This is a genomic window from Rhodococcus sp. NPDC057529, from assembly GCF_042802055.1.
Taxonomy (GTDB): domain Bacteria; phylum Actinomycetota; class Actinomycetes; order Mycobacteriales; family Mycobacteriaceae; genus Rhodococcus_F.
In genome coordinates, this window is sequence record NZ_JBHVEY010000020.1 from 115,343 (window position 1) to 164,030 (window position 48,688).

The following is a 48,688-nucleotide window of genomic DNA, read 5'->3' on the forward strand; positions in this document are numbered from 1 at the left end:
CCGGCCCCGGCTGGGCGCCGCGCTGCAACAGGTGTTCGGGATGGCCGAGGGGCTGCTCAACTACACCCGGCTCGACGACCCCGACGATCTGGTCGCGATCAGCCAGGGCAAGCCGCTGTCCGACCTCGACGAGGTCCGGATCGTCGACGACGCGGGCCACGACGTCCCGGCCGGAGCCGAAGGCGAGCTGCTCACGCGCGGCCCCTACACCATCCGGGGGTACTACCGCGCCGCCGAGCACAACGCCCGCGCCTTCACCGCCGACGGCTTCTACCGCAGCGGCGACCTGGTCCGCAGACTGCCGTCCGGTCACCTGGTCGTCACCGGCCGCATCAAGGACGTCATCAACCGGGGCGGCGAGAGCGTGTCCGCCGGCGAACTGGAGGAGCACCTGCTCGCGCATCCGGCCGTGGTCCAGGTCGCGGTGGTCGGCCTGCCCGACGACAATCTGGGTGAACGAGTGTGTGCAGCAATGGTCGTCGACGACACGATGCCCACCCTCGCGCAGATCAAGGACTTTCTGACCGGACGCGGTCTGGCACCGTTCAAGCACCCCGACCTGCTTCGCGGCGTCGAGCACCTGCCGGTCACGGCGGTCGGGAAGATCGACAAGCGTGCGGTTGCCGCGGACATCGGATGAGTGCGGTGGCCGGCGGTGACGACCCACTGTGGGTCGCGAGGAACGGAGATCCCGTGGCTGCGGTCGCGCACCTCGCCTCGGCAGGCGGATTCGACGACTACGTGGTGTACGAGCGTCCGGGCGAGTGGACCTTCGCGGGCGGAACCCGCGGGGCGATCGAACTCGACTCCGACGCGTTGCGCGTCCGGTGGGACCGCCGGGACCGTGTGTCGGCGTGGTCGGGCCTGCCTGCGCGGGCACTCGACGAGGCGCTGAGTTCACTTCCCGTCGACGGGCAGAGCGTCTACGGCTGGATCGGCTTCGAATTCTGCGCCTATCACCTGCGGTCCGCGGCGCGCCTGCAGTCGCCGACCAAGCTGGCCCGGCTTCTCGTCCCGCACATCGAAGTGCATGTCACCGAGTCGGGAGCCCGGATCGACGGCGGCGACGACGCCACGCGCACCCGGGTCCGCGACCTTCTCCTCACGTCCGCGGCGGACCCACCGCGTGCCGCCGGCACGGTCGACGTCCGAACGGACCCGACGTCCTTTCGCGACCGCGTCGCCAAGGCCGTCGAGGAGATCCGCTGCGGCGCTTACCAGAAGGTCATTCTGTCGAGGGAGATCACCGTCCCGTTCGCGGTCGATCTCCCCGCCACCTACGTCCGGGGACGCACCCACAACTCCCCCGCCCGGTCGTTCCTCCTCCGACTCGGGGGGCTCGCGGCCACCGGTTTCAGCCCGGAGTTGGTCGGTGCGGTCGACGCCGCCGGAGTCGTCACCACCGAACCGCTCGCCGGCACCCGCGCATTCGGCCGCGGCACGGATCTCGATCTCCTCGCCCGCACCCAGTTGGAGACGGACCCGAAGGAGATCACCGAGCACGCGGTCTCCGTCCGCGCCTCGTTCGCCGACGTCGCCTCGATCGCCGAGCCGGGAAGCCCCTGCGTCTCGGATTTCATGTCGGTCCGCCAACGCGGCAGCGTCCAGCATCTCGCCTCCACCGTCCAGGGGCGGTTGGCGCAGGGACGCACCAACTGGGAGGCGCTCGAAGCCCTGTTCCCGTCCGTGACGGTCTCCGGTGTGCCGAAGGCTGTCGCCGTCGACGCCATCTTCCGCCTCGACGAATCCGCCCGCGGATTGTATTCCGGTGCGGTCGTGCGTGTCTCACATCGGCGATCGCTGGAGGCGGCCCTCGTCCTGCGCGCCGTGTACGCCGAGAACGGCCGGACGTGGCTGCGGGCCGGTGCCGGCGTGATCGCACAGTCGTCGCCGGACCGGGAGTTCGAGGAGACCTGCGAGAAGTTCGCCAGCATCGCGCCCTATCTCGTTCCTGCGAGAGAGTGATCGACCCCGGCGCACCGGACAGTGACGGCGGCACACACCCACGAAGGGTAGCTATGCAGGCAGAGACAGCGGCAGACGGAGCGGTCCGGCGGGCCCGGGCGGCCCGCGCCACGACCGGCGGATGGGACCAATCGCGCACCGACGACGTGGTCCGTGCCGTCGGATGGGAATGCTTCCGGGCCGAGAACGCGTCCCTGCTCGCCCGATTGGCCGTCGACGCGACCCGGATGGGCGATGTCGCCGACCTGTTCACGCTGCACCGGAAGCGGGTTCTCGGCACCCTGCGGGACATGCACGGACAGTGCACCGTCGGGGAGGTCGCGCGCGATCCCGCTCGCGGCACGGTGACGTGGGCCAAACCGCTGGGCGTGATCGCGGTCGTCGTGCCGGCGACGGCGCCGTGCACCGCCGTCGCGACCAACGTGCTCTCGGCGCTCAAGACACGCAACGCGGTGGTGATCGGTTCCCACCCCGCGGCCGCGGCCGCCGTGACGGTCGCCGTCGAACAGATCCGGACCGGTTTACGATGTACCGGCGCCGACCCGGATCTGGTGCAACTGCTGGACGCCCCCGACCGCGACCTCACGTCCGCGCTGATGGCGGCCGCAGATTTCGTCGTCGCGACGGGCGGGCGGAACACCGTGCAGCGGGCCTACCGCAGCGGGACACCCGCGGTCAGCGGCGGATCCGGCAACGCGACCGTGATCGTCGACGACCTGGCCGACATCGGCGACGCCGCGTCGAAGATCATCTCGGGCGCGGCGTTCAACAACGGCACCTCGTGCTCGTCGGAGAGCAACGTCCTGGTGGACCGGACTCGACTCGAACCGCTCGTTAGCGCGCTGGTGTCGTGCGGCGGATGGTTGTGCACGGAAGAGCAGGCCACCCTGGTGCAGCACACGCTCTGGCGCGATGGGGTACACGACCGGACGCTGGTCGGGCGCCCGGCCAGGGTGATCGCCGACCGCTGCGGCTTCGAACCGCCCGCACACCACGCGATGGCGGGTCTGATCGTGCAGCGACCGCGACCCGAACCCGGCCACCCGCTCTTCACGGAGAAGCTGACCCCTCTGGTCACCGTCGCCCCGTACTCCGACTTCGGCTCGGCGGTCGACCAACTCGGGTGCATCCTCGCCCACAGCGGAACGGGCCACAGTTGTGGCATCTACACCGGTGACGACGACGTCGCCCGTGCCCGCGTCGCGCAACTCGCCGCCGCGACGGACGTGTGCCGGGTGATGGTGAACCAGTCCACGATGGGCAACGCCGGAAGTTTCGACAACGGGGTCGCGTTCACGTCGACGGTGTCCAGCGGCAGCTGGGGTGGCTGCAGCCGGTCGGTGAACATCACGTTCCGCCACTTCATGAACACGACGACGGTCTCCTACCCGGTTCCGCCGGTGTTGCCCGACCTGACGGAGATATTCGGCGCCGAGTTCGACGAGGACGACAGCGTTCCGCAGCCGGCGCCGGGACGGTCGGGACCGTGACCGAGCAGGCCGGGAGAAAACCCGGCGGCCCTGTCGGTCTCGACATCGTCGGCGTCGGATTCGGTCCGTCCAACCTGTCCCTCGCGATCGCGGTCGAGGAGCACAACACGAGCTGTCCGCCGGACGAGCGGATCGGCGCCCGCTACTTCGAGAGTCAGGACCGATTCTCCTGGCATCCGGGGATGCTGCTGGACGGTGCGACTATGCAGGTCGCGTTCCCGAAAGATCTGGTGACACTGCGGAACCCGACGAGCCGGTACACGTTCCTCGCGTACCTGTTCGAGCGCGGACGACTCATCGATTTCGTCAACCACCAGACGTTCTTCCCCTCCCGGTACGAATTCCAGGACTACCTGCGGTGGGCAGCCGAGCAGGTCGATGCCGACGTCCGGTACCGGTCGTCCGTGCGGCGAGTGCGCCCACTGTTCGACGACCGGGGTTTCGCCGACGAGTTCCTGGTGGAGACGGCGGACGGAACACAGGTCCGGACCCGCAACGTGGTGATGGGTACCGGTCTGGCGCCCCGGATTCCGGACTGGGTGACCCCGTCGCCTCGCTGCTTCCACAACAATGATTTCCTCACCCGGATGGCGGAACTTCCCGAGCCGCGACACGGGCGGTTCGTCGTACTCGGCGCCGGACAGAGCGCGGCGGAGGTCGTCCAGTACCTCCACGCCACGTATCGGGACGCCGAGATCCACAACGTCTTCGCCCGATTCGGCTACAGCCCGGCCGACGACAGTCCGTACGCCAACCGGATCTTCGACCCCGGCACCGTCGACGAGCTGCATCGCGCACCCCCGCAGGAGCGCGATCGCCTCCTGCGACTGCACCGGGGCACCAACTATTCGGCGGTCGACTCCGAACTCATCGAGTCCCTCTACGCCACGGAGTATCAGGAACGGGTCCGTGGCGAGCGCCGCCTGTTCATGCGCCGCGCGTCCACGATCACCGGCACCGTCGAAACGGATCGCGGACTTCAGGTCTCGATCCGGAATCTGCTGGACGGTACCGTCGAGACGGTGATGTGTGACGCCGTCGTGCTGGCAACGGGATACACCCCGGCGCCCCTGCGCCCACTGTTCGGAGACTTCCTGCCCTCGACCGAGTCGTCGCGGGAGGTGTCCCGCGACTATCGCCTGCGAACCGACCCGTGCCTGCGGGCGGGCATCTACCTCCAGGGTGGAACCGAAACCACGCACGGGATCACGTCGTCGCTGTTGTCCAACGTCGCCGTCCGGGCCGGTGAGGTGCTGCATTCGGTGCTCGCCCACCGCGCCACCTCTACGTGAGCGATAAGTGTCCCCGCGCACGCTGTCATGTCTCAGGACTTCGGGGACAGATCTGTCTCAGGACTTCGAGGACAGTTTCTGATAGCGCTTGGTCCTATCGCTGCGGCTGCGGCGCCGGTACCGGTGTGGGGGTGGGCGCGGGCGGGTGAATCACGTTCGTGGGTGCCGGTCGGGGGAGTGGGAGGGTAGGTGGGGGCAGGTGGGTGGGTTGGGGCGTCGTCGACGGTGACACCGTGTTCGGTGACGAGGGCTTTGAGGCCGTTGTCCCAGCCGGTGGAGACGTTCCGGATCGTCGCCAGCAACCCACCCTCACCGGTGAGCTGCAGGCCGTCGGCCCGGGCCTGATCCACCAGCTCCTGCAGGCTCGCGTCGCTGACACCCACACGTGCCGAGTTCGATTCGGCCTCACGATCAATTACATCAGTCATAATGGTGCATCTCCTTTCAGGGTTACACCATTGTTCTTACAGTTCCCTGGTCGGCGGCGGGAGGGCGGTACTTGCCGATGTGTCCGTTCCAGCAGACAGCGTCGGCCAACGGGAGATTCTCTGCGGTTCTTTGACGGACCCGAAGCCCGGTGACCAGTTGCAGGTGACAGAGGTTGGGTCTGGAGAAGTCGTGATGCAATCTCGACCTCTGCCTCGCAGTGAGATGGAGCGGGTCTGCGTGAACCGCTTGCGCTATCGGGTGGGTGACGCCATAGGGCTGACCTTGGTAGGTCTACTGCTTGCAATTCGTGCGCTCGGTCATGTCTTCCATCACCGTCGCCCGATGACGACGGATCCGATTCGCTCCAATTTGAGCAGTCGTAACGGATGAAGGACTGCGTTGAGCGGAAGCGTTTAGCGACAGCTGCATCAGTGACACCGTAGGAGGATCGATGACCGGGACATCAGCTCGGCATTCTCCGCTGTTTGGTTGCAAGCGAGCGCTGATCACCCTAGTAGGCATGGATGCGAGTGTTTGACTGGATACATGACACAGTGGTTCAACGTCGAAGCTGACAATCACCAATTCAACCTTGCTGCTCCGGATGCCGACACCACAGCCTTTCAAGAATTCGGCAGTGTATTCGATACTGGGACCGCCTTCGCCACCTTCCATACGGGGATCGCATGCGGACCGGTAACAGTCGGGATAGACGTGTTGCATTCGCCGCCTCAGTGGAGCGACTCGGCGGAGTGGGACAACGTCGACGAGGCGGTCTTCTCTGCACCGGCGGCCCTGCGAGTGATCACCAATAGTGGGATGGTGCAGGAAGCCTTCGGGCAGATCGACACCCCTTCGTCCGGGAAGCTCGGCATACGAGGACATGTTGTCGGTCGCGTATCCGCATGGGACCAAGTAGTGGACGAACCGACAGAGAAGTTCTGGACCGTGGTGTGGCCCGCGGACGAGACCGAGACGACGCCGCTTGTCCAACGCAGGGCTTCGGACGGTCTGTGGACTCCGGAGTCCCGGCAGCAAGAACCGGAATCAGAGTTCGACATCGGAGAAGATGCCACCGTCAGACTGTCCGGGCCGGTGCGATGGAACGGTTGACCGGTGTGCCGAGGGTGCTGCCTGTCTCGAGCGATCGGCGGACGGTAGCCGATCGACCACTGGTGAACTCGCACTTCGCTGATCTGAGATCGATCCAGAGCGTTAGTGCGTCACAGTGTGGGCAGCTCGCCGACCAAACCCTCCAACAACTCGATGTCGTGGCGGTCGGGCCGCGGTGGTGCCACTGTCGCGCCGTCGAGCTCAGGCGGGAATCCGTCGACTACGCGGCCCGGATCGAGGCGATCTAGGACTGCGTACCATTCGGCCAGCGGATCGGCGAGTCGGACATGCAAGTCGAAATGCGTCGACGAGTGCGGTCACCATCGCGTTGCGCCACCAGTTGCTGGGTATCGGGGATCGACAACAGCACCACATCGGCGAATCCAAGACGGCGCCGAGCGAACATCTGACAGGCAGCGGCGAGTTCGTGCTCGAATCGTGTGATCGGTGCCGCACCCACTGCGGCCAGGCACCAGCTGTAATGCAGTTTCAGCGGGTCGCTGTCGCATACCGCCATACCGGTGGCGTCCTCCAAGGTCAGCGCCTGTGTCCACCGGTGCGCGTTGACCTGCGCCCAGTAGTTCGCCTGCTCAGACGGATCGGTTCCGTCCGGTTCCTGCCCTGTCGGGGTGTATTCGGCGACGAATGCTCGCCCGGTTGAGCGGCACCACGTGGTTTTTCCGGCGGCACTGGGCCCTTCGACAGCGACAATCACTGGCACACCCTACCCATTCACGGACATGACGATTTGAATGACGGGCGCACGATTGCCAGGAGCGGATCCTCGTCCGGCGCCTCCGCAAGCCCGAATCGCACTTGCAGCTTGCTCGCACGCGCCAAGATGGCTCCATGCCGATCCAAGACTGGTGGAATCAGGACAGTTTGGTGTGGCACTTCGCCATGTTCGATAGCGGCCCAGTGATTGGGGAAGACCATGGCGTTGACGCACCGGAGGCGTGGGTGCGTGCGCTCAAAGCGGTTGCCCGCGATATACGGTGCTTGCGATACGGACGCGACTGTCACCGGACGGCACGCAGTTGGCCTACACCCGTGGAGGCAGATTCATCGACGTCGTGGATCTCGAATCGGGTGAGGTGTGGACGGTTCACGAGGGCGGCTCTCAGCCGGTCGTCTCGCCGGATGGGTCTTCTCTCGCGTTCACGAGCGGCGACAGCGTCAGCATCATGAACTCCGACGGTTCCGACGCGCGCGTCATCGCTCCGGAGGGATCCGGCGGTAGAGCGCGTGGCGGCCGGCACCGGACTGTTTGGCCCGATACATCGCCAGGTCGGCGCGGCGCACCAGGTCTGCCGCATCGGTGACGGCCGGGGTGGAGACGGCGATGCCGATGCTCGCGGAGAACGGCAGGAAATCCTCGGCGCCGACGGTCGGAGGGGTGGCCAGGACCCGGGTGATGCGCCGGGCGATGGACAGGGCGGCGTCGGTGTCGACCCCGGTGCACACCACCAGGAATTCGTCGCCGCCGAGCCGGGCGACGGTGTCGGCGGGTCGCACCGACCGCTCGAGCCGGTGGGCGAGGGAGATCAGGGCGCGGTCACCGCTGTCGTGGCCGAGGCTGTCGTTGACGGTCTTGAAGTCGTCGAGGTCGATCAGCAGCACCGCCACCTCCCGGTCCCGTTCGGAGGCGAGGACCGCGGCGAGCTGCTGGTAGGCGAGGGTGCGGTTGGGTAGCCCGGTCAGCGGGTCGTGCAGGCTTTGATGCCGCAGCCGGGTTTCGGCGTCGATGCGGCGGATCGCGGCGGTGAGGACCGCGGCGATCGCCTGCAGGAATTCGGTGTCGCGGTCGGTGAATGCGCGCGGGCGGACCGAGTGGGCGGAGAGCACACCCCAGACGGTGCCGTCCCCGATCGGCACGCTGATGCCGCTGCGCAGCCCCCGCTGGCGCATCCCGTCGGTGGCGAACTGGGTTTCGGTGTCCCGGTCCGGGCAGATGGCCACCGCCGCGGTGATGGCCGCGTAGCCGGGTTGCGAGGACCGCCCGAGCGGGAAAGAGGCCGGGGCCGGGTGGGGTCCGCGGTAGCCGAGCACCCGCAGCCCGGCGGGATCCGCGCCGACGCCGTCGGGGTGCAGGCGCGCGATCGAGGCGCAGTCCATGCCCATCAGGGCGGCGGCGGCCTGGGTGGCGGCGTCGAGGAGGGTGTCGAGGTCGGCGTCGACGGCGAGCTTTGCCAGGGCGGCGATGGCCTGCTGTTCCCGCGCCCGGTAGGCAGCCGTTGCCAGGGCCGTGTGCAGGCGGGTTTCGTCTCGGGCGGCGGGGCGCAGGTCGCGGGCGATCGCCGCGATCACGGCCGGGGCGTCGTCGGTGCGGTCGACTGTGAAGGTGGCGATCGAGACCGGGATCGGTTCGCTGGTGCGGAAATGCCGGAACTCGCTGCGGCCCCGCCACACCGAGTCGGTGGTGAGGGCGGCTTCGACCTGCGGGGCCTGGGCCAGGCCGACGTCGGTGAAGAATTCGGCGGTCGTCCGGGATCGGGCGTCGTCGCCATCGCGCAACCCGAGCAGCGAGATGCCGGCGGGGTTGAGGTAGAGGATGCGGCCGGATGCGAAGTCGGACAACGAGACCAGATCGGGGGCACGGTCCAGCACGGCCGCCGGTCCCGGCTCGTCGTCGGCATCGGCGCCTTGGCCGGGTTCGACGATGCCGTCAGCGCCCCCTGGAACCATCATCCCGCCGAGTGTTACCTCGCCATCGACATCGGGCACCTCACCGGCCACCGCACCACTCTCGCCCGCCTCGAGGGCGATCACCGGTAACCCCGCGCCCGACATTGCCATTGTCCTGCACGTACGTGCCGTGACCTCGCTGGTCCTGTACACAGACGCGTCGAATGGTGCTGCGCGGGAGTAGACCCGGCCCCGTCCTCGGGTGGCCCAGGTGATGCCAGTGCGGCCCACCTGGGGCGGCTGCACCAGCTGCTGGTCAGAACTGATGCAGCCTCGACGACTCTGATGATCCGGAGCATCGGAGTGTCTGCCGTGGGAGTACCCCGTGCCGGTTGGGCCGACACGGGACCGGGCGGCTCGGCTCGGTGGGCACCGCCAGGCCGCGGCGTGCGTCGGTGTTGCCCGCCTCGGGAACACTGCTGAGACACCGGGTATGTCGAGTGTGGCAACAGGTCGGCCGGCGCGGCCGTAGGGTGAGCGGCAGTGAGGAAAGAGGACGACGTGGTGGACGAGGACCGGCGGCATGTGCTGTGGCGGGCGGTCTCCGGCGCCGCGGGCAGCCCCGGACAGGGGACGTGGGGGCGGTCGGTGTGCCGCAACTGTGTGGACACGTTGGCCGGGATCGATGCGGCGGCGGTGACGTTGCGGGCGACCGCGTCCGCCCAGGACATGCTCGGTGCCAGCGCCCCGTGGGCGGGTCTGATCGAGGACCAGCAGTACACCCTCGGCGAAGGACCCGGGGTGCAGGCCTTCACCCAGGGCAGCCCGGTGTTGGTCGACGACCTCACCGCGGCGGACCCCCAGTGGCCGGCCTTTACCGAGGCGGCGCAGTCGGTGGGGGTGGCGGCGGTGTTCGCGTTTCCGCTGCAACTCGGCGCCATCGCGCTGGGACCCTGGATCTGTATCGGCGCACCCCGGGGGCGCTGCCGCCGGGTGTGCTCGCCGAGGCCGGCGCGTTGGCCGACCTGATCGCCCTGGTCCTTTTGGCGAAGGCGGATCGGGCGGAGGCCACCGATCAGGTGTGGCTCCGCCAGATCGGCTCCTACCACGATGTGCACATCGCCACCGGGATGCTGTCCGCTCGCCACGGGATCAGTCTGGCCGAAGCCTTTACCCGCCTGCGCGCGCACGCGTTCGGGCGCGGAGGGTCGGTCCTCGACACTGCACGGGACGTGATTGCCCGCCGCATCGACTTCGACGAATTGGGTGAGTGAGATCGAGTTGGGTGAGTGAGATCATGGGTTGTGAAGGAGGTGATCGCATGCCCGAGAACAAGTCGTCAACGTCGTCATCACTGATCGACGCGATCTCGGGGGTCACCGGTGCGCTCGTGGACGGGCATGCCGATACGGGTGCGGTGCTCTACCGCATCACCGAGATCTGCGCCGACCTGCTGTCGGCGGCGTCGGGAATCATGATCATCGACCCCCGCGGGGGTCTCGCGGGGGTGGCGGCCTCGGATGAGCGGGCCCGCGTGGTGGAGCTGTTGCAATCGCAGAGCGAGAGTGGACCGTGCGCGGAGTGCATCCGTACCTCCGAGGTCATCGCCGTCGAGGATCTGGAGACCGCCGCCGAGCGGTGGCCCGAATTCTGGACGGTGGCATCGGAGATCGGCTTCCGGGCCATCCTTGCGGTGCCGATGATCCTCGATGGGCGCACGGTCGGGGCTCAACATCTTGTTCGCCGAACCCACCGCGGTCGATCATGAGCGGCACCGTCGGGCGGCTGTTCTCGCGGATTTGGCATTGCTGGAGTTGACCCACGAGCGCGGTGAGCACCGCGTCGGCCGGTTGTCGGAGCGGACACTGACATTGCTCAACGACCGTGTGCACATAGGGCAGGCCACCGGGATCGTCGCCGGCACCCTGGACATCTCCCCGGCGCGGGCGCTGATCGACGATCATGCCCGCCGCCTGGGCGTCACACTGCGGGTGCTGGCCCGGTCGATCACCGACGGGTCGGTCCGTCCCACCGAACTGCTGATGGCCGAGACCCAGCGCCCCGACGCCCCCTGACACCGCCCGTCACCTCCCGACGACGCTCGCTCAGCGCCGGTGTGAGCCGCGGCCGATGACCTTCTCCGCGACCTGGGCCAGCGGGGTGTTGGTCACTGAGTTCCGGCTGCGCTCTGCGGAGGCATGCGTGCTCACCTTCAGAGCGACCGGTGGGGATCATGGACAGGATCGTGCCGGACGTCGGAGTGTGACGATCGTTCCGAGATCGACTTCACGGTGAGCCGTCTCGGCACCGAGGATCCGATCGGGTTGTGCCTGGATCAATTCGATGGCGATCACGAGATGCTGGCTGGGTTGTTCGATGGCGATCAACTCGACTCTCGGCACACTCCGGTGCGATGGCGTTTCGTAGACCCGTGTGAGGGGCAATCGGAGGCTAGGCCGCGACCGGAGACGACACGAAATCAGAACGAGGCCTCTGCGCCCCGGCCGCCCGAGCCCCCCGAAAGCCCCGGGGCGATCAGATGTCGGCGTCAGTCGACGGTCGCCGCATCCGAACTTGGGTGGCGCGTGTGCAGCAGGTAATCGGATCGGGGTATCGCACAGGCGGCGACACGACAGGAGTGACGACCATGACCGACACCCACCACATCGAACCGCTCCCGGATCGGTCGGGGGAACCCCCGGGCGCGGCACGTCAGGTCGACGACCTGTCCACCGTTCAGCTTGTGGAACGTCTCACTGATCAGGTGAAGGCGCTCGTCCAGGCCGAGGTCCGGCACGGGATCGTCGAGGTGAAGGACAAGGGCACCCGCTTCGGTGTCGGTCTCGGCGTCTCGGGCGCCGGACTTCTCATCCTGTTGTACGGGCTCGGTGCGCTGGTTGCGGCCGCGGTCCTCGCGCTGGGGACGGTCCTCGATCCGTGGCTCGCGGCACTGGTGGTGGCAGTCGTCCTCATCGTGGTGGGCGGCGTCGTCGCCGCCGTTGGTGGACGGCGGGCCAGGGATGCACTGCCCCCCACCCCCGACGACACCACCCGCAGCGTCCGCCGGGACGTCGACACCGTGAAGGCGGGCCTGCGATGAGTGAACCGCGAGAGTCGACCCCCGGCGGCGGCGACCTCGCCGCTGCCGCTGCCCGCGAGCGCGCGGAGCTCGCCACGACGCTCGACGCCCTGGCCCGCAAGGTGGATGTGTCCGCACGCGCGAAGGCCGGTATCCGGCAGGAACTGGACAGGGTGCGCAGCGAGCCCCGACTGACGGCACTGTTCGGCGTCGTCGCCGCCGGTGTCGTTGCCCTGCTGGTCTTCCGCCGGCGTACTCGGCGGCGAAGGTGAGTGACACAGGCGACACGGGTGTGAGGTGAAGCAAGACCAGGTCTGACATGACATCGACGTGCGTTCGGCGGCATCGTAGGTGTGCCGACCGATGACGTCGTGACCGGAGCCGCGATGCGCTTGCGTGCGTCAGTATTGGGCAGCACGATTGCCCGGCGGAGCTTGGGTGAACTGGTGTGCTCGGGTCGGGCGACCGTTAGGCCGTGGACAGGGCACGTCGCGAGTGGGGCACGACGGGAAGGCCGCAGTTTCCGTGAGCCGGGTTTCGGGTAGGCGTGATCGATGAACGAGGATCTGCACGCCGAACCGGAACCCGACGATCCGCGGAAGCCGGATTCGCCTGCGGACCTGACGAAACCGTCCTGGTGGTATGTCATCAGGAAGACGGCGCACGAGTTCACCCGGGACCAGTGCACGGACCTGGCGGCCGCGCTGACGTACTACGCGGTCCTCTCGCTGTTCCCGGCGCTGCTGGCGCTGGTCTCGTTGCTGGGGGTGTTCGGGCAGGGACAGCGCACCACCGACGCGGTCCTGCAGATGGTCGACGATCTCGGACCGTCCTCCGCTGTGGACACGCTGCGCGACCCCATCACGCAACTGGTCGAGACGCCGACCGCGGGCACGGCACTCGTCCTCGGCCTGCTGGGTGCGGTGTGGTCGGCGTCCGGCTACATCGGGGCGTTCGGACGCGCGATGAACCGCATGTACGAGGTCGAGGAGGGGCGTCCGGTGTGGAAGCTCCGGCCCCTGATGCTGGCCGTGACCATCGTCGGCCTGGTCCTGGTGGCCGCCGGCGCGGCGATGCTCGCCCTGAGCGGCCCCGTCGCACGCTCGGTGGGGGAGGCGGTCGGATTCGGCGACACCGCCCTGACCGTGTGGAACATCGCCCGCTGGCCGTTCGTCCTCGGCATCGTCGTGGTAGCCGTGGCCATCCTCTATTACGTCACACCCAATGTGCGGCAGCCGAAGTTCCGTTGGATCAGCGCCGGCGCGTTCCTCGCCATCGTGACGTGGATCGTCGCGTCGGTCCTGTTCGGTCTGTATGTCACGAACTTCGGCAGCTACAACAAGACCTACGGCTCCCTGGCCGGAGTCATCGTGTTCCTGCTCTGGCTGTGGATCACCAATCTGGCGTTGCTCTTCGGCGCCGAACTCGATGCCGAACTCGAACGCGGACGGGAGTTGCAGGCCGGCATGCCGGCCGAGGACGAACTGCAGTTGTCGCCGCGCGATACCCGGGTCTCGGACAAGAACGCGGAAAAGTACCAGCAGTACGTGCAGCAGGGCAAGGCATTACGCGAGAGCGACGGAGACACCTCCGATGTCGACGCGGTGGAGCGGTGACGGTACCCACGTCGGCTTCCCGCCGCCGCAACCCGATCGTGCACCGGTGCCTGCGGCTGCGCCGCGCCCACGGCTGCGACATCGAAGTGCTCGTCCTGAACCAGCGCATCGACACCAGAGTCGCTGCTACTACCCGGTGTCCTCGTGACCCGTCCGCAGAAGCACGTCCCGACCACGACCGTCGCGACCATCGAGGTGGTCGTGAGAAATCGATTCACGGGTGGTTGGTGAGCACGCGCTGCCGGCTCGCGGCGTGGCGGATCTACAGGATCCGCACGCCACCGGCAAACGCCATGATCACCGCACCGCCGATCGAGGCGAACAGCAACGCCACACCCAGCGGCCACGAGAAGTCCCACCCGAACAGTTCCAGGGTGATGCTGTCGAGGTTCTGCAGGATGAACACCAGCAGCAACACCAGAACCAGCACGCCGATGACCAGACCGGTCCAGAGTGCACCCGTCCGGGTGTGACGGATACCCTTCCGTCGGGCAATATCGGGATGCAGGTGTGCGGCGGCATCCGGGTCCGGCGTCGTGCCCGGCGGAACACCGCTGTGCCCCGGTCCCGGCGAGAAGCCGGTGTTCGGATCGGCGGGGTCCCCTCAGGTGGTTGACATGTACGGGCGAGTACCCACACGCGGTTTCGGCTACCCCGGACCGCCCCGACGCGTGGCGGTGCGGTGATCGAACCGTTGGGCCGGATCACCGGTGCCAGCGCTATGGTCGTCGTCGACTGTGTGGGCGGGGTCTGCGCCCCTGCAATTCCGGGCGACACCGGGAAGGTATCCGGTGGTGTCGCGGAGATGGTGGGTGTGGTGGCCGACTCCGGGTACACGGGCGCTATGCCATCGACCTTCCCCGCGCGTGCCCTTCCCCGCGGTCTGGGTGTCCTGACCGCCGCGTACGGCCGGCACCGCGATCATCGGCTCACCCCGCATTCTCGTGAAGCCCTGCACACTCACCCGCGCCGACGGCGGTGTTCCACCCGAGGTTGCCACCGTGATGCGGGCGGTGGGATGCCCGTGATGTGGGCAGTGGACTCCTCCGCGCCCTAGCACCTCAGGGGCGGTACTGCGCGGCGCCGTCGCGGTCCGGGTTGTCTCCGACCTCGGGGACGACCCGGTCTTCGGCATCGCGCTTCCCGATCCCGGCACCAAGGCCCAGGTCGCCGGTTTCGCCGCGGCGTGGGCAGTGTTGTCCGCCTACAGCGGCCGCTGAAGCGGGTCGCGGTGCATCACCTGATCGGTTCCGGTCCCGAACCGCCGGAATTACCTCCCAGTTCCCGGTGTGACCGGTTGGTATGCGGCACAACACTTTCTGGCGGACTTGCAGGTACGGATCGGCCAGGGAGCGGACGGTGTCCCGGTGTGGGGGCTGCCGGGGCGATTGAGGCTCGACTGCGCACAGGATTGGTGGGGTATTCCGTCTGGAGGCGGTGATCGTATGACTACTCACGACTCGATTCGGCACTGGATTGCCGAACAGATGCAGCTCGACGTCGGCACTGCAGAGCCGGCCGAACTCGTCAGGCTCGATGCTGTCACTGCGGCGGCGGAAGCGGGGTATGTGCGGATGCTTCTCCATCTCCGCGAATACCGTCCCCTGGTCGGATGAGATAGACAGGCTCGTGGCCGCCTGGAGATCGGTGCCACGAGCCGGACCATGCCGAAAATTGATCGATGCCCTGTCACCGGCCGTACACCGATGTGGTGGTCATGCGGAGGTGACTCGATTGAGACCCCACCTGCCGATACTGTGCGCTTCCGACGACGCCGGCTACCGGCCGCTGCCCAGGAGGCGCCCTCCGGCTTGGTCGGGGGGAGTTCGCCCGGGTGAGGCTGACTTGTCACACCGTCGCGAGGACGTACGACAGGACGAATCCGGCGGTCGTGCTCAACGCGACCGTCGGGCCGCCTTTCTTGTAGGCCTCGGGCATGAGAGTGTCGGCCAACGACGCCAACACCGCACCGGCAGCGAAGGCCAGCGGCAACGAGATCGTCTCGGGTGCACTCGATGCGAGGGGCCCGGCGCCGACCACGACGGCCAGGGTGAGGAGCACGGCGCAAAGCACCCACGTGCCCAGGATGAAGGTCTGCGATCGACCCTGGATGCGCATCGACGCGCTCCCGACGAGGGCCTCGGGAAAGTTGGAGACGAAGATCGCCACCAGCAGGGTCAGCCCGTCGGTGCCTTCGCCGAGGGACACCCCGAGGGCAATGTTCTCGGGCACCCCGTCCAGGGTGACCGCGGCCAGCAGTGCCAGGCCGGCGGCACCGCTAACGGACGCGGTCGAGGGTGCCGTCTCCGTCGCGGCGGCGGCGTCGACGTCGAGTTTCGCTGCCGCGGGGCTGCCGGTGGGTGCCCTCGGCCAGCCGATCCAGTCGCTGGCTGAGGACGGTGAAGACGACCGCGCCGGCAAGGAGTCCGAGCGCGGCCCGCCAGATGCCGCCCCGGTGATACGACTCCTCGAACAGCTCGAAGGTCAACGCGGTGATGAGAGCGCCCGCGGCGAACGCCAGCATGCCGGCGAGTACGCGTTTGGGAATCGTGAACCGTCCGCCGACCAGGGCCCCGATGACCAGGGCGCTGGAAGCGATCAGTCCGAAGATCAACGACTCGATGATCACGGCACTCCTTCATCTTCGCCCAGCAGACCCGGACAACACGTCCGACGAGTTCCGAGTACCCCGATTCCGAGGCCAACGCGGGCACCAGGATTCGTGGCCTCGTCGGTGGTGAGGACTTCTCTGTCGCCTACTCCGGTGGCCGGGTGCGCTGGTGCGCGGTGAGCAGCAGATGATCGAACCGGGTGCGCAGCCCGGTGTCGGGTTCGAATTCACCGAATCCGGCGACGATCTGTTGGGCGAGGGTGCGGAGCCGGGTATTTGATTCCTGTGAGCGCCAGGTCAGGATGTCGAACGCACGGTCGGCGGGGATGCCGTAGACCAGCATCAGCGCGCCCTTGGCCTGCTCGATCACCGCCCGCGATTGCTCGATTTCGGCGACGGTTTCGTCGACGGAGTCTTTGACGTCGCTGCGGTGGGAGTCGGTGATGTCGATGTAGAACCCGGTCGTACCGATCACCGCATCGGTGTCGTCATGCAGGCGGTCGCCGACGACCACGACCTGGTGGATTTTGCCGGTAGTGTCGATGATGCGGTGTTTGCTGCTGAACGGTTCGGCATCGTTGATCATCCGGTCCAGGACCCGGGCGACGTGCGGGTGGTCCTCGGGGTGTTTGTGGGAGAGCAGCAGTTCGGTGGTCGGGGTGACCTCGCCGGGCCGGTAGCCGTGCATGCGGGCGACGGTGTCGGACCATTCCCACCGTTGCCCGTCCAGGAAGAAGCGGAAGCTGCCCACCCGTTGCGGCTCGCCGCCACCGAACACCTGTTCTGAATTCACGCCTATTTCTATCGCACCGGCGCTCGGGCGCCGCAGGACGGCAGGGAAACAACAACACTTTGCCCGGCAACAGTAGGACCCATCGCTGGGGTGGTCGACCGAGCCTCGGATCAGGCCAGTCGGTTGGCCGCCACCCGGGACCATCGCGTACGCGGTCGCCGTGCGCCGATGGGCGGGGCACTCGATGGTCATGGAGTCGGCGGCCGACGGCCGGACATGGCCGCACAGCTCGCATCCGCGCACGATGACCACACGTGGGTTCGCATCGACGCCGGGATCGGGCGGGCTGCGATGACCGCACCTGGGTGGGGCTTGCGCAGCCTGGCTGGTGCGACTTCTCCGCTGCGCCGCAGAGCGGGAAGGCCTCGCGACGGCGCCGAGGGCGCGACTGACGTCGCGCCGACGGCGCCGAGGGCGCGACTGACGTCGCGGCACCCACCGCCATCTCCAAACAGGGTGGCCGCACTGCGGTGCACCGATCTCGACCGCTCCCGTGACCGTCCCGAACAGGCGCGTGCCGCATCTCTGCCGGGGTCGAACAAAATGCCCGGGCACGCGGGACAAATCGACCTCGAGGTGGACCGGGCTCCCGATCCGTGTGGGCCGTAGCTTTGCTGACGGACCGCGCTTCGCGGCCCGTCGCCGGTATCAGACCAGTGCGTCACTCCTGGGGGCGGTGGCTCGCGGCCGAGGCACAGCTCGGGCACAGGGTGAACTCGTTGAACGCCCAGCCATTGACCTGCGCAGCGTTGGTCGCGGCGCCCCGATCCTCGGTCCCGGTGCGGTATCGGTGATCGCACCGATCGCAGCGCACTTCCCACGCCCCGGACCCTGCGCGGAGCATCACCGATTCTCCTCCTTCGACAGTCGAGGACGACTCGGGAATACCCGGCGACTACACTCGCGAACCCTCCCATCTGTGCGAGCCCGGCCCAGTGACAAAGCCCTCCGATGGATGGCACGACTTGACTGCACCGGCAGCGAGTCGCAACCTTGCTCTGTCCGATGTGTGATCGTTTCAGGCTCGCCGGCCCACCCCGGTCGCGAATTCCCGCACCCTGTTCGTGAGGGTGTCGGGCTGAAGTGGCGGTGTGGGCAGCCCGGCACCGTCGTGGAATCCGAGCAGGAACTCGCGGAGAACCTCGTTCGGTGGATGCCGAGGTGTCCAGTCCAGTTCCTCGTGAGCTCGAGAGCAGTCCATCAACGGAAGCTGAAGTACTGTGTCGAACAAACCGGGGGAGGCGGGCACGGCATGGAGGTGCCAGCCCACAGCCACGGCGGAGCGGATGATCGAGGGCGCGACTCGGACACGGCGAGCGCCGAATTCTTCTGCGAGGAACGCACCGTCCACGGGCGGCGAGGCAGCCAGATTGAACGCCCCGCGTACGGGATTGATCACCGCTGCCGCGTACGCGGTGGCTGCGTCCTCGGTGTGGAGCACCTGCACCCGCAGGTCGTCGACGACGGGCGCCAGCGGAATGCGATCCGGGTGGACGAGTCGGCGGGGAAGCAGCGGCCCGAGGAACAGTCGCCGTTGCGTGGTCGCCGATTCGCGTTTGAAGATGAATCCCGGGCGCATTCGCACGACGCGGACGCTCGGATGCCGGTTTCGTACGCGTCGAGCCATCGCTCGAGGTACGCCTTCTCCCGGGAATAGGCCGCTGTGGGCCAGCCGTGGGTCGGCCACGTCTCGTCGACCGTCGCGTCGGAGGGGCCGGGGGAGTACGCGGCCACCGAGGACGCATAGACGAGGGCCGGGACCGATTCGTCCGCCACCGCCTCGAAGACCCGGATCGCACCGAGAACATTATTGTTCCACGTGAACTGGGGCCGATGCGTGGGCTGGAACAACCACGCGAGATGGACCACGACGTCCGCGCCGCGCACGATCTCGTTCATGTCGTCGAGGGCCGCGTCCGCGGTGAGCAGTGTGGTGCGTGCTGGGTTCTGGCTGCTCGGTCGGCGTGCGACGCCGACGATCTCGGCAATCGCCGACTTCCGGCTGAGCGCATCGACCGCACTGGTTCCCACATTGCCGGTCGCGCCGATCACGACGACCTTCAGTCCACGCGAGCTGCTCATGTCGACCCGAATACCCCTCATAGAGAACGGTAACCGCCCATCGAGTCTGCGGCCGCGAGCAAACCGCAGGATAGACGTGGCCGGTTCGCAATGCCGGGACCGGCCAGGTACTTTCGCTTCGGATTCTTGCCGGAGCGTGGTCCGACCCGGTGCGTAAACAATCGCGGGTGGGGTACTCGCCGGGTCAGCCCAGTTCGCCCTGCCCGGCAGCTGGGCGCGGCTCCGCCGGCCGGCGCTGGCCCGCGGAGCCGCCTTGTGCTGCGAAGGTAGTCTCGTGCCCGTCCGGCCGGGCTTGCAAAGGATTTCGGGGACGGGTGGGTGTGTTGGATCCGGGAGTGTAGGGTAAGCGGGGTGGCATGAGCACAATCACCGAAGCCATCGACGTCGATGTCCCGATCCGGGTCGTGTACGACCAGTGGACACAATTCGAATCCTTTCCGCAGTTCATGGCGGGGGTTCGGGAGATCCGCCAGCTCGACGACACGCACGTGCAGTGGGTGATCGATGTGGCGGGCCAGGTCCGCGAGTTCGACGCCACCATCACCGAGCAGCACCCGGACGAACGGGTGGCCTGGACCTCCGATTCCGGTCCCAACCACGCCGGGGTCATCACCTTCCACCGACTCGACGACGAGAAGACTCGGGTGACCGCCCAGATGGACGTCGACCCGGAAGGATTCGTGGAGAACGCCGCCGACAAACTCGGCGTTCTCGGTCACCGAGTCAAGGCCGACATGAAGAAGTTCAAGGAGTTCATCGAACACCGCGGACACGAGACCGGTGGCTGGCGTGGGGAGGTCGACCGACCCACCCCCTGACTCACAGGATCTCGTGATGACAGTGCACTGCAGTGGCTTCCGAACAATCGGGACAGCCCGGGCGAACGGGACCCGGGAGGAGAGCAGCGCTCGGCGTTCACAGTTCGGTACAGCGGATGGCGGAAACGGTGGTGAACAGGGTGAGCGCCCGGCCGCAGACCACCACCGAGTTACGGGTCGCGGCGGCCCGGGATCAGCTGCCGATCGTGCGGGCGGTGGCGCGGACGTTGGCCCGCCGGCGCGGTTTCCTGCTCACCGAGATCGCGGACATCACCCACGCGATCGACGAGGTGAGTACCGCGCTGATCGACGCGGCGACGCTCGGTTCTGCACTGCGCTGCTCGTTCGTCGTATCGGGATCTGCGTTCCTGCTGACCAGTGCAGTCACCTCGCGCCGAGGCCTTTCTCGGTACCCCGGTGCGCGGTGGCGCTCCCTCGCGGCAGTGACCGACCGCGTGCTGACCACCGACCTGCTGGGGGAGAAATCGGGCGAGCGCGAAGTTGTGGTGGCGTTCATCAAACAACGCCGCGGACACACCTGAGGCGACCATCGCCGGCCGGCCACCCCGCTGGTGCCCGCGGATGGCCCGGCTCTGCGGGTATCCGATACATGACTTGCCACTGATTGGAGAGTTCCATGAGCGAACACACCCCACACACAATCGATTACCCCGGTCGCACCGCGGAGATGGCCGAAGAGCCGCAGGACGAGATGCGCGCGTACCGAGGCAACGACTTGCTCAAAGGTAAGCGGGCGCTGGTGACCGGGGGCGACTCGGGAATCGGCCGCGCCGTGGCGGTGGCGTTCGCGAAGGAGGGCGCCGACGTGGCCATCGCCTACCTCGAGGAAAGCGAGGACGCGGCCCACACCGCCGAGTTGGTCGAAAAGCAAGGGCAACGCTGCCGCACCTTCGCCGGCGACCTGGCCTCGCCGGCGCACTGTCGTGACGTGGTTGCCCGCACGGTCTCGGAATTGGGCGGGCTCGACATCGTCGTCAACAACGTCGCCTATCAGGAACCGGTCGACGACTTCCTCGAGTTAGCCGAGGAGCAGTGGCGGCGCACGTTCGCGGTGAACATCGACAGCTACTTCCACGTCAGCAAGGCGGCGGTACCGCATCTCGGCCGGGGTTCGGCCATCATCAACACCGGTTCGGTCAACGGACTGCGTGGGAACAAGTCGCTGATCGACTATTCCGCGACCAAGGGTGCGGTGACGGCGTTGACGTATTCGTTGGCTCAGACCTTGCTGGACCGCGGAATTCGCGTCAATTGTGTTGCTCCCGGACCGGTCTGGACACCACTGATCCCGGCGACCATGGACGAGGAGAAGGTCGCGGAGTTCGGAAAGCAGGCCCCCTACGGGCGGGCCGCGCAGCCCGATGAGATCGCGCCGTCGTACGTGTTCTTCGCTTCCGGTCTGCTGTCCTCGTACTACTCCGGGGAAGTGCTCGCCCCGCTCGGGGGTGAGACCCTGCCGGGTTGACGGCGTGCAATTCCAACGTCGGCCGTTGCGGGCCGAAGTGTTCGTGTGCGCTGTGCGGCATCGGGGGATACGCGCCAGGGTGGTACGAAAGGGCGCCGTCCTCATTGTCCGCACCGTCTCGGCGTCGAACACGTCGGTGTAGATTCGGCTCGGGCGGGCGACGTTCATGGGCATCCGGGCAAGGTGGTTGATCCCATCGAGCAACATGTCGGCCCCGGTCTGGTTCCGGCACTGGTGATCTCGTGTATCAACCCATCGCTTCTCGCTGTGCGGAGCCTCGGCGATCGCCGGTGGCCGTCGGGCGAATGCAGCGGAGCGGGGTGTGCGGCCGATCTGCAGGCCGTCTGGGGGAGTGAATCGGACCGCGGCGGGCACTGGGTATGCATGTTGGCGCAGCGCGGTTCCCGCGCGTGCGCGGCGTGACGCACGGTGTGCCCGTCATCATCATCCGCGACGGAATACCCGACTCGGACCGCCTGCGCACCGAACGGATGTCGCTGGACGACCTGATGGCGGATGCCCGGCAGAAGGACATCCGCCGGTTCGACGACATCGAACTCGCCGTGCTCGAGACCAACGGACGCGTCTCCTTCTTCACCCGCGCAGACCGCTCGGACGACGGCGCGCCGAAACAACCCGGCATCGGGTGAAGTGCGGATTGGTCCTGGTGGTCGCCCAGAGACTTCGCGCACCTGGTCTGAGATCTCCTTGCCGCAGGATCCCTAGCATGGACGCGGATCGCGGACGCACTCGACCTCGCGGCACCACATTCATCGCGGGGTCTGGACGACCACCCCCGACCCATGCTATGCATGAGTCATGCATGATAGTCGCACGGCTAATCTCCTGGGCGCCGCGGCTCTGGCCGTGAGCGATCTCGTTCTCACGAGCGTCACCAGAAGAGGCCAGGTAAGTCCGAGTGGGGCCGCCGCACTTGTGGTCTTGTCGGCGACCCCCGACCTGAGCGTGACGGAACTCGGCCGGCGTGTAGGCCTGACCCAATCGGCCGCGGCACGCATGGTCGAGTCACTCGAGGCCAAGAATCTGGCGCAGCGCAAACGCGGTGCGGGACGGGAAAGGGCGGTCGCCCTCACTTCGGACGGGCGGCGCGCGGCGCGTGACGCCCGGGGGGCCCGCGGGGACGGACTGGCCACACTGCTGGCGACACTCGACGACGAAGAACGCGAGGCGCTGGCCGGGGTGCTGGACAAACTGCTGACTCGGATCTACCAGGATGTGCGCGACTCGGAATGGCTCTGCCGGCTCTGCGATCGCCGGGCATGTACCACCGACGCGGTCTGTCCGGTCGGCCACGCCGAAAAAGTGGCCGACGGGTAACCCGGATGGGACCTGTCCTCGCGCTCACCTCGGCACTCTTCTACGGCATCTCCGACTTCACCGGCGGTCTGCTGTCCCGTCGCGCCCATTTCGTGCAGGTCGCGGCCGTAGGTCAGGCCGGTGGACTCCTGTTCACCGTCGTCGCCGCCACGGTGGTCGGCTCCCCTGGCGTTCCGGCGTCGATCGACCTGGCCTGGGGCGCCCTGTCGGGGATCGGCACCGGAGTGGGCATGCTGTTTCTGTTCCGTGGTCTCAGTCGTGGGGCGATGAGCGTGGTGGTACCGATCAGCGCGGTCTGCGGCATCGCCGTGCCGGTCCTGATCGGAGTCGCTGCACTCGGTGAGCGCCCGTCCACGCTGTCCTGGCTCGGCATCGTGATCGCCGTTCCCGCACTGTGGCTGGTCGCGCACACCGGCACACACGCCGGCCCCGCGCTGCCGGCCGCAGCCGTCGATGGCCTCATCGCAGGAATCGGCATTGCCGTGCAATATATTTCGCTTTCCCAGGCCGGCGCGGAGTCAGGATTGTGGCCCGTTGCCGCCGGGCGGGTCGCAGCGATCCTCACCATCGTGCCACTGCTGCCGACTGCGGGAGGCGCACGCATCCGGCGGTCCCGTCACACCGTGCCGGCGGCAGCGGCCACGGGCGCGGCAGCGGCTCTTGCGCTCATTGCGTATCTGCTCGCCACGAGGGAGCAAATCGCCGTCGTCGCCGTCGCGTTGTCCTCCCTCTATCCCGTCGTCCCCGTCCTGCTCGGCGTCACCGTTCTACGAGAACGCCTCATCCCGAAACAGGCAGCGGGACTTCTCGCCGCCGCGTCCGCCGTCGCACTTCTCGCCACCAGCTGACCCACTCACGCGGCGGAACTCGGTCGCCGTCGGCGTCGATGACGGATCGAACACCGTCGCCGTGTGGGTGTGGCACATCCGGGTACCCGGATGTCACAGGCGTCTGCTCGAACGCCGTAAAGGCCGTATTCCACGGAAGGTCGTGACCATGACCGCTCAGCCTCCGGATCCCGATCCGGCGAACACCCCCGATCTCGAGCCGGGCGGCGGCGTCCCACAAGGGTCTACCCCTCCGGACTCCGCACAGACCTCGGGGCTGTCCGAGCACGAACCGCGCACCAGTTGGTCGTTTCCACCGACCGGCATTGCCACGATGGTGGTCATCGGCGTGTTCGTCGTGGTATTTGTGGCGATCGCGGTCCTGCTGGTACTCGATATCGTCGGAGTCTTCGACTGAGATCCCCCTGGTAGCGGTGCACCCGTGACGGCGGATTGCCGCCGTGCGCGGTGTCCCCATTCGGTAACGGCCAGAACTCGATCCAGCCGTACGTCCGCGTCTTCGTGTCCGTTCGCAGCCACGCCAGGTCAGATGCCGGACACGGAGCGCCGCGGTGCGTCGGTGCGGCGTGCGGCGTGCGGTAGTCAGGTGTCTGGCAACGCGCACTTCTCAGCGACGCGCGCATCGCCGAAAGGCCCTGTGGGCAGACAACACGACGAGAAACCGCAGTCAAACCCGTCAGGAACCGATCCTCTCGGCTAGAGCACCCCCACGGCGCCGGGCACGATCCGCCGCCGAGAGGTCTATGAGTGCTGGCGGCCGCGGATCACCACGATCTCCTCACTGCGTTGATCGGCGGAGATGACGCCGCGGGCCGCGAGCATGTGACGGCGTGCGGTCAGGACGGGACCGAAGGGAATCTCCCGCCGCGCCACGACATCGACCTGCAGACCCTGCTCCTCGAGCGTGACGAGGGTCTTGTCCACCCCGCTCAACGCCGACTGGGCCAGAAGCAGCGTTCCCCCGGAGGCGAGGAGATCAGGAGCCTCTGTACAGATCCGGTCGAGGAGTGCTCGCCCGTCGGTGCCGGCATCCCAGGCCCGCGCCACGCCGGTCTCGGGAAGCCGGTCAGCCTGAGCGGGCACGTACGGCGGGTTGGAGATCACCAGATCGAAGCATTCGTCGCGGACCGGCGCGGTGAGGCTTCCCCGCAGCACCCGAATCGTGTGCCGGTGCATCCGAGCGTTGAGCCGGGCATTGAGCACGGCGCGGCGCGAGATGTCGATCGCGGTGACACTGCCCGCCCCCAGCCCGGCGGCCCGCACGGCGAGCGCTCCGGTGCCGGTACAGATGTCGAGGACCCGCGACAGCGGAGTCAGTGGATGCTAGACCAGGGCACCGGCGAGGAGCCACGTATCGTCCTGTGGGGGATAGACACCCGGAATCCGCAGAAACATCGACAACTCCTCACCCATTCCTCGCCGAAACCACATTGGGTCACCGTTGAAGGGCGTGTTCGAGTAGGAACAGGGCATGGTCGGTGGTCGATTCCACCATCACGCCCGGATCCCCGTCGAAGTGCCGCACTTCGGTGCGCGTGTCACCGCCGGCGAAGACCCCGAACCACACCGTGCCCGGAGGCTGTCCATCCTGACTCTGGGGTCCGCCGACACCGGTGACCGCCACCGCCAGGTCCGCGCCGAGCAGTCCGGCCACCGTCGTGGCCATCGCACGCGCACTGGGTTCGCTGACCACGGGACCGTCAGGGACTTGCAGCAGAACATGTTTCACGGAACTGGCGTAGGCGACGATGCCGCCCCGGTACCACTCGGACGATGACGGTGCGGCACCGAGGACGGTGGAGATTCTCCCGCCGGTCAACGATTCCGCGGTGGCGACGGAGAGGTGCCGATCACGCGCTGCTGCAGAGATACGTTCGGCACGCTCGTCACAGCTGCTCATGCGCTGCACTCCAGTACTGCTGCGCGGCGCCCGGACGACCGAGACGGTGCAGCGCGTTTGCGCTCGTCATGCCGGTTGCGAGCACAATGACCAACAACACCACGTTGAGCATCTGGCCTCCACCGTCTCTCCCAGTTGGTGCCCCTCGAACTGTAGTTTCCTGACGTGGCAGTCTGTCGGCCTCCGCTGCAGACGCGCCGAGACCGTGCATCCGGTCGTGCGTGGGCCCCGCGCCGGAGCTGTGGTGATGCCGGCCTGCGAGGAGCGTCGGGTTGGAGGGTCGAAATGCACGAAATAACCTGCAGCAGTTGTCCAGACGATGGAGACAAATCGCCACCCGGTCACCGGCAGTGATTCCGCCGCTTGCCGCCGACGTCGTCGCCGCCACGACATGTGGTGTGCTTGCGGCAGTATGTGCTTGCGGCAGTATCGGTCCTACCCGCCCCGGCAGTTGAGAAGCATCAGTGGTTGCGCAGCGCCTTGATCAATTCTCCCTTCCGCTTGGATGAATAACCGGACAGACCGACCTCTTTCGCCTTCTTCTTCAGCTCGTCAACGGTCCAGTCCTCGTAGGATGACGACTTGCCGCCCTTGCGGCCGGTACTGGACCGGCCACGATTGGCGGCAGCGTTCGCGATCCGCGCCGCCTTCTCCTTCGACGCACCATCCTTCCGTACTTCCTCGTACACCTTCTCGTCCTTGATCGATGACCGCGGCATAGTGCTACCTCCTCGACTCATTGCTGCTCACCGAATACCCGGAACCGCCGTTCTGTACCAATCGGGCACCGGCGCGTTAGCCTGCACTACCGGGATCTCCGCTACCAAGGCGGCTCGGTGTGCTCGATATCGGCTCCAATCGACTCGGCACATACGACGAACGGGCAACGGCGGGGGTGTTGCAGCGCACCTCACCGCTCGGGGATTTCCTGTGTTTCGGTTCGGCTCCGTACCCATAACGGGGCGGGACCGGTATCGGCGAACGCGATGGCCGCGCTGGCGGGTTGCGTCACACCTGGCGTTCCCAGACCCGGTGGGACTTCATCAGCGCAGTGATGCCGTGAAGCAGCGCGGACGCGTCGTCGGCGATCACGATGCCCGGGGCATCGGCCGGGATTGCGGCCGTCTCGAGAAGTCCGCGACCGGCGGCCCATGTCCCGATCGCCTTGCAGTGCCGGAACGCCTCGGTGAGCAACACGTGTACCCGCGGGTCCGACGCCGGCGCCGCGATGAGGATGGCGTCGAACTCCACCGACCGCATGGTCAGGAACGTGCGGGACACCGGAACCGCGCCCTTGCCCGATCCCAATGTGCCGCCGTGGGGTCCGATGACGAGCGGCACCATGGCCTCCTTGTCGATCTTCTCGACCACGTCGGCGACCTCGGACAGATCCGACTCGTCGTCGGCGACGATGCCGATGATCCGGCCGTCCAGCGGCCACTCGGCGCCGACCTGTGACAGGGCCGGGCTGGGGGTCGGCGCAACGTCGTAGGCGACGGTCGGCTCCGGTGCGGGCAGGCCGAGCCCTTCGGCGACCGTCGCGCACAGGTCGGGGTCGATGTTCGCGAGGACGCCGAGGGCGCGCTCCTTGATCGCCTGCTCGTAGCACTTGCCCAGCTCGAACGTGTAGGCCTGCGCGACGTGGGTCTGCTCGACCGGGCTGAGACTGGCGTAGAACAGTCGGGCCTGGGAGAAGTGGTCGTCGAAGCTCGCGGGCGCGGCCCGGCGTTTCGTCGACTCCGGCATCGGCACCGGCACCTCCACGAACGCCGTGTCCGCGCCGGCCAGGAACGGGCAACCGGCGTCGAGGGAATTGGGCCGATACGGCGCGACACCCGGATGGACCCCCGACTGGTGCATGCCGTCGCGCAGCATGTCGTTGACCTCGGCGTGGGGCCGATTGATCGGTATCTGCCCGAAGTTGGGCCCACCGAGCCGGCTGATCTGGGTGTCGAGGTAGGAGAACAGCCGCGCCTGCAGCAGCGGGTCGTCGGTGACGTCGATCCCCGGGACGAGGTGCCCGGGATGGAACGCCACCTGCTCGGTCTCGGCGAAGAAGTTCGTCGGATTCGCGTCGAGCGTCATCAGCCCGATCGGCTGCACGGGGGCCAGTTCCTCGGGCACGATCTTGGTCGGGTCGAGCAGATCGATGCCCTCGAACGTCTGGTCCGGGGTGTCCGGGAACGCCTGGATGCCCAGCTCCCATTCCGGGTACGCACCGGATTCGATCGCGTCGGCGAGGTCGCGGCGATGGTAGTCGGGGTCCATGCCGTTGACGATCTGAGCTTCTTCCCACACCAGGGAGTGCACACCGAGTTTCGGCTTCCAGTGGAACTTCACGAGCGAACTCTCGCCCGCCGCGTTCACCATCCGAAACGTGTTGACGCCGAAGCCTTCCATCATCCGGTACGACCGCGGGATGCCGCGGTCGGACATGTTCCACAGGGTGTGCGCGGTGGCTTCGGTGTGCAGCGACACGAAGTCCCAGAACGTGTCGTGCGCGCTCTGCGCCTGCGGAATCTCGCGATCCGGGTGCGGTTTGGCGGCATGGACGATGTCGGGGAACTTGATGCCGTCCTGGATGAAGAACACCGGGATGTTGTTTCCCACCAGGTCGAAGGTGCCTTCTGCGGTGTAGAACTTGGTCGCGAATCCTCGGGTGTCGCGGACGGCGTCCGCCGACCCCCGGGAGCCGAGGACGGTGGAGAACCGGACGAAGACCGGCGTCTCGACGTCCTTGCCGAGGAATGCGGCCTTGCTGATCGGGTCGGCGGAACCGTATCCGCGGAACACCCCGTGCGCGGCCGCGCCGCGTGCGTGCACCACCCGCTCCGGGATCCGCTCGTGATCGAAGTGTGTGATCTTCTCCCGCAGGTGGTGGTCCTGGAGCAGGGTCGGTCCCCGCTCGCCGGCCTTGAGGGAATGGTCGGTGTCGTACAACATCGCGCCCTGCGCCGTGGTGAGGTGCGCACCCTGCTGGCCGCGGGCGGTGTCCGGGCCCTCGACGGGGTGCCCGGTCGCGGTGCCCAGCACCGGAGCCCGCTGATCGGGCTTGGGGGGCGACGGCTCGGTGGGTTCGGTGGGTTCGGCGACCGTCGGAGTGCCCGCCCCGGGCGCCCCGGGAAGGACAGGGTTCTTCTTCGACACGGCGTAGCTCCTCGCTGGAAATCCGTGGGATTCGGTGCCGCATCGTTGCTGAACGGTCCGCTCATGTCTGAGTGCCCACACGTTCGCGAAACAAATCAGGATGGGCGCCGCACCAAACCCTCCCCCTGTAGAGAGATGCGGTTTCGTGTTCGCGTCCCAGGGCACAGCTACAGCAGATGTCCACCACAACCGAAGTGAGGATCCGGCGTACTGCTGCGTCGGGACGGAGTGATCATGAGTACCGAACCAGGCAAGCAACTGCACGAGGAACCACAGTCCGAACGCGGCCCGAAGGGCTCACGCGACGCGGGCCCCGCCCAGGCCGGAACAAACCAGGCCGGCCGCGAGCAGGGGTCCCTGGATCAGGAGGAAGTCACCTCCACCGCGGAGCCGGGCAGCAACCCCGCGCCCGCCGGCGGCTCGCTGCCGCCCGAGAATGCGGAACCGGCGATACCGCCGTACGAGGGCCGAACCACCAGCACGCAGGAAGGACGCCCGGAGCACGACGACCACGTCGATGCCAGCGGAATGCAATCGCCGAAACCGGAGGACACCCCGCGCGGCGCGGTGGCCTCGCCCGCCGAGGAGAAGCCCGCCGCGGACGCCCCCGAGTCCGAGGGCAGCGACCCCGGAGTGGGACCCGCGCATCAGGCAGGCGTCGGCAAGGCCGAAGACAAGAAATAAGTCCACTGTGCCGGTGGCGTCGCAGGCAAACGCGTTCGTGACGACAACCCGTCAGCATTGGTGGCTCGCCGGCAATACATGTGACGAGCGTGCTCGTCGTGCAGCGGTACGACCGACGCCGCGCTTTGCTCCGGGACCCCATCGGACTGGCCACAGCCACGGTGACGGAGCCGTATTCGATCGACGTCGCGTAGGCGTTTCGTACGGGCGGCGACGTCCGCTGAGGAAGGCCACACGTTTACCTGCATCCCCCGTCGGGCACCCGGAACGCACATCGACCGACGAGAGGTGTGGTTCCCAGTGCGCGCAGTCACCTGGCAAGGCAAACGGAAGGTCAGCGTCGATACCGTCGCCGATCCGAAGATCGAACAACCGACGGACGCCGTCATCAAGGTCACCACGACCAACATTTGCGGGTCCGACCTCCACCTGTACGAAACACTCGGCCCGTTCATGACAGAGGGAGACGTTCTCGGCCACGAACCGATGGGAATCGTCGAAGAAGTCGGCGCGGAGGCGGGTGACCTGAAGGTCGGCGACCGCGTGGTGATCCCGTTCCAAATCTCGTGCGGCACCTGTTTCATGTGCAATATGAAGTTGTACACGCAGTGTGAGACCACGCAGGTCCGCGAGCAGGGCATGGGAGCGGCGTTATTCGGCTTCTCGAAGCTCTACGGCCAGGTTCCGGGAGGACAGGCAGAGTACCTCCGCGTCCCCCAAGCCCAGTTCACCCACATGAAAGTCCCCGAGGGACCGCCGGATTCCCGATTCGTCTATCTGTCCGATGTATTGCCCACGGCATGGCAGTCGGTGGAGTACGCCGCCATCCCCGCGGGCGGGTCGGTCACCGTACTCGGCCTCGGCCCGATCGGAGACATGGCAGCGCGCATCGCTCAGCACAAGGGCGCACGGGTCATCGCGGTCGACAATGTCCCCGAACGCCTCGCCCGCGCCAAGGCCCGGGGCATCGAAACCCTCGACCTCGACGAGCACGGCAGCGATCTCGCCGACGTGATCCGCGACGCGACCGACGGCCGGGGCACCGACTCGGTGATCGATGCGGTCGGCATGGAGGCACACGGTTCGCCGATCGGCAAGCTCGCCCAGCAGATCGTCGGGTACCTTCCGGACGCGGTCGCGGCGCCGCTCATGCAGAAGGCGGGTGTCGACCGTCTCGGTGCACTGTATTCGGCGATCGACATCGTTCGCCGCGGCGGAACCATTTCCATCATCGGGGTCTACGGCGGCATGGCCGACCCGATCCCCATGCTCACCCTGTTCGACAAGCAGATCCAGCTGCGCATGGGCCAGGCCAACATCAAGAAGTGGGTGGACGACATCATGCCGCTCCTCGGCGACGACGACCCCCTCGGCGTCGACACCTTCGCCACTCACACACTCCCCCTCGAACAGGCGCCCCACGCCTACGAGATCTTCCAGAAGAAGCAGGACGGGGCGGTCAAGATCCAACTCACACCCTGAAAACGGACTCGTCCAGCCGAATCGGCGCACGGAACGGGTCGGTGCAGTCAAAATCCTCTAGTGCCGCAGCACCGGACGAATCACCTCGTCGAGGTGTCCGTGGTGCCTATAGATGACGGCCTCGGCGGGGGTGAGGTGACCGTGTGCCCCCCGAAACTGCGGCCTCCCGGTGCCCGGCGGTAGCTCGCAGGCCCAACCCGTTGTCGGAGCATTTCTGCTCACCCCGACTGTCGAATTGCCCCGGACGCTGCCCCGGAACGGATCCAAGCGTGGGTGAGGCTGGCGGAGCTGTGGCAGAACGCCGGCTTTCAGGACACCATGAGACTTCGGGCCGAACGCATTGCCGCCGATCGCGCTCACCCCGGCGCGGGGTTGCACCGTGACAGGCAGCAGTGATTCGCGACTTTGTCGGCGGCCGCCGGACCCGCATGATGCTGCGGCGCAGAAGTTTCGGACCGATGATCACCGGACTCGACCCGTCCTCCCCGGAAAAGGGGGCCGTTGAGTGGACCTCGGTCGCAGCCCATTTCGCACAGGTTCTGAACCGGCCGGGCGGTCGCGAACTGCGGCTCCGAGGGGTCGACTGGGCTGAATGCTGCGCGCGACCTACGATGTGAGCGGGATGTCGAACTCCCCATGATGATCAATGGTTGGGGGCTGCGCGGAGACCTTGACCCCCAGGAACCGACTGACCATGTGAGCTATGGCGGCGCGCCGGAGACCGAGATGATGCGGCGAGGCGTCCCGCATCGGTGACCACAAGCCAGCTGATGCATCAGCGGATCTCGCGCAAGAGAAGGTAAATTCGGTGGCTGCCCCGCCCCTCGTTCCGTCGTTCGCGGGGTAATCCTCAGTCCCCTCCCGCGGGATGATCCTCAGTCCCCTCCATCGGAAAGGCCACCGTGACCGAACCCCCTGACCTCGTGAACGACGAGGCACGAACCGACGACCGCATCGACCGCCGACATCCGTCCTCTCCCAAATGGATCGACACGCACGTCCATCTCGTCGACTTCCTGCAGCGGCCGGGGCAAATGCCCGACCTCCGGGACAGTCTCGTCCGCAACGGCGCCACGCGGGCAGTGGTGTTCGGACTGCCGGTGAAAAAGAAATGGTCGACCGCCGAACCTGTGCGGCCGGACTACTACCTCGACGACAACGCGCCGTGCCACTATCACTCGCTCACCGACGCGACGGTCCTCGACGTCCTCCCAGACCTCGAGTCGGACGGCGTGCTCGAGGTGGCCCCGCTGGTCTGTGGGTTCGACCCGACCGACCTGCTGGCGATCGAACACCTCGACTTCGTGTGGAGCAGGTCCGACCGCTGGGCCGGTGTCGGCGAGGTGATGTTCCGGCACGACGACCTGACCAACCTGACGTCCGGAGAGGTGCCGTCACCGGATCACGTCGCGATGGACGCCGTTCTCGACTTCTGTGCGCAGAACGACGCGCCGATCTCGCTGCACCACGATTCGAGTTCGGTCGGGATGCCCGATCGGCACGAATATGCCGGAAGCCTCTCCAATGCCCTCGATCGTCATCCGTCGACGTCGGTGGTCTGGTGCCACGCCGGGGTGTCCCGACAAGTCGACCCGTCCGGGCAGCTCGATCTGGTGCGCCGGATGATCGAACGGCATCGCAATCTGACGGTCGAGTTATCGTGGGTGTTGCTCGACCGTATCGCCGACGAGAACGGTGCGGACGAGGACTGGGTGAGGCTCGTTGCGCGAGAACCGGATCGCTTCGTGGTCGGCAGCGACACCGTGGCGCGCGCCGACACGGTCGACACCCGGGGTGCTCAGATCCGGACCCTTCTCTCCGCGCTTCCGGGCAGTGCGGCCGAACGGGTGGCTTTTCGTAACGCCGAAGCCCTGTGGTTCGGATAGAGCGGTGGGATGGGCAGAGGCGTGGGACGGGCAAGGGCCGCGGTTCGGATCGCCCGGAACGGGGTATCGGATACCTCTACAGGCGAAACGGGAAAAGGGGCCCTGATGCAGGTCGAGCACGTCACGGTAGTCGTTCCGGCCCACGACGAAGAGGCACTGCTGCCCGCATGCGTGACCGCGCTGCGCGCCGCTGCCACGCGGGTGCCGGTCCCGGTCCGGATCGTGGTAGTCCTCGACGCCTGTTCGGACGACTCGGCCGCGGCGGTACCGCCCGGCGTGGATGTCCTGGCCGTGAACGCCCGCAACGTGGGCGCCGCCCGCCGGGCAGGCTTCGCCGCGGCGCCCGTTCGATGCAACGAGTGGTTCGCCACGACCGACGCCGACTCGCAGGTGCCGGACAACTGGCTGGCTGCGCAGCTCGCGCACGCTACACGGGGCGCCACGGTAGTCGCGGGCACCGTGACCGTCACCGATTGGTCGGACTGGCCGGAGCATGTGATGGTGCGGTACGCACGGGAATACCGCCCCGGTGTGCATCACGGCCACGTCCACGGCGCGTCGCTGGGCTTCGCGGCCGACCTGTACCGCGGCGTCGGGGGTTTCGCCGAAGTCCCCGCGCACGAGGACACGGAATTGGTCTCCCGCATGGTCGCGGCCGGGGCGAACATGGTGTGGGCGATCGATGCGCCGGTCGAGACGTCCGCGCGCAGGCATGCCCGCGCACCGGAGGGCTTCGCCTCGTATCTGCTCGAACTGAACGACCGATGACGGCGGGGCGTGATGTGCTCGCGGGCACCGCGGAGGCCGTGTGGTCGGTGATCCGGTCCGGCGGCGCCACACCGCCCTTGCCCGGGGCCGGTGCCACGGCTGCACGGTGGGAGTGGCTCACCGGGCGGTGCCGGCGGAATCTGTCGGTCGGCCGCCTGCTCGAAGCGCATGCCGACGCCGATGCGATCCTCGCCGAGATCGACGGCGCGCGTGCGGGTCCGGGCGAATTCTGGGGCGTGTGGGCGAGTGAACCGCCGCAGCCGGTTCTGACCGCGCGGGAGACGGCGGGCGGGTGGCGCCTCGACGGCACGAAGGCATGGTGTTCCGGTGCCGCGATGTGCACTGATGCGCTCGTCACGGCCCGGGTCGACGGTGAATCACGGTTGTTCGCGGTGGATCTGCATCATCCCGGCGTCGCGCCAGGATTCGGGGGCTGGCACAGTCCGGGGATGGCGGCCACCGGAACGGAGTCGGTGACGTTCGTCGACGTCCCCACCCGGGCGGTCGGTATCCCCGGCAGCTACCTGAACCGGGCGGGATTCTGGCACGGCGGCATCGGGGTGGCGGTCTGCTGGTTCGGTGGTGTCCTCGCGGTTTCCGAGCCACTTCGCGTGCGGGCCCGGGACGGCCGGGCGGACGGTCACCAGCTCGCCCACCTGGGCGCCATCGACGTCGCGACCAGTGCGGTTCGGTGGTCCCTCGCCCAGGCCGCCGCCGAGGTCGACGCCGCTCCGACCGATTGCCGTGCCGCTACGTTGCGTGCCTTCCGAATTCGCGCTCTGGTCGAGAGGACGGCCACCGAGGTGATCGACCGAGTCGGACGTGCTCTCGGTGCGACACCGCTCGCGACGGACGCCGCACACGCCGGTACCGTCGCCGATCTGTTCGTCTACATCCGGCAATCACACGCTGAACGCGACCTCGAAACCCTCGGCAGGCTCGCAGCGCAGGAGGAACAATGATGACTCCATTGGCGAACGGTCACAGGTTCCGCGACATTCCGGGTACCGGCCGCGGCACACCGGAGGCGACGTGGCGGAACTGGCTCGCCGCCGAACAGTTTCCGCTGCTCGCCACCGGCCCAGCGACCACGCGGTGCCGTGGACGCGGGTACGTGTGCACACCGCGAGCGCGGCAGAGATCGAACGCAAGAACCGCGCCGTCGCCGAATTCCGTAGCCAGATCCATCCGTTGTCGCAGGATCCGCGCGACGCGCCGATTCTGCCGCCGTGGGTCCTGGCGCGGCTGACACGTGCCACCGAGACGGTGTTCTAATGGGCCCGTCCTACTTCGACGCCATGTACGCAGCGTCGCCCGACCCGTGGGGGTTCGGCGATCGGTGGTACGAGCAGCGCAAATACGCGCTGACCCTCGCCGCCCTGCCCCGTCCCCGCTATCGCCGTGCGTTCGAGCCAGGGTGTTCGATCGGGATTCTCACCGCGGCGCTGGCGCACCGTTGTGACGAATGACGAAGTCGTCGCCACAGACGTCGCGACCCGGGCCCTCGACCTCGCGCGCGCACGGCTGGACGCGGACGGGGTCCTGGGCCGCGTCGAGTTGCACCAGGCGTCGCTGCTCGACCCGTGGCCGCCCGGCCGATTCGATCTGATCGTGCTCAGCGAGGTCCTCTACTACCTCGACGACAACGGGCTGGCCACGACTATCGCCCGGGCGGTCGCCGCCCTCGAGGCGGAAGGCATGCTGATCGGCGTCCATTGGCGGCATCCTGTCCCCGAATACCCGCCGTCCGGTGGGGTCGTCCAAGACGCGATCGCCACCGGGACGGGCCCGTCCCGGTCGCAGCCTATTGCGATGCAGACTTTCGCCTCGACGTGTACACGCGGGGACCAGCGCCGTCTGTCGCGGCGGCGGAAGGGCTTGTCTGATCCACTACAGGGTAGGGCCGACTTCGAGGAGGACCGCAGTTTCCGTGAGCCGGGTTTCGGGTAGGCGTGATCGATGAACGAGGATCTGCACGCCGAACCGGAACCCGACGATCCGCGGAAGCCGGATTCGCCTGCGGACCTGACGAAACCGTCCTGGTGGTATGTCATCAGGAAGACGGCGCACGAGTTCACCCGGGACCAGTGCACGGACCTGGCGGCCGCGCTGACGTACTACGCGGTCCTCTCGCTGTTCCCGGCGCTGCTGGCGCTGGTCTCGTTGCTGGGGGTGTTCGGGCAGGGACAGCGCACCACCGACGCGGTCCTGCAGATGGTCGACGATCTCGGACCGTCCTCCGCTGTGGACACGCTGCGCGACCCCATCACGCAACTGGTCGAGACGCCGACCGCGGGCACGGCACTCGTCCTCGGCCTGCTGGGTGCGGTGTGGTCGGCGTCCGGCTACATCGGGGCGTTCGGACGCGCGATGAACCGCATGTACGAGGTCGAGGAGGGGCGTCCGGTGTGGAAGCTCCGGCCCCTGATGCTGGCCGTGACCATCGTCGGCCTGGTCCTGGTGGCCGCCGGCGCGGCGATGCTCGCCCTGAGCGGCCCCGTCGCACGCTCGGTGGGGGAGGCGGTCGGATTCGGCGACACCGCCCTGACCGTGTGGAACATCGCCCGCTGGCCGTTCGTCCTCGGCATCGTCGTGGTAGCCGTGGCCATCCTCTATTACGTCACACCCAATGTGCGGCAGCCGAAGTTCCGTTGGATCAGCGCCGGCGCGTTCCTCGCCATCGTGACGTGGATCGTCGCGTCGGTCCTGTTCGGTCTGTATGTCGCGAACTTCGGCAGCTACAACAAGACCTACGGCTCCCTGGCCGGTGTCATCGTGTTCCTGTTGTGGTTGTGGATCACCAATCTGGCGTTGCTCTTCGGTGCCGAACTGGATGCCGAACTCGAACGCGGACGGGAGTTGCAGGCCGGCATGCCGGCCGAGGACGAACTGCAATTGCCGCCGCGAGATACCCGGGTTTCGGACAAGAACGCGGAGAAGTACGAGCAGTATGTCCAGCAGGGCAAGGCATTACGCGAGAGTGAAGGTGACACCGCCGACCTCGATGCGGTGGAGCGGTAACCGGCGTCGGAATTGTCGGTCTGCATCACCCGGCTCGCCGGGATGCAGCGAGTGGAGGAAATTCTCCGTGTCGAACTTACTGCCTCCCGGCGACGCGTAACCGGCGATACCGCCCTACGACGGCCGCACTACGGGGCCACCTTCGGCTGGGCATGAGGATCGGCGAAAGCGTCGGATACCCCGCCCGCGCGCCGTCGGAACCCAGCGGACAGGTCCGTCCTTCGCCGCACTGCGCGGCCGGGCAACCCCGAGAACGAAGAATACTGCGCAGCCAATCCGGTTCGCGACGTGGGCAAACGCGCCAGCACGCGGCGTTCGAGCATCTCGGCTGCAGACCCACTCAGGTGTCAGTGGGGCAGTGGGGCAGTGCGCAGCAGCCCAGCTTGGCTGATACCGCCGCGAGGTTCCCGTCGTACCGGCCTTGGGCTACCTCGTTCATGAACTGCTCGGCATCGTCGATGTCGAAGGCCTGTCGAGTTGCACGGCGTTGAGGTGGAGGAAGGTCCATGCCCCGCCCATGGGTGCGCTTGTTCCCGACTAGCGCGTGATTGCGGGCCCGCGAATGCAGCAGCGCGGCCGCCTTGTCGAACAACCCCGGGTACACGTCCAAACCGAACGCGATGGCCCGGGAGGCGGGCTACCGCCGCCGCGGTCAGGCCGTATTCGTGCACCTCGAGCAGCTGTGCCGACCGTCAAGACGTCATCGAGGTCCAGGAACTCGGTCAAGCGAGCCGACGGTTGAACTCGGCGGACCTGTGGTCGATGAGGCGGGCGGCGTTGAGCACGCGGTGCTTGTGCTCGCTCACGCCGGCGATGGCCGCGTCGTGCACGGGGGTCTTCAGTAAAACGCCCGGCGCTCGGCCGCCGCCTCGAGGGCCGCGTGTTCCTCGTCGGTGAACGTGATGTTGAGCGAGGGCATACCCCAACGGGATCAAATGGGTGCCGAACAAGCACCACTCGCGCCGGCAATCTACCCACCTCGCACGCGGATGTTCCCAACCCGGTGCTCTCTGTCTTCCGGTGCAACGGGTGAGCCCGCCACCCGATCCGGCGCATCCTTCTTCTGCCGTGCTGCGCGAGTCGGTGCAGTTATCGAAATTGCTGGCGCAGCACACGCGGATCGGGCTTCCCGGGCTGCCGGTTCGTGAGACGTTGGGATCATGAGCCCCACCGCCCGCGTCCCGGAATCGGTGCTCGACGATGTCCGGGAGCGTGCCCGCACGCCGGCCGTCACGTGGCTTCGACGGGGTGCGGTCGTGTTGCTCGCACTGATCGTGGCGCTCGGTGCGGTCGGGCTGCTCGGTGTCCGCAGGGGCACGGCCCACGCGGCGGGCGGCGGGTACGCCCTCACCCTCACGTATCCGCGCCTCGCGCGAGCGGGACTAGATGTGCCGTGGGACCTGACCGTCCGCAAGCCCGGCGGGTTCACCGAGCCGGTGGTGATCGTCGTCGACTCCGACTACTTCGAGATGTTCGAGACCCAGGGGTGGACACCGGAACCCTCCGCGGAGACCAGCGATGCCTCGCGGACCTACATGTCCGTCGATCCGCCACCGGGGGACACCCTCACCCTGGGTTTCGACGCCTACGTCCAGCCTCGAGTCAGCTCGGCCATTCGGGATCGGTGTCGGTGTCGGAGAGGGAAGTCGACGTGGTCACCCTGGAATTCACCACCTGGTTGGTGCCCTGATGGAGATCGTGATCCGGGCGGCGGTCGTCTTCCTGTTCCTGTGGGTGATCACCCGCGTCGTCGGACGGTCGACCGTCGGGGAACTGAGTACCTTCCAACTTGTTCTCTATATCGTCATGGGTGACCTCGTGCAGCAAGGGGGTGACGCAGCAGGACTACTCCGTTACCTCCGCGGTGCTCGCGGTCGGAGTCTTCGCCCTGCTCACCCTGGCTCTTGCCTGGGCGAATGCGCGGTTTCCGCAGGTGCGTGGCGTGACGCACGGTGTGCCGGTCATCATCGTGCGCGACGGGATACCGGACTCGGACCGGCTGCGCTCGGAACGGATGTCGCTGGACGACCTGATGGCGGATGCGCGGCAGAAGGGTATCCGCCGGTTCGACGAGATCGAGCTCGCGGTGCTCGAGACCAACGGACGGGTGTCGTTCTTCACCCGGGCCGGTGGTCCGGCCGAGGGCACGCCGGAACAACCCGGCATCACATGAAGCGAGGGTGGGTCTGTTTGGTTCCTGGTGTTCCGGAAATGCGCGGGCTCGGCGCCGTCGTCCGTTTGCGCTGGGGGCCAATCTTCCCTCACAGCATTTCGCTGCGTGCGCGTCGTGTTGCGATTGACTGGACGTCGTCACCGTGTGGGTAGGGGAAATCCGGGTACCCGGATGCCAGATCTGTTCGCTCGAACGCCGAGCAGACCGTACTCAACGGAGGACCGTTTTCGATGACCGCTCAGCCTCCGGATCCTGATCCGGCGAACACCCCCGATCTCGAGCCGGGCGGCGGTGTCCGACCGGGTTCGACTCCTCCGGACTCGGCACAGACGTCGGGGCTGTCCGAGCACGAACCGCGCACCAGTTGGTCGTTTCCACCCACCGGCATCGCCACCATGGTGGTCATCGGGGTGATCGTCGTGGTGTTTGTGGCGATCGCGGTTCTGCTGGTGCTCGATATCGCCGGAGTCCTCGACTGAAGACCCCAATAGTGGTGGGAGTCGCCCGTGGTGTCGACGAAGCGGGTGTGGTGTGCCGATCACCTCATCGTCGGAGTCGATCATCACCCCGCATGCTCCCCGGTAGGACAGGCGGACAGGTCAGCCGTGGTGTTGCGGCGCTGCCGGACGGGATCTTCCACGGGCGATGACCGGCCTACTGTTGGGTCATGCCGAGTTATTGCACGGCACTGCAGGTGACGGCGCACGACTCCTGCGGAGGGAGGTACGTGCCGGCAGTGGTGACGACGGGTCACGTGCACGCCGTGCACTGGCCCGATCCTCGGGGCCGGTCGTGGAGCGACATGGAAACCGTGTGCGGCCGATCGACGCGAGGAATGGTGCAGCAGGTGCACGTCGACCCGACGTGGCCGTTGCCGAAGTGGTCGCGCAAGGCATGTCTGGTGTGCGCGGCCAGAACGTAGAGCACACCCTCTGCGTTTGCTGTCCGCGGTGTGACCTGCCGTCGTTGTCTTCTCCATCCTCGATGGTCTGCCGCGAATGGGTGGCATGACACCCTGCGACGAGACTTCACGCCCTCCGACCGGGGAGGACCCGCGCCGCCATGACTACTTGGACCCTCTGGATCGGCGCCCTGCTGGTCGTCGGCGGCTCGGTCGCCCAACTGATCCATCAGGCAGCGGCGGCCCGCGCCCTCTGGGTACTCGCCGTGCTCGCCTTCGTCGCCACCGCAGTGGGGGCTGTGATCGTGTCCGGACTCTCGCTGCCGCTGCTGCTGATCCTCGTGCTCGCGATCGCGGCGACCGTCGCCCTGCTCGCGCTCACTCGGGAGCCGGCACGGTCGGCGGCCGCGCGACGCGGTACACAGTGACCACCTCCCTCTGTGCGATGGTTCTCGGTGTACTGCTCGGGGGATCCGCCCTGGCGGACCGCTGGCACGCCCGCCAGTCGGAGCCAGCGCGGATCGCGGAGTGATGTAGTTGAGCGAGCCGGCCCACCCGTGTAGGGACCCGATCGGGTGGTCGAACACAGGGACCTGCCGACGCTGCCGTGCAGGACGCGCAGTTGCCGTCCGAACCGGAGTGCGCCACAATTGTGTGCATGAGTGTTGAGCCGCTTCGGGAAGTCCGCAATCACTTCAGCGAGGTGATCGACCGCATCGAGCGTGAGCACGAGCGCGTGACGGTCACTCGCAACGGGCGCGCGGCCGCGGTCATCCTCAGCCCGGAGGATCTGGCCGAGCTCGAGGAGACACTGGCGGTCCTGAGCGACCCGGAGGCGTTGGCCGACATCCGGGAAGCGGACGCGGCGTATGCCTCGGGTGACGTCGTCCGCGGCATTTCCGCGGTACGAGCATTGCGCTCGTGACCCCAGACGGTCCCTTCGAACTGGTCCTGACCCCGCCGGCCGTGCGTGCCATTCGCTCCGGCCTACCCGAGGCGGTGGCGACGGCGGTCCTCGAGTTCATCACCGGTGCCCTGGTGGAGAACCCCCGTCGCGTCGGCAAGCCGCTGCGCGCAGACCTGTCCGGTATCCACTCGGCTCGGCGTGGCACCTACCGAGTGCTGTACCGCATCAACGAGTCACAACACGAGGTCGTCGTCCTTCGTATCGAGCACCGACGAGACGCCTACCGATCTGGTTGAGCGTTGCCGCGGGACTACGTCCCAACCGCTTCATCCAGAGGTTGTCGAGAACCGATCCTTTTCGATAGACCCTCTGAGTGTGACTCCCAGCGCTATCTGGCACGTTTTTGCCGACGCTATTTGGCACGGTGCTGTCCGTGAGGCATGCCCAGCCGCGGCACGCTGGCGTCACGATTCATGGCGATACGGGATCCGAGGTCGAACTGCCGGTGAAGGTTGCCTGGAACCTCCTGTCCTGTCCTGTCCTGTGGGTGTGCCGTAAGCGGATCCCCGTTCGGGACGACCGCCGAACGGTGCGGCCCCAGTCTATTGGGGTTCTTCTTGGAGAGCGCGGACCTCGATGCGTGAGCCCAGTGCGGCGGAGGCTTGTTCGGCCCAGGCGACGGCGGTGTCCTCGTCGGCGGCATTGATGATCCAGAATCCGCCGACATACTCGGTCGCCTCGACGAACGGTGCTGGGGTGTGTGTGGGAATGTCACCGGTCGCGTCGACGGTGATCGCGGTGGAGGGCGGATGCAGTCCGCCCGCGGTGACAAAGGCTTCAGCAGCAACGAGATCGGTGTTGAACTTTTCTACAGCAGCCATGACCTCCTCGAGTTCGGCGGGGTCCATGTCCTGCATCAAGTCCATCGTCGGCTCATCGGCGGTGTCATGCGGCAAGGTCAGGAAGTACTGTGGCATCGGGGTTCTCCTTCATTCGGGTTGGTGTTCTTTCACTCGGGTCGACCGTGCGCGGAGAGAAAACTCATCGTCACGACGTTGCCCCACCGTGACACCGCGCGTGGAAAGCGCGTCACGTGGATCGCATGTGACGACCCGGCGGTGAGCGCGAGTGGGTTCGCGACGCAACCGACATCTGCGTCGGTCATGACGTGCGTCCGAAGAGACGGTCGAGATGCTGGTCAATGGCTGCGAGCGCCGCTTGCGGTTCGATGACGTCGAGGTCGAGAAGGGGACCGAGGCCGGTCAACGCAAGGACGAGGTCCGTTTCGATGATCGGATCGCACTCGTGACGGATATGCCCCTGGCTGATCGCCTCCCGGATGAGACTTTCGACCATCGCACGTCCCTCCCGCAGTCCGAGGCCGACCTGTTGACGCAGTGATGGGTCGTGCATCGCTTCGAGCACGTAAGCGGCGTGCATACGGCTGGTGGCACGGGAGTCGGGTCGCAGAGGCAGCATCTCCGTGAGGACTACTCGCAGCACGTCGCGAGGATGCGGAGGTTGGTCGAGTGACCTCAGGCTTCGTGAGACTCGGCGAGAGGTCTGTTCTGAAGCAAACTCCATCGCGAAGGCCAACATCTCAGCGCGTGAGGAGAAGTAGTGCTGCAACTGCCCCAGGGAGACTCCGGCCTCGCGGGCGACTTCACGCATGGTTGCTCGTGCCCAGCCGTGCTGATCAACCACGCGCCAGAGCGCATGAGCGATCGACTCACGTCGCTCGTGATGATCAACCTGCTTCGGCACTCGAACCCCTCACTTTGGCAATACACATGACATAATACACCTGACCCAAATAGTTCGGCGACATGGAGTGCTGATGATGCATGAGCACGCGCTGCCCCTCACGTTCTGCAACCCCTCCGCTTTTGCGTTTGACTCCGAGACGGCGATCGCACTGCTCGCCGACGTGCATATTCGAAAGGCGATCGAACGGGGCGATTTTGACGACCTTCCCGGCAGCGGTAAGCCACTCGATCTGTCCGATGCCCATGACCCGGATTGGTGGCTCAAGAGCTTCATGAAACGTGAGGGGCTCGCTTTCCTGCCCCCCTCCATTGAGTTGCGCAAGGATGACGCCGCCCTGGACGAGCAACTCGATCAGCTATCGAACGCGAAGGCCGTTCGACACGAGATTGCCTAGTTCAACGAACGGGTGCTGCACGCTCGCTACCAACTGCCATCAGGACCGCCGCTGATCACCATGCCACGCGATATTGAAGCCACCGTGGCCGCATGGGCCGATCGCAAAGCGGCCCGATCTGAGGAAGCACACACTACGGCGCGTGAAGAAGCCAAGGCGACGAAGCGTTCTCACCGAGGCGTCTTCGGCAAAACTAGGTCGTCGACGACCGTGGCGTCGCACCGAAATGTGACCCGCAAAATAGTCCAGTATTCAGCCGAGGACCGCACTCCTGAACGGCCGGCTACTCCCGGACACCCTCGTCGACGAGATGAAAACCGTCGGCACGACCGACTCCACCTACGGCCTCGGCCTATGCAGGCACGTCATCCCCCTGCGGCATCATCGCCTACGGCAACGACGGCGAAGTCATGACCACCCAAACCTGGTCCTACACCAGCAGCGACCAACACCAAACAAGTCACCATCGCGCTCGGACCCAACCACTCCGTCGACCCGATGACGCCATCGACGACTAGACCGTGACCCGGATCGATCAGAGCGGACGAGATGGCAACCGGTTAGGGATCCCTCAGCGACTCATGGACCAGTGCCGTTCCCTACCTGCCGATGTGCTGACATAGCTCACCAATGGCGGCAACCGTGTTGTCGGTATGGCTATCGATCCAAACCGGACCATCGCCGCGCTTGCGCGGCAGCAGCATGCGTTGTCCCTGCGAGGGCCACTGCACGAAGTCGTAGCCGGCGAGGTCTGACTGAACGGTATCGGCCACCCAGACCGCGGCCTCAGTGAACGGAGCATCCATCGACAAGCCGTCGCAGCGGCTGAACCCACTGATGCCGTGTACGCCCTGCCAGCCAATGGTGACGACGTAGTCGCCGTTAACGGCAAGCTCCCACACCAATCCGCCCAGCCTGACGTCGCGCCCGTACCGCAGGCACCGCAGATCGCGGGCGACGGCTTCGAGGGCACGCACCCATACCTGCGGCGCCTCGACGTCGTGATCAGACCCGAGCGCCGGACCGCCGTCGAACAAGCCGAAGTGCCACACCAAACTGTCCTGATTCCACAAGTCCTGGATCGGCATAACGCCATCTTCGCGCGTCCGAGCTCCCCGCCCGTGTCATTAGCCTGATTGCCATCACGACGCTGTTACCTCGGTGACGATGCGGGTGTCGTGCGCGCCATCCAGCTCTGCATCACCGACCGCTGGTCGGACAGGGATACTCATCGGTTGCCTCCGCGTGTCGTTCCCCCGGGGCCGACCTGCGCGATCGTGTCCTCCCGGAGTTGGTGCCGAGCACCTGGTGGTCGAGTGCCCCGTCGGACGGGGCGGAAACGGCGGATCCGGCGAAGACCGCCATCGCGGTGGCCACACCCGTCGTCGCGTCAAGTCCGAGTGCGCAGGACGGTCCTGGCGGGCCGGAAATGAGCGGAGGGATAGTGACGTTGTCCCCTATCGAGGCGGTTGCTGTCAGCAGATGCTGAAGGTGTCGAAAGAGCGCATTGCGGCAACAAACTGGGACGCTATGGACTCTCGCCCTGGACCGGTGTCGGCGAGCACCGCCACGGACGGGCCTCTCACCACACGGGAGTGCCTGGATTTCCTGCGGTCGGTCCCCGTCGGGCGGTTGCTCTACACCGAGGACGCCCTGCCGGCGGTGCGGCCGGTGACCTTCGCCTGCCCGGACGGGCAGATCGTCATCCCGACCGGAGACAATCCGTGGTTCACCCGCTTCGAGGGCACCGTCCTCGCCTTCGAAACCGGAAACATCACCGCGTCGACGCGCACGGGCTGGTCGGTGCTCGCGATCGGCCGCGCCCGACTGTTCGCCGGCACGGACGGTCTCGGCGGGTTCGACGATCCCACCCGATCCCCGTGGAGCGGCTCTGCCGGCGATGGCTATCTCCTCATCGACATCGGATCGCTCAGCGGTCACCGCACCACCCTGCTCCGCCCCCGAGGCGATCACCGCTGACGACTTCGGTGCCGTGCGGAAAGCGAGCTAGTGAGCCCACGACAGCGGGAGTCGACCTCGAGGTGCAGGGGCAGACACCCGGTATCGAGCCGCAGGTAATCGGCCGGTTCCGGTGCCGATCGCTGATCGGTTCTCTCAACTGCTGCCAGGGGGTTCTGGGCGGAAGTACGCCTCAGGCGACACCCCGGGCGGAATCCTGTGAGCCTTGTGGTCAGGGTCGTCGTCGAGGGTGATCGTGAGTGACGTGCTGAACGCACCGGTGCTAGGTCGCTGGGGGCGGCGATACGGTTCGTCGCCGACATACCATGCATCCGTCGCGACGAAGTCGTAGCCGTCCTGAACTCCCTCCCCAGGTAAGCGGGTCCCACTCGAAGAACACTTGACGACCAGGCTCCAAACCCACGCGAGTCTTCGTCGACGGCGTCGTCGCGTGTATCCAGCAACCACCGGGCGTCTCGGGTGAGTCGATGACCCCCCAGCCCTCGTCGAGGTTCCAGCTACGAACGGTTCCGATCGTCGGAGACATAAGTCGATACTGCATCATCACCACGAACGTTCACTTGCCAATTTTCTACTCGGCAGGCCGGTGACAGCGTGATCCCGTTGGTGGATCGTCGTATGGCGTGCAGTCCGCACCGATCGGTTACATCGGCGGATTCCACGCCAGGTGTTCTTCTACGATGTACGAGGACACTGTCTGGAGGGGTCCATGAGCATCCGAATATCGCCGAACACACCGGAGGACGAACCGGGGAACACGTTGTTGCCGGTTCGCGACAGAATCGACGAGGACCTACGCACCCACCCAGCGGTGAGGCTTGCGAGCGAAGAAGTCCCCTTGATGCACCGCACCTCCGGCGAGCGATTCGGTCCGGTCCGGCTCATCGAGCGCGACTCCGATTTCGCCGTCGTATTCGCCGCAGATACGACCCGTTGGGCGGTTCTTGTTCAGCCAGGGAGAGATTCACCGAAGGCATCCGTCATCATCGGGGTACCCAATCCCCGTGCCAACTTCGGTCGCTCGTTTCGGGCTTCGTACTTGGAGCGGTTGAACGTCCATCAATCCGGCGATCCGTCCGTCGCGAGGGAACCACCAGAGTTCGGATGGATGGCGCTGGCCGGAATCGCTGCCGAAGGCGTGTCTCAGTTCGAAGTGAGGTCGTCGCTCGATTCAGACACCGGAGGTGTCGGAGCCGATGACGGAGTCGTCTTTGCGGTGCTCCGCGCGCGGTGGAGAGAGAAACTGCACGTCGCAGTAACCCTTGCCAGCGGCGAGATAGTCCACATCCATCATCCAAGCCTGCGTCCACCAAGTTGAGACAAATTGTGGTGGCCATATCGTGAGACCCAAGATGAATGCGCAGGTCGCAAGAAGATCGGCAACGGTCCCCGATCTGGACAAACTGATTCTGCGCGCAGACGAGCTTTAGTCGCAGACCTGCGGTGCGGCGAGAAACAATCCGCCACAGACGAAGGCACGGGATAGCTTCCACTCGTTGTCGGAACGCACGAAGGGGATTGGCCCCACAGGGTAAGGGGCCATGCGTTCGAGGTGGCCCTGGCCAGTCGCGTTGATCATGTCTGGGCCGACGGGTTCCACGGCGGTGAACTGGATGTACTGGGGTGAGGGTTGCGCACCCCAGGCCCGCGCGATCGGCAGGGTCTGGTCGCTGGGGCCCTCCAAGAGTCGCGCGCGGTCCTCCTCGCGTATCGAGTAGTTGGTGGTGGCGTTGTACAGGGCGGTCAGTTGCTCGGCGGTAGGCACGAGATCGGTGATTGGCGCCGGCGGAGGTGCGAACTGTGTGGATTGGACGAAGACGGTCGGATCGCGCGATTCGGTGTCATCGCCGAGCGAGCAGGCACAGGCCGCGATTGCGATCGCGACAAAAGCGCTGGCCCCTATCGCGACTTTCCTCACCCTCATGATCTGGGTATCGCCCCAAGCCGACGCAGCGTGACAAGCCCGTGCCACGCCCAAGCTCCCTGGATGCATATCCATCAACGATCAGGTGCCGGTCATCGATCGCGAAGCGGTGAACGCCTCGCACATCGCCCGGTCAGATGTGCGTTTACTCAATCTGAGCGGGGGTATGGCCGCTGCATGCCGCTGCGTTACGTCGATCCAACCAAGAGACATGGTCGAAGATACGAGCTCATCGAGCGCTTCGGGCGCTCGCGCGTAGGACAGGCTTACGTGCGTCATGTTGCTTCTCGCATTGATCCATGGGTGGAACGTGTAACTGGCGGAGCCCTGAATCAGGAGTGGGCGGTCCCTTCGGCGACGCTCGAAGCGACAGGTGCCAAGTCGGGTGTGCGGCGAGCGGTTCAGATCACCTACTTCCATGACGGCCGCGACGCTGTCGTGGTCGCCTCGAACTACGGTGGACCCAAACACCCGCAGTGGTATTACAACCTGATCGCGCACCCCGAGTGCCAACTTGGTGGCGAGAGATTTGTGGCGACCGAGGTCACCGATTCCGACGAGTATGCACGCTTGTACGCACTCGCCGTCCAGGTCTTCGCCGGTTACGGCGACTATCGTGCCAAGACGGCGCCGATGCGGCGTCGAATTCCCGTCTTCCGCCTTGAGCCGCGCTAGCGAAAAGACTCTGTTCCAGGAAGGATCCGCTTGCCGGACGGGTCGGGAACTCGACGCTCGGACGATCCGCCCCGGTCATCGTTTCCGCTTGCGGTCCCTGCCAAGAATTGACTCAGGGGCCGTCCGAGCGGCCGAAGACGAGTTCCGGTGTGCCGACGACAGGATCGCCTGGGTGTAGTTGCTGTTGCAGAATCGCGATTGCGGTCGTATCGAGGGTGCCCCGGGAAATGTGGCATTGCCCAGTCGAAGTCCTCGGTAGACCAGGCGACCTGGTGTCCATTCGCCTTCACCTTCACCTTCCATGGTTCTGTTGAACGGGGTCGCCTGATGAGCGAGCCCGCATGTTGGCGAACCCGTTGTTCGGCCCGAGCGGAGCGGAGAAGGATCCGGATTCGGGGTCTGTCAGGTCGACCAGGGGCGGGGTGAAGTCCATCAGTACAGGTACGTATATCGGTTCGGCGGTGATGTTCTCGTGGAACCACTGCATCGACTCGTCCCACTGAGGGTCACCCCGGCCGGCGAGGGCGCGTGATTCGAGGTCGGTGACCACCGGGCCGTTCCAGGTGAACAGTGCCGGATCGATCGGCGAGCCCACGGTGACGTCCGTGTACGCGGCACCGGTGACACCGTCACCGGAATGCTGTTCCAGGACGGCACCGGTGTCGGCGTCGACGACCAGACGCAGCGACGGAGAGGGCATTGCCCTGCTCTCGCGCGGCGCCAGATCCACCGACCAGCAGCGGCGTCCGAGGCAGTCCAGATCAGTCACCGGACCGGTGGGGCGGGCGTGGTGGTCCCCGACCCAGTGCGTGACGGGCCGGGTGATGGCCAGTTCCCGGCCGGGGCCGTAGAACTGCACGTTGCGGACTGAGGTGCTGCGCGGCCGCTGCGGATCTGAGGTGAAGTGCCAAGCGGTGTCGCCGTCGCTCACGAATATCGGGTCCCCGTCCATCGACTCGATCCGGGACCGGCGTCCCCAGCGATACAGGCGGACGCCGCCGGGCCGAAGGTGAAGCAAGACCGGGTCTTCACCGTACGAGGCAGAATAGAAATGCCATGGTTCGTCGGAGTGGCGGTACGGGACGACCACGCCCTGCACCGGCTGCTTCGGCCCGTCGGCCATGGTCACCAGCATTTCGACCCATTCGGTCACAGATCTCCTCCTCGTTGCAGTGCCCGGCAGCGTTTCGCCGACACGGTCGGTGATGGCGGCTCAGACATAAAGGACTCCGCCCGCTGCCTTCGATGACGGTGGGTAGGCGCAGGTGTCGGCCTGTTCCATCAGCTCGACCGGCACGTACTTGCGGAAGTCTTCGAGCCGGACGCCTTGCTCGTCGTACAGATTGCGGCGAGCGACCAAGGCCAGACCCGGATAGTTGAGGTGCCGGAAACGGATGTGTGAGTTTCGTCAAGTGATCTGGCCCCAGTGATCGGCATGAATTGCGGCCCCACTGGTGGGGGTCAGGCGCGTTTTCGGTGGTGGGTCTTGCTGGT

At 66.7% G+C, this 48,688-nt stretch carries 54 protein-coding genes and 4 pseudogenes (1 of these 58 only partly in view); 38 read left to right on the forward strand and 20 right to left on the reverse strand.

Translation table 11 applies throughout. The annotated features are described in order from the left end of the window. The 4 genes in view from ACFU5V_RS31970 to ACFU5V_RS31985 are tightly spaced (at most 53 nt apart) and all read left to right on the forward strand, a layout consistent with a single transcriptional unit that may run on beyond the window. Positions 1-640 carry the end of a (2,3-dihydroxybenzoyl)adenylate synthase gene (locus tag ACFU5V_RS31970; RefSeq protein ID WP_378703939.1) on the forward strand. The gene continues 968 nt to the left of window position 1, outside the view, so only the last 640 of its 1,608 coding nucleotides appear in the window; the start codon falls outside the window, past its left edge; it ends in the stop codon at positions 638-640. Continuing rightward, positions 637-1,965, forward strand: coding sequence for a salicylate synthase (locus ACFU5V_RS31975; protein WP_378703941.1), 1,329 nt, complete (start codon positions 637-639; stop codon positions 1,963-1,965). The genes ACFU5V_RS31970 and ACFU5V_RS31975 overlap by 4 nt, the downstream gene beginning before the upstream one ends. Positions 1,966-2,018: 53 nt before the next feature. Then, the gene (locus tag ACFU5V_RS31980; protein ID WP_378703942.1) at positions 2,019-3,455 is read left to right on the forward strand and encodes an aldehyde dehydrogenase family protein; all 1,437 of its coding nucleotides are present in this window, start codon (positions 2,019-2,021) and stop codon (positions 3,453-3,455) included. Further along, entirely contained in the window at positions 3,452-4,747 is a 1,296-nt protein-coding gene (locus ACFU5V_RS31985) for a lysine N(6)-hydroxylase/L-ornithine N(5)-oxygenase family protein (RefSeq protein WP_378703943.1), read from the forward strand. The genes ACFU5V_RS31980 and ACFU5V_RS31985 overlap by 4 nt, the downstream gene beginning before the upstream one ends. A 32-nt stretch (positions 4,748-4,779) precedes the next feature. On the opposite strand, the gene ACFU5V_RS31990 is transcribed toward ACFU5V_RS31985, so the two are convergent. Next, entirely contained in the window at positions 4,780-5,175 is a 396-nt protein-coding gene (locus tag ACFU5V_RS31990; protein WP_378703944.1) for a hypothetical protein, read from the reverse strand. A gap of 547 nt (positions 5,176-5,722) precedes the next feature. On the opposite strand from ACFU5V_RS31990, the gene ACFU5V_RS31995 reads away from it, so the two are divergent. Further along, the gene (locus ACFU5V_RS31995; protein WP_378703945.1) at positions 5,723-6,289 is read left to right on the forward strand and encodes a hypothetical protein; all 567 of its coding nucleotides are present in this window, start codon (positions 5,723-5,725) and stop codon (positions 6,287-6,289) included. Between the two features lie 244 nt (positions 6,290-6,533). On the opposite strand, the gene ACFU5V_RS32000 is transcribed toward ACFU5V_RS31995, so the two are convergent. Continuing rightward, positions 6,534-7,004: a hypothetical protein gene (locus tag ACFU5V_RS32000; protein WP_378703946.1), complete on the reverse strand. Its 471-nt coding sequence runs from the start codon at positions 7,002-7,004 to the stop codon at positions 6,534-6,536. Positions 7,005-7,501: 497 nt separating this feature from the next. Continuing rightward, positions 7,502-9,085 (reverse strand): diguanylate cyclase domain-containing protein, encoded by a 1,584-nt coding sequence (locus ACFU5V_RS32005; protein WP_378703947.1) that lies wholly within the window; start codon positions 9,083-9,085, stop codon positions 7,502-7,504. A 372-nt stretch (positions 9,086-9,457) separates the two neighbouring features. Here ACFU5V_RS32005 and ACFU5V_RS32010 point away from each other — a divergent pair, with 372 nt between their 5' ends. The 7 genes from ACFU5V_RS32010 (at position 9,458) to ACFU5V_RS32040 (ending at position 13,609) form a co-directional block, all read left to right on the forward strand. Further along, positions 9,458-9,943 (forward strand): GAF domain-containing protein, encoded by a 486-nt coding sequence (locus tag ACFU5V_RS32010; protein WP_378703948.1) that lies wholly within the window; start codon positions 9,458-9,460, stop codon positions 9,941-9,943. Then, positions 9,931-10,188: an ANTAR domain-containing protein gene (locus tag ACFU5V_RS32015; protein ID WP_378703949.1), complete on the forward strand. Its 258-nt coding sequence runs from the start codon at positions 9,931-9,933 to the stop codon at positions 10,186-10,188. The genes ACFU5V_RS32010 and ACFU5V_RS32015 overlap by 13 nt, the downstream gene beginning before the upstream one ends. Before the next feature lie 47 nt (positions 10,189-10,235). Further along, positions 10,236-10,682, forward strand: a complete 447-nt coding sequence (locus tag ACFU5V_RS32020; RefSeq protein WP_378703950.1) for a GAF domain-containing protein — start codon at positions 10,236-10,238, stop codon at positions 10,680-10,682. Between the two features lie 37 nt (positions 10,683-10,719). Beyond that, positions 10,720-10,989, forward strand: a complete 270-nt coding sequence (locus ACFU5V_RS32025) for an ANTAR domain-containing protein (RefSeq protein ID WP_378703951.1) — start codon at positions 10,720-10,722, stop codon at positions 10,987-10,989. Positions 10,990-11,561: 572 nt separating this feature from the next. Beyond that, entirely contained in the window at positions 11,562-12,014 is a 453-nt protein-coding gene (locus ACFU5V_RS32030; RefSeq protein ID WP_378703952.1) for a phage holin family protein, read from the forward strand. Further along, positions 12,011-12,265 (forward strand): DUF3618 domain-containing protein, encoded by a 255-nt coding sequence (locus tag ACFU5V_RS32035; protein WP_378703953.1) that lies wholly within the window; start codon positions 12,011-12,013, stop codon positions 12,263-12,265. Before ACFU5V_RS32030 ends, ACFU5V_RS32035 begins: the two co-directional genes overlap by 4 nt. Before the next feature lie 282 nt (positions 12,266-12,547). Then, positions 12,548-13,609: a YihY/virulence factor BrkB family protein gene (locus ACFU5V_RS32040; protein ID WP_378703954.1), complete on the forward strand. Its 1,062-nt coding sequence runs from the start codon at positions 12,548-12,550 to the stop codon at positions 13,607-13,609. A gap of 262 nt (positions 13,610-13,871) precedes the next feature. Here the strand turns inward: ACFU5V_RS32040 and ACFU5V_RS32045 are convergent, their stop codons facing one another. Continuing rightward, positions 13,872-14,117 carry a lipopolysaccharide assembly protein LapA domain-containing protein gene (locus tag ACFU5V_RS32045; protein ID WP_378704024.1) on the reverse strand — a complete coding sequence of 82 codons (246 nt, stop codon included), beginning with the start codon at positions 14,115-14,117 and terminating at the stop codon, positions 13,872-13,874. Between the two features lie 937 nt (positions 14,118-15,054). Between ACFU5V_RS32045 and ACFU5V_RS32050 the strand changes: the two genes are divergently transcribed. Continuing rightward, a complete protein-coding gene (locus ACFU5V_RS32050; protein WP_378703956.1) occupies positions 15,055-15,225 on the forward strand; it encodes a hypothetical protein in 171 nt (56 codons plus the stop codon). Positions 15,226-15,457: 232 nt separating this feature from the next. Here the strand turns inward: ACFU5V_RS32050 and ACFU5V_RS32055 are convergent, their stop codons facing one another. The 4 genes and pseudogenes from ACFU5V_RS32055 to ACFU5V_RS32070 form a co-directional block, all read right to left on the reverse strand. Next, the gene (locus ACFU5V_RS32055; protein ID WP_378703957.1) at positions 15,458-15,841 is read right to left on the reverse strand and encodes a ZIP family metal transporter; all 384 of its coding nucleotides are present in this window, start codon (positions 15,839-15,841) and stop codon (positions 15,458-15,460) included. 46 nt (positions 15,842-15,887) lie between these two features. Continuing rightward, entirely contained in the window at positions 15,888-16,238 is a 351-nt protein-coding gene (locus ACFU5V_RS32060; RefSeq protein WP_378703959.1) for a hypothetical protein, read from the reverse strand. Positions 16,239-16,365: 127 nt separating this feature from the next. Next, a complete protein-coding gene (locus tag ACFU5V_RS32065) occupies positions 16,366-17,013 on the reverse strand; it encodes a PAS and ANTAR domain-containing protein (protein WP_378703961.1) in 648 nt (215 codons plus the stop codon). Between the two features lie 1,018 nt (positions 17,014-18,031). Beyond that, positions 18,032-19,095, reverse strand: a pseudogene (locus ACFU5V_RS32070) (NAD-dependent epimerase/dehydratase family protein). Between the two features lie 356 nt (positions 19,096-19,451). On the opposite strand from ACFU5V_RS32070, the gene ACFU5V_RS32075 reads away from it, so the two are divergent. The 7 genes and pseudogenes from ACFU5V_RS32075 to ACFU5V_RS32105 all read left to right on the forward strand — a co-directional run bounded on the left by ACFU5V_RS32075 (position 19,452) and on the right by ACFU5V_RS32105 (position 23,982). Further along, the gene (locus ACFU5V_RS32075; RefSeq protein WP_378703962.1) at positions 19,452-19,913 is read left to right on the forward strand and encodes an SRPBCC family protein; all 462 of its coding nucleotides are present in this window, start codon (positions 19,452-19,454) and stop codon (positions 19,911-19,913) included. Between the two features lie 131 nt (positions 19,914-20,044). After that, a complete protein-coding gene (locus ACFU5V_RS32080) occupies positions 20,045-20,455 on the forward strand; it encodes an anti-sigma factor (protein WP_378703964.1) in 411 nt (136 codons plus the stop codon). 95 nt (positions 20,456-20,550) lie between these two features. Then, positions 20,551-21,399 carry an SDR family oxidoreductase gene (locus tag ACFU5V_RS32085; protein ID WP_378703966.1) on the forward strand — a complete coding sequence of 283 codons (849 nt, stop codon included), beginning with the start codon at positions 20,551-20,553 and terminating at the stop codon, positions 21,397-21,399. Between the two features lie 395 nt (positions 21,400-21,794). Then, positions 21,795-22,049: pseudogene (locus ACFU5V_RS32090) on the forward strand (YetF domain-containing protein); the annotation flags it as partial. A gap of 169 nt (positions 22,050-22,218) precedes the next feature. After that, positions 22,219-22,737, forward strand: a complete 519-nt coding sequence (locus ACFU5V_RS32095; RefSeq protein ID WP_378703968.1) for a MarR family winged helix-turn-helix transcriptional regulator — start codon at positions 22,219-22,221, stop codon at positions 22,735-22,737. A gap of 5 nt (positions 22,738-22,742) precedes the next feature. Then, the gene (locus ACFU5V_RS32100) at positions 22,743-23,585 is read left to right on the forward strand and encodes an EamA family transporter (protein WP_378703969.1); all 843 of its coding nucleotides are present in this window, start codon (positions 22,743-22,745) and stop codon (positions 23,583-23,585) included. Positions 23,586-23,733: 148 nt separating this feature from the next. After that, a complete protein-coding gene (locus ACFU5V_RS32105) occupies positions 23,734-23,982 on the forward strand; it encodes a DUF6480 family protein (protein ID WP_378703971.1) in 249 nt (82 codons plus the stop codon). Between the two features lie 344 nt (positions 23,983-24,326). Here the strand turns inward: ACFU5V_RS32105 and ACFU5V_RS32110 are convergent. The 5 genes and pseudogenes from ACFU5V_RS32110 to ACFU5V_RS32130 form a co-directional block, all read right to left on the reverse strand. Then, positions 24,327-24,980, reverse strand: a pseudogene (locus ACFU5V_RS32110) (HemK2/MTQ2 family protein methyltransferase). Positions 24,981-25,020: 40 nt separating this feature from the next. Beyond that, positions 25,021-25,485: a CinA family protein gene (locus ACFU5V_RS32115; protein WP_378703973.1), complete on the reverse strand. Its 465-nt coding sequence runs from the start codon at positions 25,483-25,485 to the stop codon at positions 25,021-25,023. Beyond that, entirely contained in the window at positions 25,472-25,597 is a 126-nt protein-coding gene (locus tag ACFU5V_RS32120) for a hypothetical protein (RefSeq protein WP_378703975.1), read from the reverse strand. The genes ACFU5V_RS32115 and ACFU5V_RS32120 overlap by 14 nt, the downstream gene beginning before the upstream one ends. A 349-nt stretch (positions 25,598-25,946) precedes the next feature. Then, the gene (locus ACFU5V_RS32125; protein ID WP_378703976.1) at positions 25,947-26,204 is read right to left on the reverse strand and encodes a Rho termination factor N-terminal domain-containing protein; all 258 of its coding nucleotides are present in this window, start codon (positions 26,202-26,204) and stop codon (positions 25,947-25,949) included. A gap of 289 nt (positions 26,205-26,493) precedes the next feature. Next, entirely contained in the window at positions 26,494-28,632 is a 2,139-nt protein-coding gene (locus ACFU5V_RS32130; RefSeq protein WP_378703978.1) for a catalase, read from the reverse strand. A gap of 234 nt (positions 28,633-28,866) precedes the next feature. Here ACFU5V_RS32130 and ACFU5V_RS32135 point away from each other — a divergent pair, with 234 nt between their 5' ends. The 9 genes from ACFU5V_RS32135 (at position 28,867) to ACFU5V_RS32175 (ending at position 36,473) form a co-directional block, all read left to right on the forward strand. Then, positions 28,867-29,316, forward strand: a complete 450-nt coding sequence (locus ACFU5V_RS32135; protein WP_378703980.1) for a hypothetical protein — start codon at positions 28,867-28,869, stop codon at positions 29,314-29,316. A gap of 300 nt (positions 29,317-29,616) precedes the next feature. Beyond that, positions 29,617-30,798, forward strand: coding sequence for a zinc-dependent alcohol dehydrogenase (locus ACFU5V_RS32140; protein WP_378703982.1), 1,182 nt, complete (start codon positions 29,617-29,619; stop codon positions 30,796-30,798). Between the two features lie 902 nt (positions 30,799-31,700). Beyond that, positions 31,701-32,684, forward strand: a complete 984-nt coding sequence (locus ACFU5V_RS32145) for an amidohydrolase family protein (RefSeq protein ID WP_378703984.1) — start codon at positions 31,701-31,703, stop codon at positions 32,682-32,684. 105 nt (positions 32,685-32,789) lie between these two features. Then, positions 32,790-33,452, forward strand: a complete 663-nt coding sequence (locus tag ACFU5V_RS32150; protein WP_378703985.1) for a glycosyltransferase — start codon at positions 32,790-32,792, stop codon at positions 33,450-33,452. After that, positions 33,449-34,414 (forward strand): acyl-CoA dehydrogenase, encoded by a 966-nt coding sequence (locus ACFU5V_RS32155; RefSeq protein ID WP_378703986.1) that lies wholly within the window; start codon positions 33,449-33,451, stop codon positions 34,412-34,414. The genes ACFU5V_RS32150 and ACFU5V_RS32155 overlap by 4 nt, the downstream gene beginning before the upstream one ends. Positions 34,415-34,484: 70 nt before the next feature. Further along, complete coding sequence (locus ACFU5V_RS32160) at positions 34,485-34,727, forward strand: hypothetical protein (protein ID WP_378703987.1); 243 nt, start codon at positions 34,485-34,487, stop codon at positions 34,725-34,727. Next, complete coding sequence (locus ACFU5V_RS32165; protein ID WP_378703989.1) at positions 34,727-34,921, forward strand: hypothetical protein; 195 nt, start codon at positions 34,727-34,729, stop codon at positions 34,919-34,921. Before ACFU5V_RS32160 ends, ACFU5V_RS32165 begins: the two co-directional genes overlap by 1 nt. Beyond that, entirely contained in the window at positions 34,911-35,402 is a 492-nt protein-coding gene (locus ACFU5V_RS32170) for a class I SAM-dependent methyltransferase (protein WP_378703991.1), read from the forward strand. Before ACFU5V_RS32165 ends, ACFU5V_RS32170 begins: the two co-directional genes overlap by 11 nt. Positions 35,403-35,411: 9 nt before the next feature. Further along, entirely contained in the window at positions 35,412-36,473 is a 1,062-nt protein-coding gene (locus ACFU5V_RS32175) for a YihY/virulence factor BrkB family protein (protein ID WP_378703993.1), read from the forward strand. A 340-nt stretch (positions 36,474-36,813) separates the two neighbouring features. Here ACFU5V_RS32175 and ACFU5V_RS32180 read toward each other — a convergent pair. Both ACFU5V_RS32180 and ACFU5V_RS32185 read right to left on the reverse strand, forming a co-directional pair. Then, positions 36,814-37,199 (reverse strand): annotated as a pseudogene (locus ACFU5V_RS32180) (type II toxin-antitoxin system death-on-curing family toxin). Between the two features lie 876 nt (positions 37,200-38,075). Beyond that, complete coding sequence (locus ACFU5V_RS32185) at positions 38,076-38,300, reverse strand: hypothetical protein (RefSeq protein ID WP_378703994.1); 225 nt, start codon at positions 38,298-38,300, stop codon at positions 38,076-38,078. Between the two features lie 4 nt (positions 38,301-38,304). On the opposite strand from ACFU5V_RS32185, the gene ACFU5V_RS32190 reads away from it, so the two are divergent. The 5 genes from ACFU5V_RS32190 to ACFU5V_RS32210 all read left to right on the forward strand — a co-directional run bounded on the left by ACFU5V_RS32190 (position 38,305) and on the right by ACFU5V_RS32210 (position 40,750). Further along, complete coding sequence (locus ACFU5V_RS32190) at positions 38,305-38,646, forward strand: YetF domain-containing protein (protein ID WP_378703996.1); 342 nt, start codon at positions 38,305-38,307, stop codon at positions 38,644-38,646. Between the two features lie 230 nt (positions 38,647-38,876). Beyond that, positions 38,877-39,125 (forward strand): DUF6480 family protein, encoded by a 249-nt coding sequence (locus tag ACFU5V_RS32195; protein WP_378703997.1) that lies wholly within the window; start codon positions 38,877-38,879, stop codon positions 39,123-39,125. A gap of 583 nt (positions 39,126-39,708) precedes the next feature. Beyond that, complete coding sequence (locus ACFU5V_RS32200; protein WP_378703999.1) at positions 39,709-39,975, forward strand: hypothetical protein; 267 nt, start codon at positions 39,709-39,711, stop codon at positions 39,973-39,975. 230 nt (positions 39,976-40,205) lie between these two features. Next, positions 40,206-40,472: a type II toxin-antitoxin system Phd/YefM family antitoxin gene (locus ACFU5V_RS32205; protein ID WP_378704001.1), complete on the forward strand. Its 267-nt coding sequence runs from the start codon at positions 40,206-40,208 to the stop codon at positions 40,470-40,472. After that, positions 40,469-40,750: a type II toxin-antitoxin system RelE/ParE family toxin gene (locus tag ACFU5V_RS32210; RefSeq protein WP_378704002.1), complete on the forward strand. Its 282-nt coding sequence runs from the start codon at positions 40,469-40,471 to the stop codon at positions 40,748-40,750. Before ACFU5V_RS32205 ends, ACFU5V_RS32210 begins: the two co-directional genes overlap by 4 nt. A 306-nt stretch (positions 40,751-41,056) precedes the next feature. Here ACFU5V_RS32210 and ACFU5V_RS32215 read toward each other — a convergent pair whose 3' ends face one another. Both ACFU5V_RS32215 and ACFU5V_RS32220 read right to left on the reverse strand, forming a co-directional pair. Next, positions 41,057-41,431, reverse strand: coding sequence for a YciI family protein (locus ACFU5V_RS32215; RefSeq protein ID WP_378704004.1), 375 nt, complete (start codon positions 41,429-41,431; stop codon positions 41,057-41,059). A gap of 184 nt (positions 41,432-41,615) precedes the next feature. Continuing rightward, complete coding sequence (locus ACFU5V_RS32220; RefSeq protein WP_378704005.1) at positions 41,616-42,218, reverse strand: TetR/AcrR family transcriptional regulator; 603 nt, start codon at positions 42,216-42,218, stop codon at positions 41,616-41,618. A gap of 73 nt (positions 42,219-42,291) precedes the next feature. Here ACFU5V_RS32220 and ACFU5V_RS32225 point away from each other — a divergent pair, with 73 nt between their 5' ends. Then, positions 42,292-42,615 carry a DUF1992 domain-containing protein gene (locus tag ACFU5V_RS32225; RefSeq protein ID WP_378704007.1) on the forward strand — a complete coding sequence of 108 codons (324 nt, stop codon included), beginning with the start codon at positions 42,292-42,294 and terminating at the stop codon, positions 42,613-42,615. 599 nt (positions 42,616-43,214) lie between these two features. On the opposite strand, the gene ACFU5V_RS32230 is transcribed toward ACFU5V_RS32225, so the two are convergent. Beyond that, complete coding sequence (locus tag ACFU5V_RS32230; RefSeq protein WP_378704008.1) at positions 43,215-43,703, reverse strand: hypothetical protein; 489 nt, start codon at positions 43,701-43,703, stop codon at positions 43,215-43,217. A 442-nt stretch (positions 43,704-44,145) separates the two neighbouring features. On the opposite strand from ACFU5V_RS32230, the gene ACFU5V_RS32235 reads away from it, so the two are divergent. Next, positions 44,146-44,595, forward strand: coding sequence for a pyridoxamine 5'-phosphate oxidase family protein (locus ACFU5V_RS32235; protein ID WP_378704009.1), 450 nt, complete (start codon positions 44,146-44,148; stop codon positions 44,593-44,595). A gap of 709 nt (positions 44,596-45,304) precedes the next feature. After that, entirely contained in the window at positions 45,305-45,913 is a 609-nt protein-coding gene (locus ACFU5V_RS32240; protein WP_378704011.1) for a hypothetical protein, read from the forward strand. Positions 45,914-46,021: 108 nt separating this feature from the next. Here ACFU5V_RS32240 and ACFU5V_RS32245 read toward each other — a convergent pair whose 3' ends face one another. Beyond that, the gene (locus tag ACFU5V_RS32245) at positions 46,022-46,519 is read right to left on the reverse strand and encodes a hypothetical protein (protein ID WP_378704012.1); all 498 of its coding nucleotides are present in this window, start codon (positions 46,517-46,519) and stop codon (positions 46,022-46,024) included. Between the two features lie 177 nt (positions 46,520-46,696). Between ACFU5V_RS32245 and ACFU5V_RS32250 the strand changes: the two genes are divergently transcribed. Continuing rightward, the gene (locus tag ACFU5V_RS32250) at positions 46,697-47,194 is read left to right on the forward strand and encodes a nitroreductase/quinone reductase family protein (RefSeq protein ID WP_378704014.1); all 498 of its coding nucleotides are present in this window, start codon (positions 46,697-46,699) and stop codon (positions 47,192-47,194) included. Positions 47,195-47,486: 292 nt separating this feature from the next. Here the strand turns inward: ACFU5V_RS32250 and ACFU5V_RS32255 are convergent, their stop codons facing one another. Then, positions 47,487-48,347 carry an outer membrane lipoprotein carrier protein LolA gene (locus tag ACFU5V_RS32255; protein ID WP_378704015.1) on the reverse strand — a complete coding sequence of 287 codons (861 nt, stop codon included), beginning with the start codon at positions 48,345-48,347 and terminating at the stop codon, positions 47,487-47,489. Positions 48,348-48,688: the final 341 nt, after the last annotated feature.

Excerpts from the sequence above, each read along its gene's own strand:
- ACFU5V_RS31975 (WP_378703941.1), top strand. The coding sequence starts at position 637 with ATGAGTGCGGTGGCCGGCGGTGACGACCCACTGTGGGTCGCGAGGAAC.
- ACFU5V_RS31980 (WP_378703942.1), top strand. The coding sequence starts at position 2,019 with ATGCAGGCAGAGACAGCGGCAGACGGAGCGGTCCGGCGGGCCCGGGCG.
- ACFU5V_RS31990 (WP_378703944.1), bottom strand. The coding sequence starts at position 5,175 with ATGACTGATGTAATTGATCGTGAGGCCGAATCGAACTCGGCACGTGTG.
- ACFU5V_RS31995 (WP_378703945.1), top strand. The coding sequence starts at position 5,723 with ATGACACAGTGGTTCAACGTCGAAGCTGACAATCACCAATTCAACCTT.
- ACFU5V_RS32005 (WP_378703947.1), bottom strand. The coding sequence starts at position 9,085 with ATGGCAATGTCGGGCGCGGGGTTACCGGTGATCGCCCTCGAGGCGGGC.
- ACFU5V_RS32020 (WP_378703950.1), top strand. The coding sequence starts at position 10,236 with ATGCCCGAGAACAAGTCGTCAACGTCGTCATCACTGATCGACGCGATC.
- ACFU5V_RS32030 (WP_378703952.1), top strand. The coding sequence starts at position 11,562 with ATGACCGACACCCACCACATCGAACCGCTCCCGGATCGGTCGGGGGAA.
- ACFU5V_RS32035 (WP_378703953.1), top strand. The coding sequence starts at position 12,011 with ATGAGTGAACCGCGAGAGTCGACCCCCGGCGGCGGCGACCTCGCCGCT.
- ACFU5V_RS32040 (WP_378703954.1), top strand. The coding sequence starts at position 12,548 with ATGAACGAGGATCTGCACGCCGAACCGGAACCCGACGATCCGCGGAAG.
- ACFU5V_RS32050 (WP_378703956.1), top strand. The coding sequence starts at position 15,055 with ATGACTACTCACGACTCGATTCGGCACTGGATTGCCGAACAGATGCAG.
- ACFU5V_RS32075 (WP_378703962.1), top strand. The coding sequence starts at position 19,452 with ATGAGCACAATCACCGAAGCCATCGACGTCGATGTCCCGATCCGGGTC.
- ACFU5V_RS32085 (WP_378703966.1), top strand. The coding sequence starts at position 20,551 with ATGAGCGAACACACCCCACACACAATCGATTACCCCGGTCGCACCGCG.
- ACFU5V_RS32095 (WP_378703968.1), top strand. The coding sequence starts at position 22,219 with ATGCATGATAGTCGCACGGCTAATCTCCTGGGCGCCGCGGCTCTGGCC.
- ACFU5V_RS32100 (WP_378703969.1), top strand. The coding sequence starts at position 22,743 with ATGGGACCTGTCCTCGCGCTCACCTCGGCACTCTTCTACGGCATCTCC.
- ACFU5V_RS32105 (WP_378703971.1), top strand. The coding sequence starts at position 23,734 with ATGACCGCTCAGCCTCCGGATCCCGATCCGGCGAACACCCCCGATCTC.
- ACFU5V_RS32115 (WP_378703973.1), bottom strand. The coding sequence starts at position 25,485 with ATGAGCAGCTGTGACGAGCGTGCCGAACGTATCTCTGCAGCAGCGCGT.
- ACFU5V_RS32120 (WP_378703975.1), bottom strand. The coding sequence starts at position 25,597 with ATGCTCAACGTGGTGTTGTTGGTCATTGTGCTCGCAACCGGCATGACG.
- ACFU5V_RS32125 (WP_378703976.1), bottom strand. The coding sequence starts at position 26,204 with ATGCCGCGGTCATCGATCAAGGACGAGAAGGTGTACGAGGAAGTACGG.
- ACFU5V_RS32135 (WP_378703980.1), top strand. The coding sequence starts at position 28,867 with ATGAGTACCGAACCAGGCAAGCAACTGCACGAGGAACCACAGTCCGAA.
- ACFU5V_RS32150 (WP_378703985.1), top strand. The coding sequence starts at position 32,790 with ATGCAGGTCGAGCACGTCACGGTAGTCGTTCCGGCCCACGACGAAGAG.
- ACFU5V_RS32155 (WP_378703986.1), top strand. The coding sequence starts at position 33,449 with ATGACGGCGGGGCGTGATGTGCTCGCGGGCACCGCGGAGGCCGTGTGG.
- ACFU5V_RS32165 (WP_378703989.1), top strand. The coding sequence starts at position 34,727 with ATGGGCCCGTCCTACTTCGACGCCATGTACGCAGCGTCGCCCGACCCG.
- ACFU5V_RS32175 (WP_378703993.1), top strand. The coding sequence starts at position 35,412 with ATGAACGAGGATCTGCACGCCGAACCGGAACCCGACGATCCGCGGAAG.
- ACFU5V_RS32195 (WP_378703997.1), top strand. The coding sequence starts at position 38,877 with ATGACCGCTCAGCCTCCGGATCCTGATCCGGCGAACACCCCCGATCTC.
- ACFU5V_RS32200 (WP_378703999.1), top strand. The coding sequence starts at position 39,709 with ATGACTACTTGGACCCTCTGGATCGGCGCCCTGCTGGTCGTCGGCGGC.
- ACFU5V_RS32205 (WP_378704001.1), top strand. The coding sequence starts at position 40,206 with ATGAGTGTTGAGCCGCTTCGGGAAGTCCGCAATCACTTCAGCGAGGTG.
- ACFU5V_RS32215 (WP_378704004.1), bottom strand. The coding sequence starts at position 41,431 with ATGCCACAGTACTTCCTGACCTTGCCGCATGACACCGCCGATGAGCCG.
- ACFU5V_RS32225 (WP_378704007.1), top strand. The coding sequence starts at position 42,292 with ATGATGCATGAGCACGCGCTGCCCCTCACGTTCTGCAACCCCTCCGCT.
- ACFU5V_RS32230 (WP_378704008.1), bottom strand. The coding sequence starts at position 43,703 with ATGCCGATCCAGGACTTGTGGAATCAGGACAGTTTGGTGTGGCACTTC.
- ACFU5V_RS32235 (WP_378704009.1), top strand. The coding sequence starts at position 44,146 with ATGGACTCTCGCCCTGGACCGGTGTCGGCGAGCACCGCCACGGACGGG.
- ACFU5V_RS32240 (WP_378704011.1), top strand. The coding sequence starts at position 45,305 with ATGAGCATCCGAATATCGCCGAACACACCGGAGGACGAACCGGGGAAC.
- ACFU5V_RS32245 (WP_378704012.1), bottom strand. The coding sequence starts at position 46,519 with ATGAGGGTGAGGAAAGTCGCGATAGGGGCCAGCGCTTTTGTCGCGATC.
- ACFU5V_RS32250 (WP_378704014.1), top strand. The coding sequence starts at position 46,697 with ATGCCGCTGCGTTACGTCGATCCAACCAAGAGACATGGTCGAAGATAC.